The 56,215-nt window shown below is 63.2% G+C and carries 55 protein-coding genes (2 of these 55 only partly in view); 31 read left to right on the top strand and 24 right to left on the bottom strand.

The window, feature by feature from the left end:
- A protein-coding gene (locus RPF88_RS19505; RefSeq protein ID WP_013528066.1) for a L,D-transpeptidase crosses the window boundary here: on the bottom strand, positions 1-465 show its 5' portion. The gene continues 153 nt to the left of window position 1, outside the view; only the first 465 of its 618 coding nucleotides appear in the window; it begins with the start codon at positions 463-465; the stop codon falls past the left edge of the window.
- Positions 466-691: 226 nt separating this feature from the next.
- Between RPF88_RS19505 and cueR the strand changes: the two genes are divergently transcribed.
- The 4 genes from cueR to RPF88_RS19525 all read left to right on the top strand — a co-directional run bounded on the left by cueR (position 692) and on the right by RPF88_RS19525 (position 3,385).
- Positions 692-1,114, top strand: a complete 423-nt coding sequence (gene cueR, locus RPF88_RS19510; protein ID WP_337122981.1) for a Cu(I)-responsive transcriptional regulator — start codon at positions 692-694, stop codon at positions 1,112-1,114.
- Positions 1,115-1,272: 158 nt separating this feature from the next.
- Entirely contained in the window at positions 1,273-1,593 is a 321-nt protein-coding gene (locus tag RPF88_RS19515) for an OsmC family protein (RefSeq protein ID WP_442921281.1), read from the top strand.
- Positions 1,594-2,532: 939 nt separating this feature from the next.
- Complete coding sequence (locus RPF88_RS19520; RefSeq protein WP_127219059.1) at positions 2,533-2,793, top strand: hypothetical protein; 261 nt, start codon at positions 2,533-2,535, stop codon at positions 2,791-2,793.
- 91 nt (positions 2,794-2,884) lie between these two features.
- Entirely contained in the window at positions 2,885-3,385 is a 501-nt protein-coding gene (locus RPF88_RS19525) for an MmcB family DNA repair protein (RefSeq protein WP_050596417.1), read from the top strand.
- A gap of 14 nt (positions 3,386-3,399) precedes the next feature.
- On the opposite strand, the gene nhaA is transcribed toward RPF88_RS19525, so the two are convergent.
- The 5 genes from nhaA to RPF88_RS19550 form a co-directional block, all read right to left on the bottom strand.
- Entirely contained in the window at positions 3,400-4,608 is a 1,209-nt protein-coding gene (gene nhaA, locus RPF88_RS19530) for a Na+/H+ antiporter NhaA (RefSeq protein ID WP_337122985.1), read from the bottom strand.
- 62 nt (positions 4,609-4,670) lie between these two features.
- Positions 4,671-5,234 (bottom strand): ActR/PrrA/RegA family redox response regulator transcription factor, encoded by a 564-nt coding sequence (locus RPF88_RS19535; RefSeq protein ID WP_013528072.1) that lies wholly within the window; start codon positions 5,232-5,234, stop codon positions 4,671-4,673.
- An 85-nt stretch (positions 5,235-5,319) separates the two neighbouring features.
- On the bottom strand, positions 5,320-6,651 hold the full coding sequence (locus RPF88_RS19540) for an ActS/PrrB/RegB family redox-sensitive histidine kinase (RefSeq protein ID WP_013528073.1): 1,332 nt from the start codon (positions 6,649-6,651) through the stop codon (positions 5,320-5,322).
- 26 nt (positions 6,652-6,677) lie between these two features.
- Positions 6,678-9,140, bottom strand: a complete 2,463-nt coding sequence (hrpB, locus tag RPF88_RS19545; RefSeq protein ID WP_337122987.1) for an ATP-dependent helicase HrpB — start codon at positions 9,138-9,140, stop codon at positions 6,678-6,680.
- Between the two features lie 47 nt (positions 9,141-9,187).
- Positions 9,188-10,078 (bottom strand): DMT family transporter, encoded by an 891-nt coding sequence (locus RPF88_RS19550; protein ID WP_013528075.1) that lies wholly within the window; start codon positions 10,076-10,078, stop codon positions 9,188-9,190.
- A 28-nt stretch (positions 10,079-10,106) separates the two neighbouring features.
- Here RPF88_RS19550 and RPF88_RS19555 point away from each other — a divergent pair, with 28 nt between their 5' ends.
- The 15 genes from RPF88_RS19555 to RPF88_RS19625 all read left to right on the top strand — a co-directional run bounded on the left by RPF88_RS19555 (position 10,107) and on the right by RPF88_RS19625 (position 23,927).
- Positions 10,107-10,796 (top strand): PIG-L deacetylase family protein, encoded by a 690-nt coding sequence (locus tag RPF88_RS19555; RefSeq protein WP_337122988.1) that lies wholly within the window; start codon positions 10,107-10,109, stop codon positions 10,794-10,796.
- Between the two features lie 277 nt (positions 10,797-11,073).
- Positions 11,074-12,405 (top strand): ABC transporter substrate-binding protein, encoded by a 1,332-nt coding sequence (locus RPF88_RS19560; protein WP_337122989.1) that lies wholly within the window; start codon positions 11,074-11,076, stop codon positions 12,403-12,405.
- A gap of 109 nt (positions 12,406-12,514) precedes the next feature.
- Complete coding sequence (locus tag RPF88_RS19565) at positions 12,515-13,462, top strand: carbohydrate ABC transporter permease (protein ID WP_013528078.1); 948 nt, start codon at positions 12,515-12,517, stop codon at positions 13,460-13,462.
- A complete protein-coding gene (locus tag RPF88_RS19570) occupies positions 13,459-14,409 on the top strand; it encodes a carbohydrate ABC transporter permease (RefSeq protein WP_013528079.1) in 951 nt (316 codons plus the stop codon). Before RPF88_RS19565 ends, RPF88_RS19570 begins: the two co-directional genes overlap by 4 nt.
- Entirely contained in the window at positions 14,406-14,612 is a 207-nt protein-coding gene (locus tag RPF88_RS19575) for a hypothetical protein (RefSeq protein WP_013528080.1), read from the top strand. Before RPF88_RS19570 ends, RPF88_RS19575 begins: the two co-directional genes overlap by 4 nt.
- A 2-nt stretch (positions 14,613-14,614) precedes the next feature.
- Complete coding sequence (locus tag RPF88_RS19580; RefSeq protein WP_063171099.1) at positions 14,615-15,727, top strand: ABC transporter ATP-binding protein; 1,113 nt, start codon at positions 14,615-14,617, stop codon at positions 15,725-15,727.
- Positions 15,720-16,733, top strand: coding sequence for an ABC transporter ATP-binding protein (locus tag RPF88_RS19585; protein ID WP_013528082.1), 1,014 nt, complete (start codon positions 15,720-15,722; stop codon positions 16,731-16,733). Before RPF88_RS19580 ends, RPF88_RS19585 begins: the two co-directional genes overlap by 8 nt.
- Before the next feature lie 55 nt (positions 16,734-16,788).
- The gene (locus RPF88_RS19590; RefSeq protein WP_337122994.1) at positions 16,789-18,432 is read left to right on the top strand and encodes a dihydroxyacetone kinase subunit DhaK; all 1,644 of its coding nucleotides are present in this window, start codon (positions 16,789-16,791) and stop codon (positions 18,430-18,432) included.
- Positions 18,433-18,504: 72 nt separating this feature from the next.
- Positions 18,505-19,107 carry a dihydroxyacetone kinase subunit DhaL gene (gene dhaL / locus RPF88_RS19595; protein ID WP_063170451.1) on the top strand — a complete coding sequence of 201 codons (603 nt, stop codon included), beginning with the start codon at positions 18,505-18,507 and terminating at the stop codon, positions 19,105-19,107.
- Positions 19,104-19,493 carry a dihydroxyacetone kinase phosphoryl donor subunit DhaM gene (gene dhaM, locus RPF88_RS19600; protein WP_013528085.1) on the top strand — a complete coding sequence of 130 codons (390 nt, stop codon included), beginning with the start codon at positions 19,104-19,106 and terminating at the stop codon, positions 19,491-19,493. Before dhaL ends, dhaM begins: the two co-directional genes overlap by 4 nt.
- A gap of 22 nt (positions 19,494-19,515) precedes the next feature.
- Positions 19,516-19,818, top strand: a complete 303-nt coding sequence (locus tag RPF88_RS19605; protein WP_013528086.1) for an HPr family phosphocarrier protein — start codon at positions 19,516-19,518, stop codon at positions 19,816-19,818.
- On the top strand, positions 19,802-21,388 hold the full coding sequence (gene ptsP / locus RPF88_RS19610; RefSeq protein ID WP_127384624.1) for a phosphoenolpyruvate--protein phosphotransferase: 1,587 nt from the start codon (positions 19,802-19,804) through the stop codon (positions 21,386-21,388). Before RPF88_RS19605 ends, ptsP begins: the two co-directional genes overlap by 17 nt.
- A gap of 11 nt (positions 21,389-21,399) precedes the next feature.
- A complete protein-coding gene (locus RPF88_RS19615; protein ID WP_013528088.1) occupies positions 21,400-21,822 on the top strand; it encodes a hypothetical protein in 423 nt (140 codons plus the stop codon).
- 37 nt (positions 21,823-21,859) lie between these two features.
- Complete coding sequence (dhaK, locus tag RPF88_RS19620) at positions 21,860-22,846, top strand: dihydroxyacetone kinase subunit DhaK (protein ID WP_337122998.1); 987 nt, start codon at positions 21,860-21,862, stop codon at positions 22,844-22,846.
- A 64-nt stretch (positions 22,847-22,910) separates the two neighbouring features.
- On the top strand, positions 22,911-23,927 hold the full coding sequence (locus RPF88_RS19625; protein ID WP_337122999.1) for a nucleotidyltransferase family protein: 1,017 nt from the start codon (positions 22,911-22,913) through the stop codon (positions 23,925-23,927).
- 7 nt (positions 23,928-23,934) lie between these two features.
- On the opposite strand, the gene RPF88_RS19630 is transcribed toward RPF88_RS19625, so the two are convergent.
- The 4 genes from RPF88_RS19630 to RPF88_RS19645 form a co-directional block, all read right to left on the bottom strand.
- Positions 23,935-24,912 (bottom strand): serine kinase, encoded by a 978-nt coding sequence (locus RPF88_RS19630; protein ID WP_337123000.1) that lies wholly within the window; start codon positions 24,910-24,912, stop codon positions 23,935-23,937.
- Positions 24,909-25,343, bottom strand: coding sequence for a lasso peptide biosynthesis B2 protein (locus tag RPF88_RS19635; RefSeq protein ID WP_224673704.1), 435 nt, complete (start codon positions 25,341-25,343; stop codon positions 24,909-24,911). The genes RPF88_RS19630 and RPF88_RS19635 overlap by 4 nt, the downstream gene beginning before the upstream one ends.
- On the bottom strand, positions 25,343-25,627 hold the full coding sequence (locus RPF88_RS19640) for a PqqD family protein (RefSeq protein ID WP_013528093.1): 285 nt from the start codon (positions 25,625-25,627) through the stop codon (positions 25,343-25,345). Before RPF88_RS19640 ends, RPF88_RS19635 begins: the two co-directional genes overlap by 1 nt.
- A 445-nt stretch (positions 25,628-26,072) precedes the next feature.
- Positions 26,073-26,885 carry a DUF2259 domain-containing protein gene (locus RPF88_RS19645; protein WP_224673703.1) on the bottom strand — a complete coding sequence of 271 codons (813 nt, stop codon included), beginning with the start codon at positions 26,883-26,885 and terminating at the stop codon, positions 26,073-26,075.
- Between the two features lie 143 nt (positions 26,886-27,028).
- On the opposite strand from RPF88_RS19645, the gene RPF88_RS19650 reads away from it, so the two are divergent.
- The 3 genes from RPF88_RS19650 (at position 27,029) to RPF88_RS19660 (ending at position 31,135) form a co-directional block, all read left to right on the top strand.
- The gene (locus RPF88_RS19650) at positions 27,029-28,936 is read left to right on the top strand and encodes a propionyl-CoA synthetase (RefSeq protein WP_337123003.1); all 1,908 of its coding nucleotides are present in this window, start codon (positions 27,029-27,031) and stop codon (positions 28,934-28,936) included.
- A 111-nt stretch (positions 28,937-29,047) separates the two neighbouring features.
- A complete protein-coding gene (locus RPF88_RS19655; protein WP_224673701.1) occupies positions 29,048-30,130 on the top strand; it encodes an acyltransferase family protein in 1,083 nt (360 codons plus the stop codon).
- A gap of 246 nt (positions 30,131-30,376) precedes the next feature.
- Positions 30,377-31,135, top strand: a complete 759-nt coding sequence (locus RPF88_RS19660; RefSeq protein WP_013528097.1) for a metallophosphoesterase family protein — start codon at positions 30,377-30,379, stop codon at positions 31,133-31,135.
- Between the two features lie 76 nt (positions 31,136-31,211).
- Here RPF88_RS19660 and RPF88_RS19665 read toward each other — a convergent pair whose 3' ends face one another.
- The 6 genes from RPF88_RS19665 to RPF88_RS19690 form a co-directional block, all read right to left on the bottom strand.
- A complete protein-coding gene (locus RPF88_RS19665; RefSeq protein ID WP_024501825.1) occupies positions 31,212-33,599 on the bottom strand; it encodes a polysaccharide biosynthesis tyrosine autokinase in 2,388 nt (795 codons plus the stop codon).
- 235 nt (positions 33,600-33,834) lie between these two features.
- The gene (locus RPF88_RS19670; protein ID WP_337123005.1) at positions 33,835-34,731 is read right to left on the bottom strand and encodes a UTP--glucose-1-phosphate uridylyltransferase; all 897 of its coding nucleotides are present in this window, start codon (positions 34,729-34,731) and stop codon (positions 33,835-33,837) included.
- Between the two features lie 74 nt (positions 34,732-34,805).
- Complete coding sequence (locus RPF88_RS19675) at positions 34,806-35,774, bottom strand: glycosyltransferase family 2 protein (protein WP_337123007.1); 969 nt, start codon at positions 35,772-35,774, stop codon at positions 34,806-34,808.
- Positions 35,764-36,714, bottom strand: a complete 951-nt coding sequence (locus RPF88_RS19680; protein ID WP_275954152.1) for a glycosyltransferase — start codon at positions 36,712-36,714, stop codon at positions 35,764-35,766. Before RPF88_RS19680 ends, RPF88_RS19675 begins: the two co-directional genes overlap by 11 nt.
- Complete coding sequence (locus RPF88_RS19685; protein ID WP_337123008.1) at positions 36,714-37,709, bottom strand: glycosyltransferase family 2 protein; 996 nt, start codon at positions 37,707-37,709, stop codon at positions 36,714-36,716. Before RPF88_RS19685 ends, RPF88_RS19680 begins: the two co-directional genes overlap by 1 nt.
- Positions 37,710-37,749: 40 nt before the next feature.
- Entirely contained in the window at positions 37,750-38,922 is a 1,173-nt protein-coding gene (locus RPF88_RS19690; RefSeq protein ID WP_337123009.1) for a glycosyltransferase, read from the bottom strand.
- 185 nt (positions 38,923-39,107) lie between these two features.
- On the opposite strand from RPF88_RS19690, the gene RPF88_RS19695 reads away from it, so the two are divergent.
- Positions 39,108-40,604: a lipopolysaccharide biosynthesis protein gene (locus tag RPF88_RS19695; RefSeq protein ID WP_337123010.1), complete on the top strand. Its 1,497-nt coding sequence runs from the start codon at positions 39,108-39,110 to the stop codon at positions 40,602-40,604.
- A 52-nt stretch (positions 40,605-40,656) separates the two neighbouring features.
- Positions 40,657-41,679: a phosphoribosyltransferase family protein gene (locus RPF88_RS19700; RefSeq protein ID WP_013528105.1), complete on the top strand. Its 1,023-nt coding sequence runs from the start codon at positions 40,657-40,659 to the stop codon at positions 41,677-41,679.
- A gap of 17 nt (positions 41,680-41,696) precedes the next feature.
- Here RPF88_RS19700 and RPF88_RS19705 read toward each other — a convergent pair whose 3' ends face one another.
- The 8 genes from RPF88_RS19705 to RPF88_RS19740 form a co-directional block, all read right to left on the bottom strand.
- On the bottom strand, positions 41,697-42,776 hold the full coding sequence (locus RPF88_RS19705) for a glycosyltransferase (protein ID WP_064992952.1): 1,080 nt from the start codon (positions 42,774-42,776) through the stop codon (positions 41,697-41,699).
- A gap of 74 nt (positions 42,777-42,850) precedes the next feature.
- Positions 42,851-43,300, bottom strand: coding sequence for a hypothetical protein (locus RPF88_RS19710; RefSeq protein WP_013528107.1), 450 nt, complete (start codon positions 43,298-43,300; stop codon positions 42,851-42,853).
- A 13-nt stretch (positions 43,301-43,313) separates the two neighbouring features.
- Positions 43,314-44,756: a GMC oxidoreductase gene (locus RPF88_RS19715; protein ID WP_013528108.1), complete on the bottom strand. Its 1,443-nt coding sequence runs from the start codon at positions 44,754-44,756 to the stop codon at positions 43,314-43,316.
- A 92-nt stretch (positions 44,757-44,848) separates the two neighbouring features.
- Positions 44,849-46,180 (bottom strand): UDP-glucose dehydrogenase family protein, encoded by a 1,332-nt coding sequence (locus RPF88_RS19720; protein ID WP_013528109.1) that lies wholly within the window; start codon positions 46,178-46,180, stop codon positions 44,849-44,851.
- 67 nt (positions 46,181-46,247) lie between these two features.
- Positions 46,248-47,102 (bottom strand): family 16 glycosylhydrolase, encoded by an 855-nt coding sequence (locus tag RPF88_RS19725; protein WP_024501832.1) that lies wholly within the window; start codon positions 47,100-47,102, stop codon positions 46,248-46,250.
- Positions 47,103-47,256: 154 nt separating this feature from the next.
- Positions 47,257-47,652 carry a hypothetical protein gene (locus tag RPF88_RS19730; protein ID WP_337123014.1) on the bottom strand — a complete coding sequence of 132 codons (396 nt, stop codon included), beginning with the start codon at positions 47,650-47,652 and terminating at the stop codon, positions 47,257-47,259.
- A gap of 289 nt (positions 47,653-47,941) precedes the next feature.
- Positions 47,942-48,964: a glycosyltransferase family 2 protein gene (locus tag RPF88_RS19735; protein ID WP_013528112.1), complete on the bottom strand. Its 1,023-nt coding sequence runs from the start codon at positions 48,962-48,964 to the stop codon at positions 47,942-47,944.
- A 91-nt stretch (positions 48,965-49,055) separates the two neighbouring features.
- The gene (locus tag RPF88_RS19740; RefSeq protein ID WP_013528113.1) at positions 49,056-50,180 is read right to left on the bottom strand and encodes a nucleotidyltransferase family protein; all 1,125 of its coding nucleotides are present in this window, start codon (positions 50,178-50,180) and stop codon (positions 49,056-49,058) included.
- A 514-nt stretch (positions 50,181-50,694) separates the two neighbouring features.
- Between RPF88_RS19740 and RPF88_RS19745 the strand changes: the two genes are divergently transcribed.
- The 7 genes from RPF88_RS19745 to RPF88_RS19775 form a co-directional block, all read left to right on the top strand.
- Positions 50,695-50,847, top strand: coding sequence for a lasso peptide (locus tag RPF88_RS19745; RefSeq protein ID WP_010913078.1), 153 nt, complete (start codon positions 50,695-50,697; stop codon positions 50,845-50,847).
- Between the two features lie 137 nt (positions 50,848-50,984).
- Positions 50,985-51,299: a PqqD family protein gene (locus tag RPF88_RS19750; RefSeq protein ID WP_027164264.1), complete on the top strand. Its 315-nt coding sequence runs from the start codon at positions 50,985-50,987 to the stop codon at positions 51,297-51,299.
- Positions 51,300-51,468: 169 nt separating this feature from the next.
- Positions 51,469-51,846, top strand: coding sequence for a lasso peptide biosynthesis B2 protein (locus tag RPF88_RS19755; RefSeq protein WP_337123021.1), 378 nt, complete (start codon positions 51,469-51,471; stop codon positions 51,844-51,846).
- Positions 51,843-53,765 (top strand): lasso peptide isopeptide bond-forming cyclase, encoded by a 1,923-nt coding sequence (locus RPF88_RS19760; RefSeq protein ID WP_337123022.1) that lies wholly within the window; start codon positions 51,843-51,845, stop codon positions 53,763-53,765. The genes RPF88_RS19755 and RPF88_RS19760 overlap by 4 nt, the downstream gene beginning before the upstream one ends.
- Positions 53,762-54,037: a hypothetical protein gene (locus tag RPF88_RS19765; RefSeq protein WP_337123023.1), complete on the top strand. Its 276-nt coding sequence runs from the start codon at positions 53,762-53,764 to the stop codon at positions 54,035-54,037. The genes RPF88_RS19760 and RPF88_RS19765 overlap by 4 nt, the downstream gene beginning before the upstream one ends.
- The gene (locus tag RPF88_RS19770; protein WP_337123024.1) at positions 54,022-54,747 is read left to right on the top strand and encodes a serine kinase; all 726 of its coding nucleotides are present in this window, start codon (positions 54,022-54,024) and stop codon (positions 54,745-54,747) included. Before RPF88_RS19765 ends, RPF88_RS19770 begins: the two co-directional genes overlap by 16 nt.
- Before the next feature lie 8 nt (positions 54,748-54,755).
- Positions 54,756-56,215, top strand: partial view of an ABC transporter ATP-binding protein gene (locus RPF88_RS19775; RefSeq protein ID WP_337123026.1) — the 5' portion only. The gene runs 385 nt beyond the window's last position; only the first 1,460 of its 1,845 coding nucleotides appear in the window; the start codon lies at positions 54,756-54,758; the stop codon falls past the right edge of the window.

A 56,215-nucleotide genomic window follows, 5' to 3' on the forward strand; every position in this document is an offset into this window, starting at 1 on the left:
GTTGAACAGGTACATGGCGCGCGCGCCGAGCGGGTTCTTCAGGCCCGGCTCCATGCCGCCGGCAAACTTTTCCAATTCCGGCTGGCGCTGGATCATCTGCCTCGGCGGCGTCCAGGTCGGCCATTCGCGCTTGAGCGCAATGTGGGCGGTGCCATGCCACTCGAAGCCCTCGCGGCCGACGCCGATGCCGTAGCGAATGGCCCTTCCGTCGCCCTCGATGAAATAAAGGAACTTGTTCTGCGTATCGACGATGATCGTGCCCGGCTTTTCCGGGCTATCGTAGTTCACTTCCTGCCGATGGTACTTCATCGGCACTTTCTCGATCGGGATGCGCGGCAGCTGATAACCGGCGTCGGTGACCGCGCCGTAGTCGTTGGAGAATATCTGCGAGCCGATGGTGCTGCAACCGGCGATAGCAGTGGAGAGCGCCAGTGCGGCGATGATTGCAAACGACTTCATGCGCATCAGGTGATCCGGTGCCCCGCCCAAACTCGGCGGCACGAGTCGGCCGCTCTCTCATCATCATTCATGCTGGCATTTGCTTTGCTTGCCAAGCGCGCGATGCCTATATGCCTGCCTTGACGTACCGGTAAGCGTATCACTATGGCATTTTGGCAACAGGACTCACAGGATTGTGAAGCAAATTCAAGGGGCCTGCTCCATGGGTTCCTGGAAATCGAGGAGAACCGTCATGAATGTCGGTGACGCCGCCCACCGCTCCGGCCTGCCGGCCAAGACCATCCGTTACTATGAAGAGATCGGCCTGATCGCCCCGGCACGCGCCGCCAACGGCTACCGCGATTATTCCGGAGACGACATCCATCGGCTGGCCTTCCTGCGCCGCGCGCGCAATCTCGGCTTTTCCATCGACGATTGCCGCCAGCTGATGGCGCTTTACCAGGATCGCAGCCGCGCCAGCCAAAACGTGCGCGAAATCGCCGCCGCCCATGTCACGGCGATCGAGGAGAAAGTGCGCGAGTTGCAGTCAATGCGCTCGACGCTGCAGAAACTGATTCATGCCTGTCACGGCGACGAAAGGCCGGATTGTCCGATCCTTGATGACATGGCGGGCGCGGTATTGCCCAGCGACAAGGGCGCCTCTGCGCCTGCATAATGACCGTATGTCGACGACGCCCGAAGCCTGGTCGACTCCTGCCGGGAGGACATCCGCAATGGTCTCGATGACCGTCGAACTGCGCAATGTGGAGGACACGCGAGCCGCCATGGGCTGGGCCGGCGGCCACACGATCATCGTCGACCAAGGCCGGCGGCATGGGCCTGGGCTTCAATGGCGGCCAGTTGCTTGCCCTGGCGATCGGCGGCTGCTTCTGCAACGATCTTCGCTACGTCGCCGAGGAAATGGGCGTAACGCTCGACAAGATCGCCGTGACCGTGACGCTGAACCTCGAAGGCAAGCCTTTGCTCGCGACCTCGTCAACCATGGCGGTTTCATGCACGACGCTGGACGGCTCCGACCCGGCCGAGATCATTACAAGGGCCGCGGCGATTTCCACGGTCAGCAACTCCCTGCGCCAGGGCGTGTCGGTGAGCATTGAAACGGCCGCAACGACGGCCGGCTTGTCGGAGGAATGATCCCCGGAACAGGCGCATTGGCCGCGTGGATTGTCAGAGATCGCCCAAAAAGGCCCGCCGCCGGCACGGCAAAGCGATTGACCCAATTTTCTTCGGCATCTGGGCGCGTCAATCAGCCGCTCTATGTCTTCCCTTGTCGCAATGATCAACGATGGAGGTTGGCATGGATCGGCGATTGTTTCTGACTGGAATGCTTGGGCTGGCAGGGGCTGCGACCGTCGTCGCAATCGCGCGTCCTGCCACCGCCTTGGCCGGCATCCCGAATACGGGGCCCGGCATTCTCGACGAGCTCGACAAACCGTCCGACGATATTCTCGACCCGGATGGTCCCGGTGTCCAGGATGGCGTCGAGTTGGTGCGGCACCGCAGATGGCACCGCCGCCGTCGCCGACGCGGGTGGAGGCGGGTCTGCCGTCGCTATTGGCGCAATGGCTATTGGCGCCGCAGATGTTTCCGCAGATCCTTCTGGATCCACTTCTGACGAGACCAGCAACGCGAAGGTCCCGGCGCCCGCCGGGGCCTTCGCTATCGCTGCGGGCTTCAATCAATCGGCAAAAAAGGCCCGCCGCCCCTCGGCAGCGGGCAGGTCCTGGAGTGCCGGGGGATCAACCCGGCATGGGATCAACGAGCGGGTCACCGGTTGGTTGCAGGGATCGGCCCGGTAGCCTTCCTTTGGGTGGACCGCCACCGGGCCTGACCGGAGCGGGGTGTATTGGGGGAGCCCCGGCTGCTTCCAAAATATCACTTTTCTCTTATATTCGCTTTAGCTAATTTACATAAAGCCATGCATCACCCGCAGATGGGGTGCGCACTTCACGAAAGTGTCGAAGTGACGTCTCCCTGCTTATGCCATTCGGCATTCGCGGAACTAAAGCGGTTACATCTGACTTTAGTTGGTGACGCGCAAAGACTTTTTCGCTGCTATCTTAAAGTTACCAAATGGAAATTGACCGGCGCAGCATATCAAGTCGATTTGCGCTGACGATCTCTCTGTTTTTCCAGGAACTGCTTGGCGTGCTCCGCCCAATCAGCCGTGGTGACTTTATGCTCCTGAACGGACTTTCTGAAAGCCTTGCGCAGAGCATCAAGGTCAAAGGCCCACAGTTGTTCACCATCAGTGCTGTTCAATTTTGCGCCGCCCGTCCCCATGAGAACGATGGTGTGCACCACAAGCTCAATCTTTCAAGGATCAATGCCTGACTTCTTTTGGGTATATCCGGGTATATCGAATATACAATCGCCTGCATAAAACAGGTTCAAACCGTGAACAGAATCTGGCATGGTGCTTGGCATGCCGATCATCTCGCCCATCCCAATCAACCCTCTCATCGACGGTCGCCAGTCCGAACGCGCCATGCTGGTGCGGCGCGGTGTGCAGCGGCTGCTCATGGATATGGGCGCGCATGTGTTGCCCGAACTGTCGCTGGCCACCGGCCGCCGTGCCGACCTCGTCGCGCTGACCCGGCAGGGCGATATCTGGATCATCGAGATCAAATCCTCGATCGAGGATTTCAGGGTCGACCGCAAATGGCCCGACTACCGGCTGCATTCCGACCGCTTCTTCTTCGCCACCCATCCCGGCGTACCCTCGGAGATCTTCCCGCACGAATGCGGCTTCATCCTTTCCGACGGCTATGGCGCCGAGATCCTGCGCGATGCGCCCGAGCACCGCATGGCAGCGGCAACGCGCAAGGCGCTGATGCTGCGGATCGCGCGGGCCGGCGCTTCGCGGCTGCTGGCGGCGGAGCTTGCCGGCGTGTCGGTGCCGGCGCTGGAGGGTGAGAGCGAGTAGCGGCGTCCTTCACTCTATGACCGGCTCTCCTCTTCGCCGTCCTCCACGCCACCCCTACCGGACGCCATGAGCAGCACGGCAGCGCCCAGGATGGCGGCGATGAAGGAGCCGGCGAGGATGCCGACCTTGACCGCGTCCTGCAGCGCCACGTCGCCGGCGAAGGCGAGCAGGCCGATGAACAGGCTCATGGTGAAGCCGATGCCGCACAGCAGCGATATGCCGATCATGTGCGTCCAGCCGGCATTGGCGGGCAGGTCGGCAAGACCGAGCCTGATGGCAAGTGCCGAGGAGCCGAACACGCCGACCAGCTTGCCGACCACCAGGCCGGCGGCGACACCCAGCGTCAACGGCTCGATCAGCGCGCCAAAGCTCAGGCCGGCGAGCGAAACGCCGGCATTGGCAAAGCCGAAGATCGGGATGACGGCGAAAGCCACAATCTTGTGCAGGCCGTGCTCGAGCCGGTGCAGCGGCGAATGGTCCAGATCGTGACCGATCCCGGCGGAGCGCTCAAGCGGGATGGTCAGCGCCAGCGCCACGCCGGCAAGCGTTGCATGGACGCCAGATTTCAGCACCAGAACCCACAGGACGACGCCCAGAACGAGATAGGGCACAAGCGTCATCACCCGCATGCGGTTGAGCACGACAAGCGCGGCAATGATTGCGAAGGCGGCACCCAGATAAGCCAGCGACAGGCCGCTGGTGTAGAAGATGGCGATGATGATGACGGCACCGAGGTCGTCGATGATGGCCAATGCTGTGAGGAACACCTTCAGCGAAGCCGGCACGCGGCTGCCGAGCAGCGACAGCACGCCGAGCGCAAAAGCTATGTCGGTGGCGGTCGGGATCGCCCAGCCGGACAGGGCGGCCGCATTGTTGCGGTTGACGGCGACATAGACGAGTGCCGGGACCAGCATGCCGCCGGCGGCGGCGATGCCGGGCAGCACGCGCCGAGGCCAGGTGGAGAGCTGGCCGTCCAGCATCTCGCGCTTGATCTCCAGCCCGACGAGCAGGAAGAACACCGCCATCAGCCCGTCATTGACCCAGTGCGAGACGCTGAGCGGGCCGAGATAGGCGTGGAGCACGGAGAAATAGGTTTCGGCGAGCGGCGAGTTGGCGACGATCAACGCAAGTGCCGCCGCCGCCATCAGGATGATGCCGCCGGCCGCTTCGCTATCGAGAAATTCGCGGAAGACGGAAATCGGCCGCTGCTTCAGATCCTGCATGTCGCCTCCGTCATGCCGCCTGTTTCGGCGGGTTTCAATCGGCAAGATGGCAAACGGTGGCCTTAACGCGGCGCGCGCTTTGCCAGTATGCGCTGCAAGGTGCGACGGTGCATGTTGAGCCGGCGCGCTGTCTCGGAGACGTTGCGCTCGCACATCTCATAGACGCGCTGGATATGCTCCCATCGGACGCGGTCGGCCGACATCGGGTTTTCCGGCGGCGCCGCGCGCTCGCCGGCGGTGCGGGTGAGTGCGGCGAAGATATCATCGGCGTCGGCGGGCTTGGAGAGATAATCGACCGCACCGAGCTTCACCGCGGTCACCGCGGTGGCGATGTTGCCATAGCCGGTCAGGATGATGGTGCGGGAATCCTCGCGCTTTTCGCGGATGGCCGCGACCACGTCGAGGCCGTTGCCGTCGCCGAGCCGCATGTCGACCACGGCGTAGGCGGGTGGATTGGCGCGCGCCTTGGCAACCGCCTCCTCGACGCTCTCGGCCGTCTCGACCACGAAGCCCCTGGCTTCCATGGCGCGGGCCAGACGCGTGAGGAACGGCTTGTCGTCATCGACGACAAGCAGCGAGGTGTCCTCGCCTTCAACCATTGCGCCAATATTCTCGTCGCCTGTCATAGTCTCAAAATTCCTGCTGCCTTAATTTTACGCAAATATAGTTCCTGAGCCTCCTTGTCCAATTTTTAGAGGTCCTTCAAGGCTCTCAGGCAGTGTCGAACATGCTGGCCGAAGTGATTTCCGGATTGAGGAACACACCACGCGGCCACGATATCTGGACCATGGCGCCCTCGCCCAGGCCACTCGAATTGCGGAAATCGAGCACGGCACCAGAGCGTTCGAGCAGGGTCTTGGCGATGAACAGGCCGAGGCCCAGACCACCGCCGGTTTCATTGCCCTGACGCGTCGACATATAGGGCTCGCCGATGCGGTCGATGATCTCGGCCGGAAAACCTGGGCCGTCATCGACGATCGAGAAGGTGACGGTGGCCTCGTCCCAGCTCCAGCGCACGGTGACGCTTTTGCGGGCGAAATCGACCGCGTTCTCGACCAGGTTGCCGAGGCCGTAGATGACGCCCGGATTGCGCTGCCCGACCGGCTCGGGGCCGATGCGTTCGCCGGGCCGAAGCTTGATCGAGATGCCGAAGTCCCGGTGCGGCGCGGTGACCTCCTCGACCAGCGATGTCAATGGCAGCCGCGAAAGATGCGCCTCACCCTCCGAGGACAGGCTGGTCAGCCGCTTGAGAATCTCGCGGCAACGCTCGCTCTGCGAACGCAACAGCGTCACGTCTTCCCCATATTTCGGATCCTTGCCGAGCGCCTTTTCCATCTCCTTGGCGACAAGCGCGATGGTGGCGAGCGGCGTGCCGAGCTCGTGCGCGGCCGCGGCGGCCAGCCCGTCGAGCGCCGAAAGGTGTTGCTCGCGCTGCAGCACCAGCTCTGTTGCGGCGAGCGCATTGGCCAGAAGCCGGGCTTCGGCTGCCACCCGGAAAGCATATATGGCGGTGAAGGCGATCGAGGACAGCACCGCCATCCACATGCCGGCGACATAGAGAAAAGGCATCGCCAGCGGCGCATCCTCATGCCAGGGCAGCGGCAGATGGACAAAGACCAGAAAGGTCGCCGCCGACATGACCAGCCCGCCGAGGATGGCGGTCAGGCGCAGGGGCAGCGATGTCGCCGAAATGACGACAGGCACGGTCATCAGCAGCGAGAACGGATTGGTGAGGCCGCCGGTCATGTAGAGCAGGCCGGCAAGCTGCAGGCTGTCGAAGATGAGGATGCCGAAGGCCGCAAGCGGCGTGAGCCGGTGTGCCGCCGGAAAGCGAAAGGCGAGAAACAGGTTCATCCAGGCCGAACAGGCGATCAGGGCAAAGCAGAGGCTGACCGGCAGCGGAAACTTCAGCCCATAGGCGACGACGAGCACCGCCAGGCTCTGACCGACAATGGCAAGCCATCGCAACCGGATTAGCGTGTTGAGGCGCAGTCTCTGGCTCTGCTGGAAATCGGGCGAACGCAAAACGTTGATCATGGCCATGAATTACAGCCGCGAAGCTCCAAAGGCTAGGTCCCGCGCGGCTTGGCCCGGGCGGTGGCGGCGGCGAGCAGCGGGTTTTCCGGCCAGACATGCTTGGGATAGCGGCCGCGCATGTCGGCGCGCACGTCGGCCCAGGAGCCGCGCCAGAAGCCGGGCAGGTCGCGCGTCGTCTGGATCGGCCGGTGCGCCGGCGACAGGAGTTCGAGCGTCAGCGGCACAGTGCCATTGGCGATCGAAGGATGGCGGTCGAGGCCGAACAGCTCCTGTACGCGAATCGCCAGCACCGGCCATTCGCCGTCATAGCGGATAGGCACATGGCTGCCGGACGGAGCGTCGAAATGGGTCGGCGCCAGCGTATCGATCCTGCGCTGCAGATCATGCGGCACGAGGCTGGCCAGTCCGGCCGAGACAACACCTGCATCGATGGCGGCAAACGATGCCGCGCCGGCGAGGTAAGGCAGCAGCCAGTCGTCGAGGCGCTCGACGAGGGCGTCATCCGCCATATCGGGCCATGGCGCGCCCAGGCCGCGATGCAGCCAGCCAAGCCGCTGGCGCAGCGTTTGCGCCTCCTTGCTCCAGGTCAGCAGCGACAGCCCGTGCTGGCGCACGGCATCGAGGACGGCGCGGTCGGCGTCGGCCCCCGTTGGCGGCGGCAGCATGCGCTCGGCGAGCGTGATGGCGCCAAGGCGCACGGTTTCACGTACACGCACGGCGCGCTTGTCCCGATCGAAGCTCGTTTCACGGCGCGCCTCGATCCTGTCCGCCAACGCGACACGGACATCGTCCTCGCCGATCGCCGCTGCCGCCATGATGCGCGCATTCTGTGCCTTGCCCTGCAGGTCGGCGACGATTAGAAACGGCTCGCCCGCCAGCGGGTCGGCGGCGTCGAGCATGGCGCCGGAGCCGTTGGCCAGCACGAAACGGCCGCGCTCGCCGCGCGCCTTCGCCACCCGATCCGGCCAGGCGTGCACGAGCAGGAGACCGGCGGCCGCAGCTTCGCTGCCCTTCGCCCCGCCAGCCTGCCTTGCCAGCCTTTCGGCGAGCTGCTTGGCGACGATAGCGCGCGGAGATCTTTCCCCGCGAAAACGCATCAGCCGCCGCTCCAGATCGGCGCCGTCGCCGCCGAGGCTGCGTTCGGTAAGCAGCACGGCAAGCATCGCCGCCTCGAAGGCATGGCCGCTCCGGGATGCCTCGGCAACCATATGCGCCAACCGCACCGGCAGAGCGAGCTTGCGCATCGCTGCACCCGCCTCCGTCAGGCGCCCCGTTTGGTCGATGGCATCCAGCGCGCGCAGTAGCCCCCTTGCCTCATTGAGGGCCGGAACAGGCGGCGGATCGAGAAAAGCGAGCCCTGTCGGATCGGCAACGCCGAAGGCAGCACAATCGAGCAGCAGTCCGGACAGATCGGCCTCAAGGATTTCCGGCGGCGTGAAAGCGGGAAGTGCAGCCGTTTGCTCGGCCCGCCACAGCCGGATGGCGACGCCTGGCTGCGTGCGTCCGGCACGGCCGGCGCGCTGGTCGGCGGAAGCCTTGCTGACACGCACGGTCTCCAGTCGGGTCAAGCCACTGGCCGGCTCATAGCGCGGCAGCCGCGACAGGCCGGAATCGATGACGACGCGCACGCCGTCGATGGTGATCGAGGTTTCGGCTATCGAGGTGGCCAGCACCACCTTGCGGCGGCCCGATGTTGCCGGCTTGATCGCCGCGTCCTGCGCCTTGCCGTCCAGCATGCCGTAGAGCGGGACGATGTCGGTATCGGTGCCGACCTTGCCGGCCAGCCGTTCGGCGGTGCGCTCGATCTCGCGCTGGCCGGGCAGGAAGGCAAGGACGCTGCCGCTCTCGTCGGCAAGGGCGGCGCGGATCGCCTTGGCCATCGCGTCCTCGATGGCGATGCCGGCCGGCCGTTCGTCATAACGGATATCGACGGGAAAGGCGCGACCCTCGCTTTCGACGACCGGCGCGCCCGACATGAGTTTGGCGACGCGCGCGCCGTCGAGCGTCGCCGACATCACAGCCAAGCGCAGATCCGGCCTGAGCGCCCCCTGCACGTCGAGCGCCAGAGCGAGACCGAAATCGCCGTCGAGCGAACGCTCGTGGAATTCGTCGAAAATGACAGCCGAAACACCGGGCAGTTCGGGATCGTCGAGGATCATGCGCGCCAGCACGCCTTCGGTGACGACCACGATCCTGGTCTTTGCCGAAATGCGGTTTTCCATGCGCATGGCGTAGCCGACGGTGGCGCCGGGTTCCTCACCAAGCAACTCAGCCATCCGGCGAGCGGCGGCGCGAGCGGCGAGGCGGCGCGGTTCAAGCAGGATGATCTTGCCGGCGCCGAGCCAAGGCGCGTCAAGCAGCGCCAGCGGCACCAGCGTGGTCTTGCCAGCGCCGGGCGGCGCCACCAGCACGGCGCTGTTGCCATCGCCAAGCGCTTCCCTCAGCGCCGGCAGCACGACGGACACAGGAAGCTCCGGCAGGGGTTTTGTGGTCATGGCGCCCGCATATCAGCGGTTACGGCCACGGCGCAACCAGAGTCGGTTCAAAGCCGGGTACGCGAAAACGGGTTCCAGCGCACGGTCCCCAGCCGCGCTTCCTCACGCACCATGGTCAACAGGCCGGCGCCGCCAACGACCGCCAGGCCAACCAGCGACAGCCCGTCCGGATATTCCTGGAAAAACAACGCGCCGAGGATCACCGCCCAGGCGATCTGCGAATAATGCGTCGGCGCGACCCGGTTGGCAGGCGCGTATTTCATGGCCAGCAGTTGAAGGAATTGTCCACCTGCTGTGAAGGCACCGGCCGCCACCAACCACAGCAACTGCTTGCCGTCGGGAACGGTGAACGAGGTGGCGGCGGCACCGATGCCGTTGAACAGCAGGCCGTAGCCGACCAGCACGCCGAGCATGGTGGTGCGCTTTTCCTGCTGCGCCAGCGAGCGCATCAGGATGACGCTGGTGGCGGCGAGGAAGGCAACACCGAAGGCGGCAAGGTGGCCGAGATTGAGCTCGCGAAAGCCCGGCCGCACCACCAGCATGACACCGGCGAAACCGGCGACCACCGCCAGCCAGCGCCAGGGGCCGACCTTCTCCTTGAGGATCACCGTGGAGAGAATGGTGACGCAGAGCGGCGCCAGGAAGATCAACGCATAGGACTCGGCCAGCGGAATGGTGGTGAAGGCGTAGACACTGAGCACGCCGGAAGCGATGCCCGCCCAGGCACGCGCCTGCACCGCCCATGGCCTTCTGGTGCGCCAGAAATCGCGCCAGCGTTCGCCCGCGGGCCGCGTGAAGAACAGGAAGAAGCCCGCGAACAAGGTTATGAAAAAGCCGATCTCGAAGATCGTGAGCTGACCGCCCAGGCTTTTGACAACGGCATCGCTACCCGAATAGCTTGCGTAGGCGATCAGGGCGAGCAGGATTCCGTTCGTCACGTTGTTCCAATTCCGGGGAGAGAGTGGTTTGAAAATCCTGGCGCTCGGTGCGCATCCGGACGACATCGAGATCTTCATGTTCGGTACGATGGCCGCCTATGCCGCGCAAGGCGCAGAACTCACTTTTGCCATGGCCACGGATGGTGCCAGGGGCGGCACAAGTGATCCCGCTGTTCTCGCTCGTGTCCGTCGCGACGAAGCAACGGCCGCGGCCGCGCTGGTAGGCGCAGTGCCACGCTTCCTCGACTTCCCGGACGGCGAGCTGGTGGCCGATGCAGCGCTGATCGGAGCTCTGAAAGCACTGATCGGTCAAATCGGCCCGGATCTGGTGGTCACGCATGCGCCCAACGACTATCACGCCGACCATCGCGCACTGTCGGACGGCGTGCGCATCGCGGCGTCTTTCGCCGTCCCGGTGCTGCATGCCGACACGATGGGCGGCACCGGTTTCTCGCCGACGCACTATGTCGACATTTCCGCCCATGCCGACGTCAAGGCCGAGGCGATCCGTATGCATCAGTCGCAGGATCCCGACCGCTTCGTCGACATTGCGCGGACACAGAACGCCTTTCGCGCCGGCCAGTGCAACGGCGCGCAAGGCTCATCGGCCGAAGCCTTCCGTTTCGAACCGTCGTTCCCGTTCGCCGATATCCGCGCGCTGCTGCCGCCGGCGCCGGCGATCCGCAAGGTGATGGTGAGCACCAGAAGGGTAGATTGAAAGCCGAGGCTGCCCCACGTCCCGGTCAGAATCGGCCTGAACAGCTTCGGTAAGCCGGCCAGCGGTCCGCGCTTTTCCCAACGTTTTCAGACATCGCCATAAGCATGCTGCGGCGCAGCAACGAATTCGCTTGCCTTGTTTAGTAAAAATTGCATCACTAAACAAATTACTAAACATCTGCAGCGCAACCGCGCCGCCATGTTTGGGCCCCTGAGGAGAGGGGTTGAGGGCTTTTTGAAACCGTCATCCGGGCGCGTTTCGCAAATGGGAGGAAGTCATGAAATCGAGCTTGAAACTGGCGTTGGGACTGACCTCGGCGATCACAGCGTCGACAGCCGTCGCGAACGTCGCGCACGCTGAAGACCTGACCCTGTGCTGGGCCGCCTGGGACCCGGCCAACGCGCTTGTCGAACTGTCCAAGGATTTTACCAAGGAAACCGGTATCGGCATGAAATTCGAGTTCGTGCCGTGGACCAACTATGCCGACCGTTTCCTCAACGAGCTCAACTCGCACGGCAAATTGTGCGACCTGATCATCGGCGACAGCCAGTGGATCGGCGGCGCTGCCGAGAACGGCCATTACGTCAAGCTGAACGACTTCTTCGACAAGGAGAAGATCAGCATGGACGATTTTGTGCCGGCAACCGTCGTCGGCTATTCGGAATGGCCGAAGAACACGCCGAACTACTGGGCGCTGCCGGCCATGGGCGACGTCGTCGGCTGGACCTACCGCAAGGACTGGTTCTCCAAGCCGGAGCTGCAGAAGGAATTCAAGGAGAAGTACGGTTGGGATCTCGGCCCGCCAACCACTTTCGACCAGTTGAAGCAGGTCGCCGAGTTCTTCCAGAAGCGCGAGATCGACGGCAAGACCGTCTATGGCGCCTCGATCTACACCGAGCGCGGCTCCGAAGGCATCACCATGGGCGCCATGGACGTGCTCTACAGCTATGGCTTCCAATACGAAAACCCCAAGAAGCCCTATGAAATGGAAGGCTTCGTCAACTCCGACAAGTCGGTCAAGGGGCTGGAGTTCTACAAGGCGCTCTATGATTGCTGCACGCCGCCCGGTGCCTCGAACAGCTACATGGGCGAAGGCGTCGATGCCTTCAAATCCGGCCAGGTGGCGATGCACATGAACTTCGCCTTCACATGGCCGGGCCTGCAGAAGGACGAGAATGTAGGCGGCGACAAGATCGGTTACTTCGTCAACCCGAAGGGTCCCGACGGCGAGCAGTTCGCCCAGCTCGGCGGCCAGGGTATCTCCGTGGTGTCCTATTCCGACAAGCAGGAGGCGGCGCTGAAATACATCAAGTGGTTCGCCAACAAGGACGTGCAGGCCAAATGGTGGTCGCTCGGCGGCTATTCGTGCCTCAACGCGGTGGTCAAGAATCCGAAGTTCCCGGCCAGCCAGCCCTACGCGCAGACCTTCCTCGACTCGATGGCAATCGTGAAGGACTTCTGGGCCGAGCCGAGCTACGCCCCGCTGCTGCAGGCTTCGCAGAAACGCTTCCACGACTATGTCGTCGCCGGCCAGGGTTCGGCCAAGGATGCGCTCGACGGCCTGGTCAAGGACTGGACCCAGGTCTTCCAGGACGATGGCAAGATGTAACCAGCTCCTCCCGAGCTAAGCCAAGCATCCCGTGCCGCCCCTTGGCACGGGATGCAGTTCAGATAAATTCCATGACAGAGACGACCAAGTGACCGAAGCAGGACTCATCATGCTCAATCGGACCGCGGAGAACGTTGCCCGGGCGACCCCGGAACCGTTGGCCCGCAAGGTCCGGGGCATCAGCGACAAGGGCCTCGCCTGGCTGTTCATCTCGCCGACGATCCTGTTGCTGCTGGCCATCAACATCTTCCCGCTGTTCTGGGCGATCTATCTGTCGTTCACCAACTACCGGGCCAACCGCCCGAACGAGGTGGTGAAAAATCTCGGCCTTGCCAACTACCAGCGCATCCTCGGCGACAAGGATATCTGGATCGCCATGCAGACGACCGCGCATTTCGTGTTCTGGACGATCCTTTTGCAGACGCTGATCGGCTTCACGCTGGCCTGGCTGATCGACAGGAAGTTCCGCGGCCACGCTTTCTGGACGACGCTGATCCTGGTGCCGATGATGCTGTCGCCGGCGGTGGTCGGCAATTTCTGGCGCTTCCTCTACGAGCCGCAGATCGGCCTGTTCGCCTATGCGATCTCCTTTGTCACGAGGATCCCGCCGACCGATATCCAGATGCTCTCCAACGTGTCGCTGGCGCCCTGGTCGATCATCATCGTCGATACCTGGATGTGGACGCCCTACGTGATGCTGATCTGCCTCGCGGGCCTCCGCTCCATCCCCGAATACATCTACGAGGCGGCCGAGGTCGACCGCGCCTCCAACTGGCGGCAGTTCTGGTCGATCACGCTGCCGATGGCGCTGCCCTTCATCATGCTGGCGGTGCTGTTTCGCGGCATCGAGAACTTCAAGATGTTCGACATGGTCAATCTGTTGACCGGCGGCGGGCCGGGCTCGACGACCGAGGTCGCCTCGATAACGCTGAAGCGGCAGGCTTTCGAAAGCTGGCGCACCGGTTATTCCTCGGCCTTCGCCATCATCCTTTTCGTGGCGGTGTTCGGCCTGGCCAACATCTACGTCAAGGCGCTCAACAAGGTGAAGCAGAGATGAGCCTGACCACAGCCCATTCGGTCGTCGCACCGAGCAGCAACTCGAAACGGATCGCCGGCACGATCATCGTGCTTTACGCACTGATCTCGATCGTGCCGCTGCTGTGGATCTTCGCCACCAGCTTCAAGACGCCGCCGGATTCAATCGCGTATCCGCCCAAGATCCTGTTCCAGCCCAGCCTCGAGGGCTACTGCAATTTGTTCACGACGCGGACCCGGCAGACGCCGGAATACATCAACTCGCTGGGCCCGGCGACGGGCTTCTGCGACGAGACCACGCGCAAGCGCAACATGGTGATCGCCGGTCCGTCCAACTTCCTGCCGCGCTTCGTCAATTCGCTGATCATCGCCTTCGGTTCGACCTTCTGCGCCGTGTTCCTAGGCACGCTGTCGGCCTACGGCTTCTCACGCTTCAAGGTGCCGCTCGCCGACGACCTCCTGTTCTTCATCCTGTCGACGCGCTTCATGCCGCCGATCGCCGTCGCCATTCCGATCTATCTGATGTACCGCGAGCTTGGCCTGTCGGACACCGCGCTCGGCATGATCCTGCTCTACACGGCGGTCAATGTGTCGCTGGCTGTCTGGCTGCTGAAGGGCTTCATCGACGAGATCCCGCGCGAATATGAAGAAGCGGCAATGATCGACGGCTACACGCGGCTGCAGGCCTTCTGGCGCACCGTGCTGCCGCAGGCGACGACCGGCATAGCCGCGACCGCCATCTTCTGCCTGATCTTCGCCTGGAACGAGTATGCGTTCGCAGCTCTCCTGACCTCCGGCACGGCGCAGACCGCGCCGCCCTTCATCCCGACCATCATCGGCGAAGGCGGCCAGGACTGGCCGGCGGTCGCGGCCGGCACGACGATCTTCCTGGTGCCGATCCTGGTTTTCACCATCCTGCTTCGCAAGCAATTGCTGCGCGGCATCACCTTCGGCGCGGTGCGCAAATGAGCTTGACCAAGCCTGGGAACCGCAAATCGCGCTGGCCGGCCTGGGCACGGCGCGGGCTGATGGAAAACATCGCGACAGCGCTGATCGCCATCGGCTTCCTGATGCTGTTCCAGCCCTTCGCGCTGTCGCTCTACACCTACTCCTTCATCACCATGCTCGCTGGCACCGTGATGTTCATCATCGTCTCCAAGTTCCCGGAATAATCATGGCCGAAATCCGTGTCCAGCACCTGAGAAAGGCTTTCGGCGATTTCGTCGCCGTGCAGGATTCCAACTTCGTCGTCGAGGATGGCGAGTTCTTCGTCATGCTCGGCCCGTCCGGCTGCGGCAAGACGACGACCTTGCGCATGATCGCGGGGCTTGAGCTGCCGACCGGCGGCCAAATCCTGCTCGGCGGCGACGACGTTACCATGCTGCGGGCCCGCGAGCGCGACATCGCCTTCGTCTTCCAGCTGTTCGCGCTCTACCCGCACATGAATGTGCGCAAGAACATCGGCTTCCCGCTGCTGGCGCAAGGCATGCCTTCGGCCGAAATCCGCACGCGGGTCGAGGAAACGGCGAAGCTGCTGCGCATCGACCATCTGCTCAACAAATCCGTCTCCGGACTTGCCGGCGGCGACCGCCAGCGCGTCGCGCTCGGCCGCGCCATCGTGCGGCGGCCAAAATGCTTCCTAATGGATGAGCCGCTGGGAACCCTTGACACCGAATTCCGCGATTTGATGGTCCACGAGCTGCGCGAACTGCACAACCGCATCCACGCCACGACGGTCTATGTCACGCACGACCAGATGGAAGCGATGTCGATGGCCGACAAGATCGCGGTGATGAACCATGGCGTCATCGAGCAGTTCGGAAGCCCGCGCGAAATCTATGACCGCCCGGCGACCATGTTCGTCGCCGACTTCATCGGCTCGCCACCGATGAACTTTTTGGGATTTGGCGGCGGGCTCGCCAAGGGCGCCAGGGAGATCATCGTGCAAGGCGCGAAGGTCGCGGTGCCGGAGGTGCGCGAGGACATCGCACCTGGCGACATGGCGCTCGGCATCCGCCCTGAACACATCCGCTTCGACGACGCCTCAAAATTGCGCGGCGCCATCTACGGCACCGAATATCTCGGCACCACGCAGATCGTCGCGGTGGAGACGGCGGATGGCATCATCAAGGCACGCGTACCGGCCGAAATCCGGCTCGCCACCGGCGACCATGTCGGCCTGACGCTGAGCAGCGCGCGCCTGTCGCTGTTCGAGAAGGGATCGGGCCGCGCGGTGAGAACCGCGATCCACGATGTCGCCTCGGAACGGAGGCCCCAGCATGGCTGAGGTGCACATCAAGAACGTGACCAAGAGTTTCGGCGACCATGTCGCCGTCGACGGCCTCGACCTGCACATAGCAGATGGTGAATTCGTCGTGCTGCTCGGGCCAACCGGGGCCGGCAAGACGACGACGCTGCGGCTCATCGCCGGGTTGGAACGGCCGGACAGCGGCACGATCGAGATCGGCGGACACAATGCCACGACGCTGTCGCCGGCCGAGCGCGACACCGCCTTCGTCTTCCAGCAATATTCGCTCTATCCGCATCTGTCGGTGTTCGACAATCTCGCCTTTCCGCTGCGCTCGCCGGCGCGGAAAATGCCGGAAGACCAGATCCGCCGCCGGGTCGAGGAGGTGGCGAAGATGGTGCGCATCCATCACAAGCTCGCCAACCGCTCGACCAAGCTTTCGGGCGGCGAAATGCAGCGCGTCGCCATCGGCCGCGCGCTGGTGCGCAAACCGTCCATCTATCTGATGGACGAGCCGCTGTCATCGCTCGACGCCAAGCTGCGGGCGGATCTGCGGCTCGAGCTGAAGCGCATCCAGACCGAGCTCGGCGCCACCATGCTCTACGTCACCCACGACCAGATCGAGGCGATGACGATGGCAGACCGCATCGGCATCCTCACCGAGGGCGTGCTGGTGCAGATCGGCTCGCCGCGCACCATCTATTCAGAGCCGGCAAACCTGCATGTCGCGGCGAGGCTCGGCCAGCCGGCGATCAATCTTCTGCCGACCGGGCTGCTGCCTGACGGCGGCGCACCGGCCGGCACCAAGACGATCGGCGCGCGCACCGAGCATCTGACGATCGCGAAGGCCGCGAATGGCCATGCTGACGGCGTTGTCGACTGGGTCGAGCATCTCGGTGACCAAAACCATTTGCATGTGACGGTAGGCACCAAGAAACTGGTGACGCTGACCGATCCCGACACGGATCTGGCGCAGGGCGACAAAGTGGTGATCCGCTACCGGGCGCCGCTGTATTTCGGCGCCGATGGACAGCGATTGATGTGAGCGGTTTTCGGTGATTCAGCACCGGTTTTGATTTTTCGAGTACGGGACGAATTCGATGAAGCACTTTTTCAACCGCAGGGAAACGATCGTCACCGAGGCGCTCGACGGCCTGTTAAGGACCACCGGATCAATCGATCTCGCGCGCCTCGACGGCTATCCCGAGATCAAGGTCGTCCTGCGCGCCGACTGGCACAAGACGAAAGTCAGTGTCGTCTCCGGCGGCGGGGCCGGGCACGAGCCTTCACATGCCGGCTTCGTCGGCAGGGGCATGCTGACGGCGGCGGTTTCGGGCGAGATCTTTGCCTCGCCAAGCGTCGAAGCGGTGCTGGCGGCCATTCGCGCGGTCACCGGCCCGGCCGGCTGCCTGCTGATCGTCAAGAACTACACCGGCGACCGTCTCAATTTCGGCCTGGCGGCAGAGAAGGCGCGCGCCGAAGGGTTTCGTGTCGAGATGGTCATTGTCGCCGACGATATCGCTTTGCCTGACATCACCCAGCCGCGCGGCGTTGCCGGCACCTTGTTCGTGCACAAGATATCAGGCCACCTGTCGGAAGCCGGCCACGATCTGGCTGAAATCGCGGCAGCGGCGCGGGCGGCGGCCAAGGACATCGTTTCGCTCGGCATGTCGCTGTCGTCCTGCTCGATCCCGGGCCAGCCGCACGAAGACAGATTTGGCGAGAATGATGGCGAACTCGGCCTTGGCATTCACGGCGAGCCGGGCGTCGAGCGGATTGCGGTGCAGAGCGCCGACAGGCTGGTGGCGATCATGGCGGAGCGCCTTGCGAAGCGGCTTGATCCCAAGGCCACCTACGCCTTGCTGATCAACAATCTCGGTTCCGTGCCGCCGCTCGAAATGTCCGTTATCGCCAATGCGGTGCTTGCCTCGCCGTTGGCTAAAACCATCAAACTGGCGATCGGCCCGGGCCCGCTGATGACGGCGCTCAACATGAACGGCTTCTCGCTGTCGCTGATCCGGCTGGATGCGGCGCGCGAAACCGCCTTGCAGGCGCCGGTCGGCCCGCATGCCTGGATACCGGCAAAGCCGGTTGTTTCACCTGCCGTCGTGCCGATGGCGAAAGCGGCCGGACAAAGCGTGGCACGCAAGCCCAGCCAGGATGCGCGGACCCGGTCTCTTCTCGTTACCACCTGCGAAAGGCTGATCGCGCTCGAAGCGACTTTGAACGGACTGGACGCCAAAACAGGCGACGGCGACACCGGTTCGACGGTGGCGACCGGCGCGCGCAGTGTTCTCGAGCGGCTCGACACGCTGCCGCTTGCCGAGCCTGCAGCCACCCTTGGCGCGATAGGCGACATTCTGAGCGCGTCGATGGGCGGCTCCAGCGGCGTGCTGCTGTCGATCTTCTTCACGGCGGCGGCGCAGGCTCTGGGCGGCGGCGCGAGCCTGCCCAGAGCGCTGCTTGCCGGCCTTGAACGGATGACCTTTTATGGCGGCGCCAGAATTGGCGATAGAACCATGGTCGATGCGCTGGAGCCGGCGCTCAAAGCACTCGACGCGAACGGCCTGGAGGAGGCGGCAACAGCAGCCCGCCATGGTGCCGAGGCCACGGCCGCCATGGACAAGGCAAAAGCCGGGCGGTCGGCCTATGTCGGCAGCAAGCTGCAAGGTGTGGTCGACCCCGGCGCTCACGCGGTGGCCGAAGTCTTCGCGGCGGCCGCGGCATTGCATGAAGCGGCCTGACGTATGCTCCAGTTGTCGAATGACCGTTCTTTCGATACTGCCGGCAAGATGGAAACCGGGAATGCGGGTGACATGGCGGCGTTGAACCTTGCCCGGCTGATCGCGGCCGCCGCGGATACGATCGCCGCGAACGCCGAGGAATTGACGGCGCTCGACCAGGCGATCGGCGACGGCGACCACGGGCTGAACATGAAGCGCGGCTTCGAGGCCGTGCGCGCCGAAGCCGAAGCATTTTCGGCCAAACCGCTGCCCGATGCCCTGAAGGCGATCGGCACCAAGCTGGTGATGACGGTCGGCGGCGCCTCCGGCCCGCTGTTCGGCACCCTGTTCCTGGCACTCGGCAAGGAGATTTCGGCGAAACCCGATCGCGCCAATCTGACGGCGGCGTTCGGCAAGGCGATCGAAGCTGTGGCAGCACGCGGCAAATCGCAGATCGGACAAAAAACCATGCTCGACGTGCTGCAGCCGGTGCATGACGCGCTGCTGCAGGGAAAGACAGCTCTTGAAATCGCCGATATCGCCGACGCCGCGGCCGACGCGACCGTGCCTATGAAAGCCTTGCGTGGCCGCGCCTCGTTCCTGGGCGACCGATCGATCGGTCATATGGACGCCGGCGCGCGCTCAACCGCGCTGCTGGTGCGCACAGTGGCGCACAGCCTCGGGGAAAGCGCATGAGCAATGTCGGCATCGTCATCGTCTCGCATTCGCCGCTGGTTGCCGAGGGCACGGCCGACATGGTGCGGCAGATGGTGGGCGACGAAGTGCCGCTTGCATGGTGCGGCGGAAACGGCCATGGCGGGCTCGGTACCAATGTCGAGGCGATCATGGGCGCCATCGACAAGGCCTGGTCGGAAGCCGGTGTCGCCATTCTGGTCGATCTCGGCGGCGCCGAGACCAACTCGGAAATGGCGGTGGAGATGATCGGCGAGCCACGCTCGCACAAGATCATAGTCTGCAACGCGCCGATCGTCGAAGGCGCGGTGATGGCAGCGACCGAGGCCTCCGGCGGCGCCTCGCTGCGGGAAGTGGTGGCGACGGCACATGAATTGTCGCCGTCGTGAACGAACGGGAATTTTGAAAGACATGTCCGCATCCGCCGAAGCGACCGTTGTGATCACCCACGAGGTGGGTCTGCACGCGCGTCCTTCGGTGAAGTTCACCAAGCTGGCCAAGAGTTTTGCCGCCGAGGTGGAGATCGCGCTCGCCGCCAATGGGCCATGGTTCGACGCCAAGAGCATCGTCAAGGTGATGGCGGCCAAGGCGCCGAAGGGCACCGTGCTGCACATCAGGGCCAGCGGTGACGGCGCCAATGATGCCGTCGACGCGTTGGTCGAACTGGTGCGGCGCGATTTCGACGAAGGCGCGGACCATGTCCGAACCGCTTAGACTGCAAGGCATTTCGGCGTCGGCCGGCTATGCCGAGGGGCCACTGTTCGACCTCGACCAGACTGTCGTATCCTATGTCGGCAAACAAACAGCCGACGACGAGAAGGCCGCGCTCGAAGCCGCAATCGCCGTCGCGACAAGCCGTCTCACCGCATTGAGCGAGATGGCCGAGGGCGATGCCGCCGACATTCTCGAGTTTCAGATCGCCATGCTGCAAGACGATGCGCTGAGCAGCCCGGCCTTTGCCGCGATCCGCACCGGCCTGCCAGCCGACAAAGCCTGGCGGCAAGCGCTTGATACCGAGATTGCCGGCTACGACGCTTCAGACCAGGATTATTTCCGCGCACGGGCCGCCGACATACGCGATATCAGGGACCAGGTGCTGCGGGCGCTGTCCGAGGATGGCGACGTCCAGGCGCCAACCGGCGCCATCCTCTACGGCTGGGATATCGCGCCGACGCGTTTTCTCGAAACCGACTGGAGCCGCGGCGGCGGCATCGCACTGAAGGCGGGCAGCACCGCCAGCCACGTCGCCATGCTGGCGCGTTCGCGCGGCGTGCCGATGGTTGTCGGGTTGGGCACTTCGCTGGCTCGTCTAACCGGCACAGCGCTGCTCGACGCCGAACATGGCGGCATCGTGCTGTCACCCTCCAAGACTGAAATCGCTGCTTTTCGCCAATCGTCCTCATCATTCCGGGCGCGCAGCGACCGGGCCGGGACGTTCCTGGCACGACCGGCGGTGACTAAGGCCGGCACGGCGGTGCGCGTGCAGGTCAACATCGCCGACCCGTCCGATGTCGACCTCATCGACATTACGACCTGCGACGGAGTCGGGTTGATGCGCACCGAATTCCTGTTCGGCAAGACGCTGCCGGATGAGGAGACGCAGTATCGCGCCTATCGCAAGGTGCTGGAGTGGGCCGGTGAAAAACCGGTGACGATCCGCACCGTTGACGCCGGCGGCGACAAGCCGGTGCCCGGCTTTACGGTCGAGGAGAGCAATCCGTTTCTCGGCCTGCGCGGGATCAGGCTGTCGCTGGCAAGACCCGAGGTGTTTCGTGTACAGATCCGGGCGCTGCTGCGCGCCGCTGTCCATGGCAGCCTGAAAGTGATGTTCCCTATGATCGCCATTGTGGAGGAATACCGACAGGCAGCGGCGATGTTCGCCGAAGAGCAGACTGCACTTGCCGCACGCGGCGTCGCACACAACATGCCGCCGCTCGGCATCATGGTCGAAGTGCCTTCGGTGGCGATCGTACCGGAAGCCTTTACCGATGCCGCCTTCTTCTCGATCGGCTCCAATGATCTCACCCAGTATGTCATGGCGGCCGCCCGCGACAACGCTGCCGTGGCGCATCTCAATTCGGTCCGTCATCCGGCCGTGCTGCGGCTGATCGCTGCCGTGACCGCGTTTGGCCAGCGGGAAGAGATCCCGGTCAGCCTGTGCGGCGATGCAGCCGGCGATCCAGCCTCGATCCCGTCACTGATCGAGGCCGGCCTGCGCGATCTTTCCGTCGCGCCGGCGCAACTCGCCATGGCCAAGGCGGCCGTCGCGGACGTTTCTGTCTAGGCGCGGCCGGCATGGTCGACAGGACACCCGAACCCGGTTCCGAAGAGGCGATCCGCGCCTACAAGACGATCCTGTCGCAGGTTATCGACCAGCGCCCGTCCGGTATGCGCCAGCGCCTGGCCGATGCGCTCGGCAAGCACCGCAGCTTCGTCACGCAGATTTCCAGTCCTGCCTATTCGATCCCGATTCCGTCAAAACATTTGCCGGCTATATTTTCCGTCTGCCATTTCAGCCCGGCCGAGCGCGACCAGTTTCTCGCCGCCTATCACCAGGCGCATCCAGGCAAGATGTCGATCGCATCAGGCATGCGCAAGACGCGGCATGTCTCGCTGATCGTGCCGGATTTCGGCGACGACAAGCAGAACGCCGCGCTCGATAAGGCGGTGAACGATTTTATCCAAAAGATCACCAGCATCACCGGCAAGAGTGGCTGATCACTTGCTATCTGGCCTATTTCGGGAGGAGACGGCCGTGAAGAAGTTTATCAATTCGGTGGACACGGTGCTGACCGAAAGCCTCGACGGCTTCGTCGCCGCCCATGCCGACATCCTCATGCTCGGCGACGCGCACAAATTCATCCGCCGAAAGACCTTGCGGCCGGGCAAGGTGGCGCTGATCTCCGGCGGCGGTTCCGGTCACGAGCCGCTGCATGGCGGCTTTGTCGGTCACGGCATGCTGGACGCCGCCTGCCCCGGCCAGGTGTTCACCTCGCCGACACCGGACCAGATGCTGGCGGCGGCAGAGGCCGTCGACACCGGCGCCGGCTGCCTGTTCATCGTCAAGAACTATGAGGGCGACGTCATGAATTTCGAGATGGCGGCCGAAATGTCGGAAGGCGTCCAGCAGATCGTGACCAATGACGATGTCGCGGTCGAGAATTCTTCCTATACGACGGGCCGGCGTGGCGTCGCCGGCACGCTGGTGGTGGAAAAGATCGTCGGCGCGGCGGCCGAACACGGCCTGGCTCTGGCGTCGCTGAAGGCGCTTGGCGACCGCGTCAACGCTGCTACCCGCTCGATGGGCGTGGCGCTGACCAGTTGCACCGTGCCGGCGGCGGGCAAGCCGACTTTCGATATCGGCGACGGCGAGATGGAGTTCGGCGTCGGCATCCATGGCGAGCCCGGCCGCCGGCGCGATGCGCTGAAAAGCGCCGATGCGATCGCGCAGGAGATCTGCGCCGCGATCCTCGGCGATCTCGGCGACAAAGCGAAAGGCCCGGCGCTGCTGTTCGTCAACGGCTTCGGCGGCACGCCGCTGATGGAACTCTATCTGATGTACAACAGCGCACGGCTAATCTTCGAGAAGCATGGCGTGACGGTGACCCGTTCGCTGGTCGGCTCCTACGTCACCTCGCTCGATATGGCCGGCTGCTCGATCACGCTGACCATGCTCGACGACGAGACGACCGCATTCTGGGACGCGCCGGTACACACTGCGGCGCTGCGCTGGGGCATGTAAAAGCTGGCTTACATTAGGCTTTTCTGCAACCATTCCTGACTTGCTCGCAATGCTAGCTGGGTTGATGCTGCCACCGCTTACTTCCGCCGAAGAAAGACTCTTGCTGCGCTTCGCTGACCCCGAGGCGGCGGCAGGCGGCGAAGATTTGTCGGCAAAGACGCTGACGGCGCTGCTCGACAATGCCGAGTTCCACGGCGTGCTGCCGATCATGTTGCGCAAGCTCAGCGGGGACGCGCGGCTGCCAGCGGATGCCGACCTGCACGGCAAGCTGGAGGATCTGCGCCAGAAGGCAACGATCGCCACCGGCCAGTCGATGCTGTTGAAGTATCATGGCGACCGCATCATGAAGAGACTGGCGGCGGACAATATTCCGGCGCGGATCGTCAAGGGACCCGTCTTCGCGCGAAAGCTCTACCGCAACGTCGCCGACAGGCCCTTCACCGATATCGACATCCTGGTCGAACCCGCCAACCTGGCGCGGGCAAACCAGGTGATCGCGGCATGCGGCTTCGAGCTTGGCAGCAACGAGGCCGAATCCTACGAATTGCAGGAATTCAAATGGCTGGAAAAAGAGAATTCCAGCCTGCTGGTCGAACTGCATGGCGACCTCGTGCATGACACCGGCATGCGGCGGCGCCTGTCGCTGGGTTTCCCTGAATTGCGCGCCATCGACGGCGAAGCCACGGACACGCCGGCGGCTCTTCTAACGATCGCCATCGTGCACGCCGCCGGCGGCCACAAATTCCACCGCCTGCAGCTTTGCGTGGACGTGCTGCAAGCCGTGCGGGCGCTGCAATCACCCGAAGCGGAAGCACGCCTGTTCGACGCTGCCCGCATGACCGGCATCGAACTGGAGTTGGCAATCGTGCTCAATGTGACCGGCCAGCTGTTCGACGAGAGCCGCGCGCTCGAACTCGCCGGCCGCATCAAGCCCGACCTCTCCATACGGCTGGCCAGGCGGCTGATCACAACGAATACGCTGCTTGGCGTCAATTCCAGGGACAGACTGGGCTCGCGCCTGCGCCGCGACGCCTTCCGGTGGATTCAGAGATTGGCCAAGGCCAGGCCGCAAGTAGCCTGACTTGACGTCAATCCAGGGTAGCGCGGATCAGCGCCGCCGCGTCAGCGGGGCGCCCGCCTACTTCGAGCTGGAAGGTCGGCACCGCATTGACCAGCCCGGCGATGGTCGCCAGCCTGCGCTTCTGCATCGGCAGCAGCCCGGTCATGCCGGTGCGGACATTGTCGACTGCCAGCGCCACCATCGCGTCGGTCCTGGCCATGGCGACGAGCCGGGTCTGGCCGTCGGCGGAACGCGCCAGATGCAGAAGCGCCGCCACCGGCCGGGCGGATGCGTTTTCCACCCGGATGATACCCCCCAACCGTTCTAACGAGACCGGCTGTTCGCCGTTGCGATCCCACGTCTGGCCAAGGCATGGCGCCACCTGCGGGATCATTTCGGCAGTCTTCCGGTGGATTTTGACGGCGCGCGGCAAGCCCCAGGCCACGACCTTGCCCGAAGCGACATTCAGGATCATGGCGTCGTCGGAGCAGAGGCCAAAGCCCTGTGTTGCCAGCGCCAGCGACGTCGTGGTCTTGCCGGTGCCGCTCGGGGCGTGGACCAGCACCACCGCATCGCGGTCAGGCAAGGTCAGCCCGGCCGTATGCAGCATATGCTGGCCACCGGCGTCGAGCGCGGCATCCAGGACCAACATCGACGGCGTCCAGGCGGCTTTCGTACCGGTGCTAATCCGGAGTTCGGCCCAACCTTCCCCACCATTGATCGCAACGGTTTGGCGCCCGGGAAAGACCAGATGGACAATGCCGCCATCCTCGATCATCCGGCAGGGACCATCCTCCGGCACCTCGCCATCGAAGACCAGGGATCCATTGGGTGTCTCGTCCAGCGTGTCTGTTTCGGTGATCTCAAGACGAAAGTCCGGCGCGACGGGTTCCTCTATGCGCAGGCTGCCCAGCATCCGGTCGAAATCCTGCCACAGCTCGGAGCGCTCGGTCGATATGCCAAGGATCAGGCCGTTGAGGCCATAGCAGGCTGAAGGTCTGGTCAAGCGGGACGCGCCTTTACGGCATCGGCATGATGACGATAGATCTCGACCATGCCGGGAAGCTTGTCGCTGACCACCGGCTTGCCGTCGAGGCAGACCCAGCAATGCGCCGATAGACGCTGCGCTTGCATCGACTGCGGTTCGACGCCGAAGCGCAGGTCCGGATCGAAGCCGGCTAGTCGCAGGAAACGATGACCGAGCAGACCTTCCCTCAAGCACCTGCGGTCACGCATCAGCCAGGGATGGCGGACCGTGCGGTTGACGCTCTCGACGATGTAGGCGGACGGCAGACCGCGATAGGGCGTCGACGAGGCGAGCGGCGCCCATTTGAGCACCTCCTCGAAGCTCCGGTTGGTGACAAGGACCGGCATCAGCCGCGCGCTCGCCCAGAGATGGCAGAGAAAAAGAGCGCGCAGGAGCGGGCCGTCAGCCATCAAGCACCTGGCGCGGCGAGGATACCTTCCGAGATCAGATCCGTGGCCAGTGCCGCCATGTCCTGATCGAGCGTCCCCTTGTCGACCTCGAACTCCTCGCAAAGCAGGTCGACGATCTGGTCGAGGTTGCGCGCGCCGTCCACCTTGTCGAGAAAGGCTTCGGTCGTGCCGTTGCATGTATAGAGCTGGCCGCTGCGCGCCAAAAGCACGACTGCGCCATCGCCCACATGCTGCACCGAGGCATCCTCGGCCAGCCGCAGAACGGTTCCAGAGACTATTTCCACCACGCCCCCTCCAAGCCATGCTCATCCCGGAAATCAGATAGCGCGGAGGTGGAGCGCTGTCTATCGGCCGATCACGGGAGCCCAGTTCAGGGGACCAACGGCTTTGCTGACAGATTCTCCGCGCCAGTCGCGTTAGAACCTGCTCGGTTGCGTCTTCCCGGCCGCATTCGGCCCAGAAATAGTCATCGATGAAACGTGACAAACAGCGGGCTGCCGGCAGCGGACGTTGCATTTCTTCCCCTAAGTAAGGTAAAACCTGCCTGGGTATTGGGGAGATAGCGTATGCGTTACAATTGGGAGCGAGCTCCGACGAGCTTCGAACGTCATAGAAAAACGCTGGCGACAGCCATTTTGATCGCTGGCGGCATTGGCCTCATGCTTGTGGCCCTGCCGATCTAGAAACAACCTTCAGACAGATCGGCTGCCAGCGCTTGGGCGTGACCTCTCAGCGTGGCTCCCCGGTCACCGCGAGGAAGCGGCGATCGCGCCCCTCGAAACCCTGGCTGAAACGCTGCACCAGAACAACGATCACCGCCGGCTTGCCGGCCGGGGTAAGTTCGTAGGATTCCGACAGGCTGTAGGAGGTCGGGCAGTTTCTTGAGCCCGGCACGGTCTTGTCCTCGTGCAGGATCTTGAACGGCTTGCCGTCCTGGCCTTGCAGCGTCAGCCGGAAGCCGAGTGCCTTGCCAGATGTGTCGCGCTGCTCCGTCGTTGCGAAACTCGCCGAACAATCGCTCGTGCTGGCTGCCAGGATCTCGTCGAGCTGGATGGTCGAAACGCCCGTTTCGCCATGGAGCGGCGACAGCCATTTCTGCGACACCTGTTCGAGGCGGGAGATGTCGTTGTAGGCAACCATTTCACCCGGAAAGGTGAATTTGTCGGACGCTGTCTGCTCGGCTGGGGATGTGATTGCATAATGGGCGAGAATGGGCGCCGCCTGAGCGGCGGCCTGCGCCCTCGCCTGCTCCAGCGTCAGTGTTGCCTCCTCCGTCTCATCGACGACGAGGATCGGCTTACCGCCAACGAACCGATCCGTACGGGTATCGATGATGTCGATCTCAGACCAGCCGGAGTCCGAGGCGCCGGCGTCGAGCGTTCCATATTGCTCGAAGGCGAAATAAGCGCCATCCGGCGAAAAGCCGATGATGTGCCGTGCCGCGGCATCGCCGGCTTCAGCGGTTCCGGTGGACATAGCAAGTACGGCGCCCATGACCGACGATAACGAAAAGCGCCCGATGATCCGAACAGCAGCAGACATCACCACCCCAGTCCCGTCTCGCAGTTCATAGCTGCTTGCCCCCAAGCGCCAGGTCGATGCCGTCGTCACAATGGCGTGGATTTGCGGCCAAGGGTAGAGCGCGCTATCTGGAAGGAAGAAAAACATTTCCCGGGGAGGTATGGATGGCTTCACGCTATCACGAGGTCTATGAAGGCTGGAAACGCGATCCGGAACAATTCTGGGCGGATGCGGCCGGCGCCATCGACTGGTATTCGCCTTGGGACAAGGTGTTCGACGCCAATGCCGGTGTCTATGGCCGCTGGTTCACCGGCGCCACCTGCAACACCTGCTACAATGCCATCGACCGCCACGTCGCCGGCGGCCGCGCCGACCAGATCGCGCTGATCCATGACAGTGCGATTGCCGGAACCGTGAAAAAGTTCACTTATGCCGAGCTGAAGCGCGAGGTCGTCGCGCTGACTTCGGTGCTGAAGAACCGCAGCATCGGCAAGAGTGACCGCGTCATCATCTACATGCCGATGGTGGCCGAGGCGGCCATCGCCATGCTCGCCTGCGCCCGCATCGGCGCGGTGCATTCGGTGGTCTTCGGCGGCTTCGCCTCGCATGAGCTTGCCACCCGCATCGACGATGCCAGGCCGAAGCTGATCATTTCGGCATCCTGTGGCCTGGAGCCAGGCCGCGTCGTTGCCTACAAGCCGTTGCTCGACAAGGCGATCGAGATCTCCCGCCACAAGCCGGACGCCTGCCTGATCCTGCAGCGCGACCAGTTGCGCTGCGAGTTGAAGGAGCATTTCGACATCGACTACGCCGATGCCGTCGCCCGCGAACGGGCAGCGGGCGCCAATGTCGATTGCGTTCCGGTGCTTGCCACCGATCCGCTCTACATCATCTACACATCGGGCACGACCGGTCAGCCCAAGGGCATCGTGCGCGACAATGGCGGCCATATGGTCGCGCTGAAATGGACGATGGAAAACGAGTTCGGCGTCAAGCCGGGCGAGGTGTTCTGGGCGGCATCCGATGTCGGCTGGGTGGTCGGCCATTCCTACATCGTCTACGGACCGCTGCTGCATGGCTGCACCAGCATCCTGTTCGAGGGCAAGCCTGTCGGCACGCCCGATGCCGGCACCTACTGGCGGGTGATAGCGGAGCATGGCGTGGTCGCGCTGTTCACCGCGCCGACCGCATTCCGCGCCATCAAGGGGCAGGACCCGAAGGGCGAGTTCATTGCCAAACACGACCTCTCGAAGTTCCGCACGCTGTTTCTTGCCGGCGAGCGCGCCGACCCGGAAACCATCAAATGGGCGGAGCAGAAGCTGAATGTGCCTGTGGTCGACCATTGGTGGCAGACAGAGACCGGCTCGCCGATGACGATCAATCCCGCCGGCCTTGGCCTGCTGCCGGTGAAATACGGCTCGCCCGGCGTGCCGATGCCCGGCTACGACATCCGCGTTCTCGACGATGCCGGCCATGAGGTGCAGCGCGGCACGCTGGGCAATGTGGTGATCAAACTGCCGCTGCCGGCCGGCTGCCTGCCAACGCTGTGGAATGCCGATCAACGGTTCCGCCAGGCCTATCTCGACGAGTTCCCCGGCTTCTACAAGACGGCGGATGCCGGCATGGTCGACGAGGACGGCTATCTCTACGTCATGGCCCGCACCGATGACATCATCAACGTCGCCGGCCACCGGCTGTCGACCGGCGCCATGGAAGAGGTGCTTTCGGCCCATCCCGATGTCGCCGAATGCGCGGTCATCGGCATTGCCGACGCCATGAAGGGCCAGGTTCCGCTGGGCTTCGTGGTGCTGAATGCGGGTGTGACCCGCGATATCGGCTCCATCGAGAACGAGGTGGTCGGCCTGGTGCGCGAACGCATCGGCCCGGTCGCCGCCTTCAAGACGGTGGTGACGATCAAGCGCCTGCCCAAGACGCGATCTGGCAAGATCCTGCGCGGCACCATGCAGAAGATCGCCGACAAGGAGGAATGGGCCATGCCGGCAACCATCGACGATCCGGTCATCCTCGACGAGATCACTGCGGCGCTGAAGGAACGTGGGATCGGCCTTTGAGCCACTGAAGGTGGGCCGCGGACGACCTTTTCGATCGGCAAGCAATACTTTATTGTGCGACGCAGCAATGCACCCTAAAGTCGTTCGCGGGGGGCCATCGACAAAGGTCGCATGGCTCAGCAGAAGATTACATTTGGCGGCGTCGACATCCTGCGCTTTCTCGCCGCCGTCATGGTCATGGTCTACCACTATGGCTTCTGGGTGTGGGCGTATCCTGACGGTGTTTCGGCGCGCGCCACGGGCGGCGTTCCCCCGCAGCCGGCAATAGGCGCCTGGGTCGAATCTGGCTGGGTCGGCGTCCAGATCTTCTTCGTCATCAGCGGCTTCGTCATCGCCTTCAGCGCCGAAAGGTCGACACCCCTGCGGTTTTTCGAAGCCAGGGTGAAACGGCTGGCGCCGGCCGTGTGGATCTGTGCGCCGGTCACTGCGGCGGTGCTTTTGATCGTCGGCCTCAGCTGGCCGACCGATGCCGTCGTCAGGCTCGTCCGCACCGGCCTGTTCGCCCCTTACGCGCCATGGGTGGACAGCGTCTACTGGACGCTCGGCATCGAGATCGCCTTCTATGCCGTCGTCTGGACCTTGCTGCGGCTCGGCCGCTTCCATCTAATGGAAATTGTGGCCCTCGCCATCGGCCTGGTCAGCGCGCTGTTCTGGTGCCTCTACTACCCGCTCGACTGGGCCGACCTTGCCGAAACACGCACGCTCGACCTGCTTCTGGTGCATCACGGCGTGTTCTTCGCCACCGGCGTCATGCTGTGGCTGATGCGCTTCAAGGCGGTGACAGCCGCCCGCCTAGCCTTCTGCGCCCTGTTCCTGGCCGGTGGCGTGCTGCAGATCGCCAGTTCGGTCGACGTTCATGTCCTGAAGGTCGGGCGGGATATGCCCTTCGCCCCGCCGATCCTCATCTTCCTCATAGGCATTGCGCTGATGGCGTGGTCGCTGCGGCTCGACCTCTCCTGGAGCGGCTGGCGCCGGATCGGGCTGATGACCTATCCGCTCTACCTGCTGCACGATGTCGTCGGCGCGGCCCTGCTCGGCATCCTGGTCCGCGCCGGTCTGCCGCATCTGTTCTCGATGGCGGTCGTCGGCGCGACGATGATCGCGGCAAGCTGGCTAGTGGCGACCGAGGCCGAACCACGCATCCGGCTGCTGCTCGACCATACCGTTTTCCGTTATCGGCTTAAGGCAGCCTGACGACGGTCCGGCAGACCGGCCCAGCCGCCGACCTAAAGCATGTCGCGCCTGAGCGGATTCAGGCCCACTCCAGGCCTTTGTTCCACGGATCGCTCTCCCAAAACGGAGCTCACTTCCGAGCGACATGCATTGGCGGTGCCGACCCGGCGCAGCTACATTTTCCACGATTGCGGAATTCTTCGTTTCGGGCATGATAACAGGCACTTATGCCTTCGGCATGAGAGCTTGCCTCGAGACGCCCGGCACGTGACCCTGTTCCAGCGAAAACCCCGCATCGCGGCGCGTCCGCGCCTCGATATCGATATGCAGGACGCTGTCGTCTATGCGATCGGCGACGTGCATGGCTGCTACAAGGAACTCCGCGCGCTAGAGCAGAAGATCCTGCTCGATTCGCTGCGCTTCCAGAGCCGCAAGATCATCGTCATGCTTGGCGACTACATCGACCGGGGGTTTCAGTCGGCGCGGGTGCTCGATCACCTCCTGGCGCCGCCGCCGAAAGGATTTCAGCGCATTTGTCTTGCGGGCAACCACGAAGTGGCAATGCTGAACTATCTCGACGGAAATCTGTCCCGCGAACCCTGGCTGGCGACGGGCGGCCTGCAAACCCTGTTTTCCTATGGCATCGATCCGGCGCGCCTCACCAGCCTCTACGGGAGCAGCGCGCAGATCGACCGGCGCATAAGGGAGATCATTCCGGACGATCACGTCAGCTTCCTGCGCGGGCTGCCGATCATGGTCCGTTCGCGGAAGTTCGTGTTTGTCCACGCCGGCATCAGGCCCGGCGTCGACCTTGCGGCGCAAACCGACCATGACCTGATCAACATCCGTTCGGACTTCTTCGAGGCAACGCACCTGCTCGACCGCTGGGTGGTGCACGGGCATACGCCGGTGGATGTCCCGAAGCTCGAAGGGCGCCGGCTCGGCATCGACACGGCCGCCTTCCAGAGCGGACGCCTGACCGCCGTCAGGATCGCCGACAAGCAAGGCAGGCTGATCTTCTCCTGACGCGCAACGATATTCAGGTGTGCTGGCCTGAAGATCGATACACTTCAGAGTGGACCCACTCGCGCAACGGTCGACGTCAGACCGGCGCCTTGCCGCGCACTTCCGACTTTTCCAGATAGTAGCTCGAATATTTATCGAAGAATTTTTCCGAACCGCCGAACGAGCCGTATTTGGCCAGTTTCTTCAAATCGACCTTGTTCAGCACCGCGCCGACGATCTTGTTGGCGACATAGGGTTCGGATTCCAGCATCGACCTGACCATCGCGCGCGGGGTGCGCCCCCACTCGGTGACCAGTACAAAACCGTCGACCAATGGCGCGAAGGCCTTGGCGTCGACCACCGGTCCGAGCGGCGGCAGATCGACGACGATGTATTCGAACGTCTCCTTGGCGTTCTCGATGAAGCGCCGCATGCCGGCCGAGGAGAGAAGTTCGCTGGTATGCGAGAAGTGACCGCGCAGCACCGCCGGGATGATCGCCAGCTTCGTCTGCCTGTCGATCTTGCCGACGGACTGCCAGGTCTGGCCGCCGACCACCGCTTCCATCAAGCCCTGCTCGGTTTCCATGCCAAGGCCTCGGCTGAGGCCGGGATTGCGCAAGTCGCCGTCGATCAGCAGCGTCTTGGAGCCATTGGCGGCAAGCAAGCCGGCGAGATTTGCCGCGACCGTCGACTTGCCCTCGCCGGGAAGCACCGAGATGATGCCGATGACGCGGCTGCCTTGCCCTTCCATCACGACATCGAAGGCGATCTTGGCGCTGCGCAGCGTTTCGGAGAACATCGAGGCTGGAGAATCGATGCTGACCCGCATGCGCGCCCGCTTTTCGGCTGAAGACAGCGATTGGGTGGTCTTGGCGTCCACCTGGGTCTCGCCCGGCTTTTCTTCCTTGCCGAGCTTGCCGCCGATCGTCGGCAGGTAGCCGAGGAATTTGAGGTTGACGCGGTCGCGCACGTCCTCGCCGGTCCTGAAGAAGCGTTCGTTGAACTCGTTCAGGCCACCAAAGCCGGCGCCCATCAGCAGGCCAAGCACCAGCGAAAGTCCGAGCACGACGATGGTGCGCGGGCTTGAGGCCGTCATCGGCATCGACGCGTCCGAGATGATGCGGATCTTGCCGACCGGGAAGGACTGCTGCTGCGCGGCTTCCTCGTAACGACCCAGGAATGTCTGATAGAGCGTGGTGAGCGCCGTCGCCTGCTGATCGAGTTCACGCAGCTTGACTTGCGTCTGGTTGTCGACGGAACTCTTGCCTTGCGCGGCCGCGACGTTGGCCCTGAGCGCGGTCTCGCGTGCCTGCGCCACCTCATATTCGTTGCGATAGCTTTCGGTCAGCTGCTTCAGCTCGCCGAAAATCTGCGTCGATATGTCGGCCTTCTCCTTGGAGAGAGCCACCGCCTGCGGGTGCTCGGGGCCGAAATTCGCCTCGACGTCCTGCAGCCGCTTGGCCACCGTGAGGTAGCGGGTCTTGAGCGCCGATATGACCGAGCTGCTTGGCTGGTCGCTCGATATGGCGGCATCCTTGAAAGCGTTTTCGGAGCCGCTGTCGACGATGGCCTTGTACTGCTGGTAGCGGGCGCTGGCGCGTGCGGTGTCGGCCTGCGCCACGATAAGCTGGGCGTTGAGGTCGGAAAGCTGCTTGTCGCTCATCAGCTGGCCATCGCTGTTGGCGGCCAGCCCATGTTCGGCCCTGAATTTCTCAACCGCGAGCGAAGCTGCCTGCGAGCTCTGGCGCAGCTCCGTCAACCGGCCCTGCAGCCAGACCGCAGCCCGCTCGGTGGCATCGAAGCTGGCATCGAGCTGATCGGCGAGATAGGCATCGGCATAGGCCTTGGTGATGGCGTTTGCCAAGGCCGGATCCGTCGCCTGATAGCCGAGCGCGATGACGTAGCTTCGGCCGACGCGTTCCGCCCGGATCTCGTTCTGCAGCTTGAGGATCGCGTAGTCGCGGCGCGACGTGGCGATCAGCGCATCGCGGGCGGCCGGGTCGAGCTTGCTGAAGTCAGCGCCACCCGGCATGGAAGAGCTGGGGCGGACATACTGGATCAGGCCGCGGATGAGGCCTATGCCTTGGGCAAGCGCCGACTGGGGCGGATTCATGAACGTGTCGTTCTGGTCGAGCTTCAGCTTGTCGACGACCACGGCGGCAAGCCGCGTCGAGGTCAGGATCTCGATCTGGCTCAGGATGGCGGAATCGGTCTGCATGGTTGTCGACGTCGCCGAAATGTCGTCGACGATCTTGTTCAAGCCCTCGTCGATCAGCACGCTGGCGATCGACTGATATTTGGGCGGCGTTGTCTGCAAATAGAGCAGGCCCAGGAAGAGACCGATGACGGCACACACGGCAACCACCTTGGCCTGCCGTGCGGCCATGCCAAGCAGCCGCTCGATATCGATGAAGTCTTCGCCGTCTCCTGCGTCCGAATTCGGCAATGGCATCCTCTTGTCGAGAGGAAAGTTGGCATAATTCATCTTCGGTCCAATTCTAGAGCCGGTCCTATTCCGATTGATCGCAATTGGCTCTATCTTACTGTTTCAACATGATCTTTTCCGGAAACCGGGACCCACTTTCAGGGATCATGCCTTGGCTTGCAGGCGCCTCGAAGATCGGGAGCATCGCCAGAGCAATGCAAGCGTCGTGCCAGACGGAGAGAACCTGCCGGCCCCTCTTCGCCGGCCATCTGACGATACTCCCGAAAGATGGGCATTATGCGGCTTCTTCCTGGCGTTCATGCGACCGGACGAACTCCTGAAGCATCTCGAAAACCGGACCCTTCATGTCGTCGCGCGCCAGCGCGAAGGCGATGTTGGCCTGGATGAACCCTTCCTTGGAACCACAGTCGAACATGCGGCCGAGAAAAGGCTGGGCGAAGAACGGCTGATCCTTCGACAGACGAACCATGGCATCCGTCAGTTGAATCTCGTTGCCGGCGCCGCGCTGCTGATTGCCCAGGAGCGCGAAAATCTCCGGCTGCAGGATGTAGCGGCCGTTGATGTAGAAGTTCGAAGGCGCATTGGCCGGCGCCGGCTTCTCGACCATGGCCGTCACCTCGAAACCGCCGCCGATCTCGGCGCCACGGCCAACGATGCCATATTTGTTGGTCTCGCTGGGTTCGCAACGCTCGACGGCGATCACGTTGCCGCCCGTGCGCTCATAAAGCTCGACGGTTTCGGCGAGGCATCCGCGACCGCCGAAGGACACCATGTCCGGCAGCAGCAAGGCGAAGGGCTCGTTGCCGACAACCTCGCGCGCGCACCAGACGGCATGGCCGAGGCCTTGCGGGGATTGCTGGCGGATGAAGCTGGTGGCGCCGGCCACAGGCAGCATGCTTTCGAGCGCCTCCAGCTGGGTCTTCTTGCCGGTCTGCTCCAGGGTGCCGATCAATTCCGGATGCAGGTCGAAATAGTCCTCGATCACCGCCTTGTTGCGACCGGTCACGAAGACGATGTGCTCGATGCCCGCCTCGAAGGCCTCGTCCACCGCATATTGGACGACGGGCCTGTCGACGACGGGAAGCATTTCCTTCGGCATCGACTTGGTCGCCGGCAGGAACCGCGTTCCAAGCCCCGCCACCGGTATCACGGCCTTCCTGATTTTCTTCATCGCAAATTCCTTCTGAGGAGATCGACTTCAATCCGTTCACAGGCCACGAAAATTCCCTCCATGTGCCTGCATCTTCACCTCCCCGCCCCGACGGCAAATTGTGCCGCCATTCTTCGCAACCGCACGGCGATCGGCATGCCCATATGCCTGACCGCCGCCGGGTCGCTGAGCGCAGTCCGGATCGCCTTGAGCGGGGACCGCGCCTTGATGTGCTGTACCAGTGACAGAAACGATGCCGCCTTGCGCAGGCTGCGGCCACGCCGCGCGAACGCGGCCTGCGCGGCCTCATCCATCCGATGGGTTTGAGCGAACACGGCATCCGCCCTGCGCATGGCTTCGACGTGGTGAAGCTCGAGCACGCGCGAAATGGAGGCGCTGCGAATATGGTAGGCATAGCCGATATCGGGCTCGACGACGCATTTTCCGCCCTTGGCCAGGGCGGCGGCAAAGAGGATGTAGTCTTCGCCGATCCTCAGCTTCTCGTCATAGCGAAGCCGGTTTTTGTTCAGGAACTCGCGCTGGAAGATCGGCTTGAGGTAGCCGAGGTTGAACTTGGATTCGAAGACGACGTTGCCGGCGATGTAGGTGGCCAGCGAAATCTCGCGCAAGCCTTCCAGATATTGCCGCGGAAACATCGCGTCCTCGATAACGCCGTCCTCGCGAACGACCTGCAGATTGTCGACGGCGATCTGGGCATCCGCGCTTTCGGCACGCGCGATCATCTTGGCGAGCCGGCCGGGAAAGACCGCGTCGTCGGAATCGAGAACCGCGATCCATCTGCCGCGGGCGGCATCGAGGCCGGCATTCCTGGCGCCGCCCGGGCCGCGATTGCTTGGCAGGGCGATGACACGGACGATATCCCCGGGATAGGCCCGCGCAACATCGAGCGTCGCATCGCGCGACTTGTCGTCGACGACGATGATTTCGACGCTGACACCCTTCTGGGCGATGGCGCTGGCGATCGCCCGATCAAGGGTCGTCTCGGCATTGTAGGCGGCAATAACGAAGGAAACATCGGGGATAGAGCTGACGTCAGGCTGCACGCTTGCCTCCCTCCTGTGGCGACGGCTGGCCATAGAGGCGGATTTCGCGGATGCCGACGAGGCCGCTGACGACACCAACATGCATAATGCCGCGCAGCACGCTGCGGTTCCTGCGTACCGGACTGACGACGACCGGAAGTGCCGAGGCGAAGCAATAGATGGCCTTTGCCGAGGCCAGGCCGACCTGCTTGGCCAGGCCGATTCCGCTGGCGCTGCTGCCCAGGAGATGGCCATGCGTCTGGCCGACGCGGAAGCGGCGGCGGCCGAGCCAATCGAATGCCGCCCTGGAGCGCGGCACCACCTCGTCGACCCACGCCTCGGGCGAGAAGGCGATGCGGCCGCCTGCCTTGTGCATCTGGTCGAAGAATTCGGTGTCCTCGCCGCCGGTCTGGCCACGCGCCAGGCTGAAGCGGCGGCCGCGCAGGCTGTCCGAGCCCATCCGCAGCAGAACGTTGCAGGTGTAGCCGGTCTGGATCTCGCCGCGCACCCAGACGGGCAAGGTCGAATGGAAATCGCCGCGCCGCATCCAGTCCGGCGCGTCCGGGCGATAGCGCGCCCTGACCGGGCCGAGCACGGCGGCGGCACCGCTTTGCTGCGCCATCGCGACCAGTTCGGCAAGCCATGGCGTCGTGGCCGTCTCGTCGTCATCGATGAAGGCGACGAAATCCGCGGTGCTCGCATCGAGGCAGGCGTTGCGGGCGATCGAGATGTTGCGCGCCGGGGCGTGCTGATAGTGGATCGGCACCGTCAATTCCCGCGACAGCGCCGCCACCAGGTCACGGGCCGTTGGGGTGTCGTCATTGTCGGCGACGACGATGCGGACATCGAATCCCACCGGCATCTCCATGGCGTCGAGCGAGCGCAGCGTGTCGGCCAGTTCCGGCCGGCGGAACGTGCAGACGCCGATGTCGATGCTGCGGTTCTTTGCCGACACCGCCATCAGGCCACTCCTCGTCGCGAGCCGAGGCCGAGAAGCTGCAGCCAGAAGCCGACCGACCAGCCAAGATGCATGACCATGGCCGAGACACCGGCCAGCGCAACGTCGGCCTTGCGCTGGCGGATAGCCGCCACCAGCCCGTAGCCCAGGCAAACCGACGCCCACAGCAGCAGCGGCACCGCCGCCAGCCAGTGCACGAAGGAGAAGGCCGCCAGCAGCACCACCGGGAACACCAGCAGCGGCACCATCTGCCTCACCTTCGGGATGACGCGATGCTTCAGTACATTCTTGGCACGCCCGCGACCGTAGCCGAGATACTGGAAATAGAGGCCTGAGAGCGAGGCACGCGGGTAGTAGACCATCTGCGTCTTGCCGCTCATCCAGATCTTGTAGCCGGCCTTGCGCAGGCGATAATCGAGCTCGGCGTCCTCGTTGTGGCTGAACGTTTCGTCATAGCCGCCGACGGCGCCGAACGCCGATATCCGCATCAGTGCATGATGGCCGTGATCGATCCACTGTCCCTGCGAAAGATGCCTATGCTTCGAGCCGCCGGTGCCGAGCTTGGAGTTCTGCGCCGCGGCCGCCGCCTTCTGCACGGCACCGCTGCCGCTGGTCAGCATCGAAACGACAACCGAATCCGCCGATGTAGCCAAGGCTTCCTCGACCAGCCGGTCGCAATAATCGTCGGGATAACCGCCATGCGCATCGATGCGGATGAGATAGTCGGCACCATCGCCGAAAGTACCGACGGCGAGATTGATCGCCGCGCTCTGGATACGCCGCTTGTTGTGGAGCAGGATAACGCGCGGGTCCCTGGCAATGACGTCCTCTAGGATGGAAAGCGTGCCGTCGGTGCTGCCGCCGTCGGCGACGATGATCCGGGCGCCAAGCCGGGCGGCCGCGGGCCGCAATTGATCGAGCAGCGCACCGATATGGGCGGCTTCGTTCAGGCATGGGATAACGATCAGGCTGGATGAGGGTTTTTCCGTCTGCGTCATCAACCTCTGTCCATCTTGCCTCTGTCCATCCCCTGCCATCCTATGCCAATGCCTCGGCGGCAAACGAACCGGGCACGGCCGTCAGGCTGCGCAGCCGCTCGACAAGCGCACGGCAATCGCTGCGATCGTAGCTCCAGGTTCTCGGGTTGCGCGCCAGAACACGCCCCTTCAGCCTGGCGAAGCGATGCTCCTCCATCTTGCCTAGCGCGGCTTCGAGCGCTTCGGGCGACGCTTGCGGCAACAGCACGCCGATATCCTGCTGCTTGAGGAATCGCCCGGTCTCGGTGTTGCCCATCGAGATCGGCACCGCGCCGAAACGGCAACCCTCATAGAGCCGGTTGGGCAGAAGCCATTCGGAGTTCTGCCCCGCTTCGAAGAAATCGATCGCCCAGGAAAAATGGACATCGTTGTAGATCGCCGCCATGTCTTCCGGATTGCGGTAGGGCCCGAGAAACGACAGCCATGGCTCGGCTTCGACAAAGCCGTGAAAGTCAGGGAATTCCGACAAAGCCGGACGGCCGCGCAGCACGATCTCGAAGCGGCCCTCCATGCGGCGGGAGAAATCAGCCAGCAGCTCGAGCGAGCGGCGGCAGCGCAGCGCGCCGAACCAGCCGATCCGCCATGGCGGGCCGACCGGGCTCTCTTCAGCCTCCGGAGCGCCGGGCACAATCGTCGCGGCCTCGAAATATTTGTTTTCGACCAGCTCGATGGGTGCCGCGACCTGGCCGAACGGCTTGAAATAATTGGCGATGAAGGCAGGCGAACTGGTCACCAGCAGCTTCACATCCCTGGCCAGAAATCGTTCGGTGGCACGCAGCGCCTTGCCCAGGACATCGTTGCGCAGCACAAGCCGATGAATGTCGAGGCACTCGTATACGATCGGAACCGATGCACCGAAGGCTGACCTGGCGCGGCGGGCAAGCGCCAGCATTTCCAGGTTGCGCGCGACGATGACATCCGGCTTTGGCATGCCGCCCAGCTTCGAGCCTATCGAAACGGCTGCTTTGGCTACGGCCGCGAGGCGTTGGCCGAATCGCCCGTCACGCGTCCCGCCGAGGTCGATCGGGCGCAGTCCCTCGATATCCGCAATCGGATTCGCGGTGCGACGGAAGCCGGCCAAGGTGACCTGGGCCCCACCTGCCCTGAGCATCGTGATCCGCCGGCGCACCGCCGGGTCGGAAACGTCGTGCACTAGGTACAAGACATGCAGCATAAAAACTCGACCGCTGTTGGCCCACCCGAGGGAATGCTAGTACAGGCCTTGCTGCATCGCAACATTTTTGCTGCACCAATCGACGTTTTCTGTTGCACTGCAAAATTATTGCCGTAGTTTGTGGTCGGCGGCGGTCGTGGATTTTCGGGCTCGAAAACCCACGTAAAAAATCAGGAATCCTGAATTTGGAAGCCAATGCATTCGATCCGCCAGAAGGCTCCTTGCGCAAATCGGTTGGGCGCGGCGCGGTTGTCACGGCCATGGCGCAATCGGTGCGGGTCGCGACACAGATTCTGTCGGTTATCGTGCTGTCGCGGTTGTTGTCGCCACAGGATTTCGGTGTCGTGGCGATGTGCGCGCCGGTGCTTGCCTTTATCGCACTGTTCCAGGATTTCGGCCTGACCCAGGCAACGATCCAGAAATCAGGCATCCGGCATGAGGAGGTGAACTACCTCTTCTGGATCAATGTCGCCGTCAGCGCGATCCTGGCTTGCGTGCTTGCGGGTGCGGCGCCGCTGGTTGCTGCCTTCTACGGCGAGCCGCGCGTGACAGGTCTGGTGGCTGCGTTCGGGCTGCAGATCATGGCCTATGGGCTTGGCGCCCAGCATCTGGCGCTCTTGACGCGCCGTATGCAGTTCGGCCGGCTGGCCGTCATCGACGTCGCCAGCGCAATCGCCGGGCTTGCCGTGTCGATCGCCTGGACCTTCATCGATCGCTCCTATTGGGCCCTGTTTGCCGGCACGCTGACCGGTGCCGTGCTGCCGACGCTCTGCTACTGGGCGAGTTCGCGCTGGCGTCCGGGCCTGCCGCGCAAGGTCGCCGGCATCGGCGAGCTGATCAATTTCGGCGCCGGCATCACCGGCTTCAACTTCGCCAATTTCTTTGCCCGCAACCTCGACAACGTGCTGATCGGCAAATATTGGGGCGAGGCGCAGCTCGGCCTCTATGACCGCGCCTACAAGCTGCTTCTGTTTCCGCTGAGCCAGATCACCAACCCCTTGTCGAAGGTGATGGTTCCAGCACTTTCCAGGCTGAAGGACGAACCGGATCGCTACCGCAGCGCCTATCTGCGCGTCATGCCGCTGATCCTGCTGGTGGCGCTTCCCGGTGTCGCCTTCGCCACCGCGATGTCGGATGTGCTGATCCCCTTCGTGCTCGGCGAGCAATGGCGCGCAAGCGCCTCGATTTTCCTGGCGCTCGGCTTTGCCGGGCTGCTGCAGCCGCTCAACAATCCGGCGGGGTGGCTTTTCGTCAGCCAGGGCCGCTCCGGCGATTTCATGCGCTGGGGCATCATAACGGCCGTGACGTCGGTGCTGGCTTTCATGCTCGGCCTGCCCTATGGCGCGCTGGGCGTGGCGATCGCCTATGCGATCAGCGAATATCTGCGGACGCCGTTCCTATGGCTCTATGTCGGCAAGAGCGGACCGCTGCAGGCGCATCATGTGCTGCGCGCGGCAACGCCGTTCGTGCTTGGCGCCCATCTGGCGCTGGCCGCGATCTGGTTCGTCAAGCCAGCGCTGCCGCAGCAGCATGTCGTCGCCCTGGCCAGCAGCGCCGTGCTCGCCTACCTCATCACGATCATCATCGCACTGGCATTCGCCTCCGGCCGCGAAGCCTTGCGCGAGGCGCTCAAGATGCTGCCGGCAAGGCTGCCTGCGGCAGCGCCGCGCGAAGCGCAATAATTTGGGCGTCTTCGACTGCTACGGACATCTCCTCCAGGACCAGGTCTGAACCATGCACTACCGATCGATCTCCGATATGAACGACGCCATCGTCAGGGGCCTGCACCGGCTGCCGCGCGACATCGACCTGGTCGTCGGTGTGCCGAGAAGCGGCGTTTTGGCAGCGACGCTGGTCAGCCTTGCCGCGAACATCCCGATGACCGATCTCGACAGCTTCCTGGCTGGGCGAATCTACACATCAGGCGTCACCAAGCGCCGGGCCGCTCTCGACCGCAAGGTTTCCGAGATGCGCAAGGTGCTGGTGATCGACGACAGCGTCGCCGGCGGCAACGCCATGCGCGACGCACGCGCCCGCATCCAGGCTGCGGGCATCGAGGCGGACTTCACCTTTGCCGCCGTGTTCGGCCTTGAGCCCCTGCACCAGGAAACCGACCTCGTCTTCGAGGTCGTGCCGCATCCGCGCATGTTCCAGTGGAACTTCATGCATCACAAATTCCTGGCGCAATGCTGCGTCGACATTGACGGCGTGCTGTGCCTCGACCCGACAGAGGCGGAAAACGACGACGGCCCGGCCTATGAGAAATTCCTCAGCGAAGCGCGGCCGCTCCATGTCGCGACCCACAGGATCGGCTGGCTGGTCACCAGCCGGCTGGAGAAATACCGCGCGCTCACCGAGGCATGGCTCGCCAAGCATGAGATCAAATACGACCAGCTGATCATGCTCGATCTGCCGAGCAAGGCGGAACGGCAACGACTCGGCGCGCATGGCAGTTTCAAGGCCGATTTCTACCGCAAGTCCGATGCCATCCTGTTCATCGAGAGCGAGCACGAACAGGCGCTGAAGATCACCGAACTGTCAGGCAAGCCGGTGCTGTGCGTCGAAACGCATATGGTCAGCTTCCCCGACGCGCTGTCGCTGCCGGCACTTGGCCAGGCGGCCCGCAACCTGCCGGCAAGGCTGCGGCAGATCAAGTCGCAAGAGGGCCGCAAGAGCGCCGCCAAGACCATTGCCCGCGCACTGCTTGGCGCCCGCGGCTACGAGACGCTGAAAAGCCGGGTCAAGCGTCCGGCCTGACCTGCTCAGGCGCGTCGTCAGGCCGCCTGTCGCGCACGCTGCTGCATGGCCCTGTCCAGTATCGAGAAGAAGGTGATGAACTGGCGATCGGGATCGAGTTCCGGGCGCCCGGCGAAGCTGCGAGCGAGACTGGAAAGCCGGTCATATTCCTGGTTGTCGCTCCACAGCCGCCTGACGGCCGCGACCCAATCGGCCAGCGGAGCATCGTAATCCAGCACCACGCCACCGGAGCCGACAGCCTCGGGCAGACCGCCGCGCCGCGAACCGATAACGGGGATTCCGCTGCAATGGGCCTCCGAAGCGACGCGGCCCCACGCCTCTTCCCACTTGCTGGGAGCAAGCAGGATCTTCGTGCGACCATAGACCGTCTTCATGTCGCTGGTGCGGCTCTCCAGGACGACATTGCCCAAGGGAGCGATCGTCTGTTCGATCCGCGCCCGGTGATCGTCGTCGAGCTTCCAGCTTTCGACGAACAGGAATGGAATTTCGCGGCAGGCGCCGGCAATCCGCACCGCGAGCTCAAATCCCTTTTCCTCATAGGGGTTGATCAGCGTGACGAACTGGCCCGTCGTCGGCGTCGAGTAATGCGCCGGGTTGATGGTTGGCGGGATCACCGCTGCCTCGATGCCGAATTCTTTTTTGTAGGTTCGCGCGGTGAAATCCGAATTGGCAATGTAAAGCGCCGAATGCAATTCGCGCAGATCGCCGCCCAGTTCATGGAACTCGACATTGCGGAGATAAACGACCAGAGGCACGCCCTCCGCCTGCAGCGCCTTGCCGATCGGAACCGATTTGTGACACTGGACCACGGCGACATCGGGCTTCAGCCTGTCGACGGCATAACCCGCCGCTTCCCAGGGAAACCAGGCCCGCACCACCGGATAGCCGGGATAGCTGTCGACAACCGCCGGCTGCCGCAACAGCTTCATCTTGGCGCGTGCCTTGAAGCCGAAGACACCGTCACCGAACAGGGCGGCGAGCACAGCCGCTTCATGACCGTGCTCGATCAACTGTTCGGCCAGATGATGCGTGCTCGACTGAACGCCGCCACTGAACTCGGGCGGGTAGCCGTTGCCGCCTGCAAAGAGAACTTTCATGATCGGGCTCCTTGTCGCATCTCGTATTCCTTGCTCGGAGACAACAGGCAAAGGCCGCCGCCTCGCTTTCGACGTCAGGCAAGTTTCGGCGGCTCCAGATTGGCGAAGGGATTGGTACAGGATTGCCAGCCGGTAAACCGGATCGGGTCGTTGGGCGAACTGCGCCAGGCGTAGTCCGTCAGCATATGGAATTCGGCGACGACCCAGCGGTCGAAATGCAGCAGATCTTCCCGCTTCCGCCGGGGCAGCAAGCGACGCGCGGCGCCCAGTTTGAGCTCCTCCACCAGGGTGACGGCATCACTCAGTTTTTCGCTTGGGAAATTCCATGGATTCCTGTCGCGGAACGCCAGCACGAACTGCTGCAGATGCTCGATGCGGATGTTCAACTTGCCAAGATATTTTTCCAGCGTGACGCGCACCAGATCCTCGTCCGAGAAGGAGGAAACGGTGGCGTAGGCGACCCCCGTCGAAACCACTCCGCCAGCCAAGACGGCCAGGGCCGAGCGTCTGGAAATCTCGATCATGCGATACCTCCTTTCACGCGATCCGGCTCGCCGCCCGCAAGGACAGCGCTGCCGCGGTCAGGCTCGGGTTGGCGCAGGAGCAGCTCGGATAGGTGCTGGTGCCGACGACGACCAGGTTTCTGAGCTGATGGTGGATCATGCCGCTGTCGACCACAGAATCGGCCGGGCCGGTGCCCATCCTCAGCGTGCCCTGGACGTGCGATTCGGTCGGCCGAATGCCGCGGTCGAAGAGCTTTTCGACCGGCAGCGGCGCCAGAAGGTCAGGCAATTTCTCCAGAGCGCGCGCCATGCCCTTCACCGCGTAGTCCGATGGCGCCTTGAAGCTGACGAAGGCATTGTCATCCGCGTCAAGCGTGACGTAGTTCTCGGGGTCGAGCAGGTTCTCGGTGACCACGACCAACGGCAGCGCCTGGCGTAGCCGCCCCTTTTCGGCACGCATTCCGTGCTGCCAGCGGTTCTCGAAATAGACCAGTGCCGCCGCATGCTCCGATCGGTGAGGACCATCATAGAGGCCGAAATTCAGGCCGGTTGTGATGGTGCTGCCGTCGAAATTGTCGACGCCGTCGAGATAGACCTCGAAATTCCAGCCGTAGGATTCATGCAGGCCGCTGCCGACAAATTCGCCGCCCAGGCCGGATCGCAGCATGATCGCCGCACTCTGGATGGCATTGGCGCCGAGAATGAAGAGATCGCCGCTGACCTGGTATTCCTTGCCGTCATGGCTGAACGTGACCGAACGGACAGCACCGCCGACGTGATCGAGCCGGCGCACTTCCGCACCGAGGCAGACCGAGATGTCGGGATGCTCGAAGACGTGCATCAACCCGTTGTTGACGGTGAATTTGGCGTCGACCGGGCACAGCCAGCAACGCAGATTGGCACAGCACGAGCTGCGCTGCGCGGTCGGCACGCGAGCCCGCGCGGTTGGCATGACGAAGTGCTGGTCGGGCTGCGCCGCCTTCATCATCCTGTCCGGTGTCGACATGCGATGCGGCGGTTGCGGAAACGGCTTCGAGCGGGGCAGCATCGCCGCCATGTCGGGGTCGCCGGAGATCGACATGATGTCTTCCGCGTCGCAGTAGAACGGCTCGACGTCGTCATAACTGATCGGCCAGTCATTGCCGATGCCGTAGGTGCTTTTCAGCCGGAAATCATTGGGATGAAATCTTGGCGTCTGCGCGAACCAGCAGTTCGTCCCGCCACCCAGTCCGATCGTGTAGTTCCACGGCTTGTCGGAATTGGTCTTGTAGGTCGTCTCGTCTTCGATGTCGGTGTTGACGTTCTGTTCAAGCTGCCATTCATGGGTGTTGTGGCGTCCCCACTCCAGCACCAGAATGCGCGCCTTTCGGCGCCTGGCGAACTCATGCAGGAAGAAGGCCGAACCGAAGCCGGAACCGATCGCGACGAGATCGAAATGATTCTTGGTGATTTGCTCCGGCTTTACGTCCAGCACCATCAGCTACAACTCCACACAGAAATACGCGCTCAACCCCAGCGCCCGCAGGCCGTGTGCGGACCGGTCTTGCATCCGGCTGCCAGGGCCCGGTCTCATGCCGCCATTCTGCCGATCGAGTGATATTCGATGCCGTGGCGGGCGATGACCTTGGGGTCATAGAGGTTGCGGCCGTCGAAGATGACCGGCGTGGTCAGCGCGTCCTTCACCGCGTCGAAGGACGGCGCGCGAAAGCTCTTCCATTCTGTGGCGATCAGCAGCGCATCGGCGCCGCGAAGCGCTGCCTCCTTGGTGCCGCACAGAAGCAGGTCGTCGCGCAGCCCGTAGATGGCCTGGCATTCCTGCATCGCCTCGGGATCATAGGCCTGCACATTGGCGCCGGCCTTCCAGAGCGCCTCCATCAGGACGCGCGCCGGCGCCTCACGCATGTCGTCGGTGTTGGGCTTGAAGGCCAGACCCCAGAGCGCAAAGGTCCTGCCTTTGAGGTTGCCCTTGAAATAGCGGTCCACCTTGTCGAAGAGAACCGATTTCTGTGCGTTGTTGCGCTCCTCAACGGCGCGCAGCAGCTTGGCGTCGAACTTGACGCCTTCGGCGGTCTTGATCAGCGCCCGCACATCCTTCGGGAAGCACGAGCCGCCATAGCCGAGGCCCGGATAGATGAAATGGTAGCCGATGCGCGGATCGCTGCCGATGCCCTTGCGGACCTCCTCGATGTCGGCGCCGAGTTGTTCGGCCAGATTGGCCATCTCGTTCATGAAGCTGATCTTGGTCGCCAGCATGCAGTTGGCGGCATATTTGGTGAATTCTGCGCTGCGCACGTCCATCACGATCATCTTCTCATGGTTGCGATTGAACGGCGCGTAGAGTTCGCGCATCACAGCCTCGGTGTCCTCGCTGTCGGTGCCGACGATGATGCGGTCCGGCTTCATGCAGTCGGCAACCGCGGACCCTTCCTTGAGGAATTCCGGATTTGAAGCGACATCGAAAGCCAGGTCCTCGCGGCCTCTTTTCTTCAGCGTGTCGGCGATCCTGGCCTTCACCTTTTCGCAGGTGCCGACCGGCACAGTCGACTTGCCGACGACGATCTTGGGTTTGTCCATTTCGCGGCCGATGGTCTCGGCGACTGCCAGCACATATTTGAGGTCGGCCGAGCCGTCCTCACCCGGCGGCGTGCCGACCGCGATCATCTGGATCTCGCCATGCCTGACAGCGGCGGCGGCATCCGTTGTGAACTTGATGCGGCCGGCGGCATGGTTCTCCTTAACGAGGTTTTCCAAACCGGGTTCGAAAATGGGAACCAGGCCCTGGTTGAGCCGCTCGACCTTGGCGGCGTCGATGTCGACGCACACCACCTGGTGCCCGACTTCGGCAAGCACCGCCGCCTGCACGAGGCCGACATAGCCAATTCCAAACACCGTCAAATTCATTCGGTTTCATTCCCATGCAAGGCAGCGGACCGTTTTCGGTCCCGCCGGTTCAAATCGACTTTCCCAACTACTTTACACTGCATGCCAGCGATTCCGGAAATTGACAGGGTTCGCCGAGCGCCGTGAAGGCGACCCGCTCGACCTGCAGGGAAAGCTTGCGGCCCGGATCCGCGAACGCTCCCATCCAGCCCTTCATCGTATCGCTGCCCCAAAAGCTGAAGAATATCTTCTGTGCATGGCTGGGCAGCTTCGCCGGGTCGGTAATCGTGTTCACCAGTTGGCCGTTGACGTACCATCGCAAGCTGTCCTTCTGCCAGACGAAGGCGTAGTCGTTGAAGGCCTTCTCCGTGCCGCCCGGCACGTCGACCAGTTTCTCGTTCTTGCCCTTGCCCGCGATATAGGCGTTGACCTGCACCTTGGAGGTGTCCTTGGTCAGGACCTCGAAGTCGATCTCGTCCCAGGGCTGCTTGTCGCTTGGACCGATATAGGTGAAGAACGCGGCGTTGAGGCCGGAGCCGGTATCGGTCTTCAGCCGTGCCTCATAGGTGCCATAGCCGAAGCGCTGCTTGGTCTGGATCTCGCCGCAGACGTAGTCGCGATCCTTCAGCGTCTGCTTTTCGAAGCCGAGCGACAGCACACCATTCGACAGTTCGACCATATTTTTCGACCAGGTGCAATTCTGATGGCTGCCGTTGTTCCAGCCGTCGGAAACATACCAGCGCGTGCGGTCGAAGCTTTTGAAATCATCGACAAAGGACGGCGATGTCGGAATGTCCTGGGCATGGGAAGGGGTTGCCAGGAAACCGCCAAGAGCAGCCAGCAGCAACGCACCGAGCGACCCCAGCCGCCGGGCGGCTTGTCCGGTCCGATATGCGAGAGGCGGTGCGTCAATTGCCGTCGTAGGTTTCGGATTCCAATTCATACCAAACTCACCTTTGCGCTGTGTGTCCCCAACCCAAAGTCGACGTTCGAACCGCTCCTGCACGGGCCAACCTTGACCTTCCTTGTGACCCTCTCGATTGCTTCTGCTTCCCGCCTTGCATCAAATCTGTTGCAACAGTTCCGAGCCTTCACGTTCAACCTCTGCCGGCGCCTGCCGGCCAGGCGAATTCCGCCGCGGCGGCCGAGGAGGCATCCTCGTCAAAGACCATATTCAGCGAATGACGGAGATCTTTCATCATGCCGTCCTGGCGCGACAGCGCCGCGATGCGGCGCTCGCAATTCAGGATCGACTGTGTCAGGGCGCTGACTTCCGAAGACCGCTTGTCGGAAGCAGAGCCGTTTTCCATCGCTTCGACCAGAAAGGCGGCGTTGGTCGACGTCGTCCGGTAGCGATTCTCAAGCCCGGTTCTCTCGGCCTCGATCTCGGCCGCAATCTGCTCGAACAGCTTTGCCAGACGATCAAGACGTGAAACATCGGCCTGACGGTCGCGGGCCGGATCCCTTGATCTGAAACCGAATATCGAGGCCATGAACTCAGGTTCCCGTCATCGCCGGCTTGTGGGCCGGGCTTCTGGCCGATCCCCGCAGCCGGGGCTCAAAAACTCGTGTTGCGTTGTCGTGCTCCTTTTGAGGGAGAGACATCAGACCAATCGATCGGGGGCCAAGTTCGGCTGGTCGTCCACTATGCTGCACCGCAACATAGACTGCCATCGTCGGAGCCGCGAGGCAACCACCCAATTCGTAAACTCATAAATCCGGCCGAAATGGTTTGCGTGATGACATGCCGCGAGTGGACAAATCGCTGCATCGGGACCGCTCTCAGCGTTCCTTGCCCGTGCTGGTTCCGGCCATCAGAAAGCGCAGCGGCGGCACAGGCTTTTGGCTGGACACAAGGCCGACACGACGAAACAGCGCCTCGAGCTTGTCGGAAGCCACGCCCTGGACGATGGGGACGAGGTTGGACAGGCTGGCGAAGGCGTAAGCCGCAGCCGAGCCCAGCCCCCGCTCGGCCTTGACGTCAAGGAAATTACGCAGCCGATATTTGTCGCGCACGTGCCGTTCATGCCGCCGCAGCACCGCCTTCGAGCCTTCCGGCAGGCTGTCGATCGCCAGCAGCGCCAGATCCGCATCGGCCAAACGCTTCAAGTCCTGGGTCTTGTGGCGGCCGCTCAGGGAATCGGCGCGGACGATGGCGCCGTAGCCGCAGGAGCGAATGACCTTGAACCGCGCCCCGCATGCGACCGCGCGGGCGTAGAGTTCATAGTCCTCGCCCAGCCGCAGGCTCTCGTCGTAGCTCAACCCATGGCGGTCGAGGAAGGCACGGCTGATCACCGGCTTCAAAAAGCCCAGTTCGCCCCTCTGCACGCGGCGCCTGGAGATGTTGCCTTCGACGAAACGCTCGAAATCGAGGAATTCCGGATCGGCGGCAAATTGCGGCGCGACGATTTTCGTCGCGTCGCCCGTCGCATCATCCCTGATCAGCATGATGTTGTCGGCGGCGAAATCCCAATCGGCGCCGGCAAACAGGTTGCGAAACCGGCCTTCGAGGAAGAAATCGTCGGCATCGAGAATGCTGATGAACGGCGATTTCGAGCCGGCGATGGCTGCGTTGCGGGCAAAGGAGGGGCCGCGATTGACATCGAGGCGCATCACGGAGAGCCGCCCACTGCCATCATCGGCGGATCGTGCGACACCGGCGGTGTCGTCGGTGGAGGCATCGTCGACGACCACGACCTCCGCCACTTCCGGTTCGCGCAATGCGGATGCGATGGCGACGGCGATTGTCGCTGCGGCGTTTTTTGCCGCGATGATCACGCAGACCTCGGATTTCGTCATCGACATGGATTTGCCTCTCGTACAGGTAATATCGATTTGCCCTCGCCCCGTACTCGTTCAATGCACTACAGAATTGCCATCAGCATCCAATTTACCTTCAGCGACTCGCCGGCCGCTCGAAGATGCGGCGGCTGATATCGGCGGACGCCGCCCAGCCTGCTTCGGCCAGATAGCGGACCGGCGCGCGGCCGCACAGTTCCCAAAGCACCGTTCGCCGCTGCGGCCACCGCAGCGACGGCAGCCACGGCGCGATGACCATGCTGAGCAGATCCTCATTGCCGATGCGCGGCAGGATCCTGGTCGCGCGCTGTGACAGCAGCGTGCCGGCACCGCCGAGTAGCACGTCGGCGGCGCGCAGGCCAAGCAGCAGCGTGTCGTCCAGACCTTGCGCGGTAGCGGCATCGAGCAAACGCTGCTGATCCGCCTCGTCGAGGCGGCCGGCGCTGGCGCCGATATCACAGACGTATCCGGCGCAGGGTTCCCGGTTGAAAAGTGCCTTGGCGACGCTGATGCAGGACAAAAGCAATGTATCGGCCACCGAGGTGAACGGCACCGTCGCACCGGCGATTTCGACCTGTCGCTTGCGCCGCAGGAACCCGTCCGCGTCGCGCGGGCTTGGCGAGCCGGGCTGCTGGAGGCGGTAGTGGAGATCGACGGTGGACGACCTCGGCCCGTCGTCCCGGGTCATGTGCTGTTCGCCGAGGAAGCGGACCCACCAGACGGAGCTCGACTTGCCTGATACCTCATAGCCGATCTTGCGAAGCGCATCACGCGCCCTGAAAAATCCGAGCGGCGAAACCAGGATGTCGACATCGCCCGAGGGCTTCATAAAATGGTCGTCGTAGAGAAGTTGCTGCTGGAACGGACCCTTCAGAAAAACGAAATCGATCTCGCTGGCGCGCAGCACGTCCTGGATCGCCATCGAATCCATGATGCAGGACGCGTTCATCGAAACCGTTTTCCTGCGGTAGGTGTCGAGCCATTGGAAAAGCTTAGTTGGCCTCTGAAGCGCGGGTGCGCGCGAAAGCGCCTTGAGGACAAAGACGGCGACCTTGTTCAGCCTGGCAATCTCGGCAATTTTTTCACCGTCAAGATGGCGCATCGAAACGTCGCCCGCGCCCGGGCCGGCGAAAAACAATCGCAGGCAAGCCTGCACATAGGCCACCTCGCCGGCACAGCCGGCGGCGCGCAATCGTTCGTATGAGCCATCCGGCAAGGCCATTTAGCGCACAGTCTCCCAAGAAAGCGTTTCGCGCCGACACTTATGCTGCAAGTGCGAAGCAAGCATCACCAAAAACCTCGATGCCGTAAAGCCTTTCCTTCTGCGGTGCGAATTTTTGCCACCAAAGCGTCTATCGAGGTGGCATCGGAAAGCAGTGAAAACCGCGGTTGAAATGTCCCTTGCCACGTCGGCTTAGGCAATCTCCGGACGATTTCTCGAATGGAAATTCTTTTCATTAGAGAGGCCTAAATATAGGCACAACGCAAACGGCTTATGCAAGCAAAATCAAATGCTTAAAGAATCAGCACAGGCGCGATCGTCGTGCACAAGGAATCGGCTAAAAAATGACAAGTTTTAGGCATGCCGCTCATGTGACGACGCCAGCAACCGTAATTGATTAACAGAAAGTAAAACAGTCTTGACTCATAAATGCTGCCGTGCAGCTATTGCATTGCAGCATAAAAGTGCTGACGGCACTCGACAGGCCGTTTCCAGTCCTAAATCGGAGAGTAAAATGGAACAGAATGTTGAAAAGCATGAATATGAAACGCCAAGCCTGACGGTCCATGGTTCGATTGAGACCATCACCCAGGGCGGCGGCGGCAGCACGGCGATCGACGCATCGTTCCCCGCGCATACGCCGATTGGCGACCTGACGTTCTCCTGAGACTTACAGCCGATTCCAGAGTGACATGTTGGGACTCTGGATTCAAAAGCAGACGTAAGAGGGGTCGGGGGGCCAGCCTCCCGATTTCTCCTGCGCCACCTGGAGATGTCGCAGCGTTTTGTCAGCGAGGTTTGGGGATGAACGGGGAGCTATCCGACCGTGATCTGGGCGACCACGATAGCGTGTGCGCGACCAAGGATGCCGTGGCTTGCGAGTTCGGCGATGGCTTGGCGCTGCTCAATCTCAAATCCAATGTCTACTACAGCCTGAATGGCGTCGGCGCCTTCATCTGGGATTTGATCCAGGAACCCCGGTCGATCGGCGACATCCGCAGCGCCGTGCTTGCGCGCTACAATGTCGACCCGGTGCGCTGCCAGGCCGATGTCGACGCATTGCTGAAGGGCCTGGCCGATAATGGGCTTGCGAGACGGCATCATGAGGCACTTGTCTAAGCCGGTCCAGCACAAGTCCCTGGTTTCACGGGCCCTGGTTTCGCGGGCCTTGGCTTCGCGGGCCACGGCTTTACGGCAGGAACCGGCGAGAGAAACAAACGTCAAGCAGACGAAGCGCGGAGGAAGCCGGCGCGGGCTGGTCAGGATTTTCTCCCTGAGTGGCTCGGAAATGATCTTCCTTGGCCATTGCCTGCTGGTGGTGGCGACAGTTCGGCTGGGGCTGACGCTGTTGTCCTACAATCGTGTACGCAGCCTGGTGACGCGCCTCGACGCGCGGCAGTGCGCCTCAATGGGCGAACTGCGGCGTGTCGCCTGGGGCGTTGCCGCCGCGGCCCGTTTCGTCCCTTACGCCACGTGCCTGACCCAGGCGCTCTCCGGCCAGTATATTCTCGCCGGCCAAGGCAATGAATCGACGATACGCATCGGCATCGAACGTGGCACAGGCGAGCAGTTGAAAGCACATGCCTGGCTGGTCAGCGACAACCATATCGTGCTTGGCGGATCGATCGACGGCTTCGCCCATCTCGTCGACCACGGCAGCCGATGAGCGGCGTCGCCGGAATCCTGTTGCGCGGAGCAAACGCACCGGCGGTCGCGGCGGCCGACATTCAGCAAATGCTGGCGCGCATGCGCCATCGTGGTCCTGACGGCAGTTCTTGGTGGCTGGACACCAGCATCGCCCTTGGCCACGCCTGGCTCAACACATCGGATGAAGTCGGTCCGGGCCCTTTGACGATGGCTGGGGGCCGGCTCGCCATCACCGCCGATTGCCGGCTGGACAACCGTGACGAGTTGCTGGCCAGGCTCGGTATCCGCGACCAGTCGGTAGCCGACGCGATCGTGCTGATGCGGGCCTATCTGCGCTGGGGCGAAGCCTGCCCGGAGCATCTGCAAGGCGATTTCGCCTTCGCCATCTGGGATGACGAGCGGCAATCGCTGTTTTGCGCGCGCGATCATTTTGGCGTCAAGCCGTTCTACTACCACGCGGCGGACCGGCGTTTTGCCTTTGCGTCGGAGATCGGTCCGATCCTGGGCGTCGAGGGTATCCGCGCACGTGTCAGCGAGCGCCAGATCTCCGGCTTCCTGGCCGGGCTTCCCGACGACCCGCAGTCGACCCCCTACAGCGATATATTCAGCCTGCCGGCCCGCCACAGCCTAACCGTCACCGCGCAACAAGTGATGCTGCGCCGATACTGGCAGATCGAGCCGTCGGCGCGGCCCTTGCGGTCGGATGCATCGGAGGAATTCGCCCATCTGTTCTCGCAATCGGTGCGCAACCGCATGCGAGGGACCTCGGCGGTCGGGGCAATGCTGAGCGGCGGCCTCGATTCCTCGTCTATCGCCTGTGTCGCCGGCCTGCAGAATGCCGCCGCGCGCAAGCCGAGGCTGCCAACCTTCTCGCTGATTTTCGAGAAGGGCTCGCCGATGGACGAGCGGCCCTTCATCGATGCCGTTCTCGACCAGCAGAAGGTCGACGCGACGCTGATCCCGGTTGGCAACTATGCCCCATTTGCCGAATTCGAGCGCGTGCTGGAAGAACAGGAAGGAACGTTCCTGGCGCCGGGCCTGACGCTCACCCGCGGCATCTACCGGACTGCCGGCGCCAAGGGCATCAAGGTGCTGCTGGACGGCCATGGTGGCGACGAGGTCGTTTCACAAGGCCACGGCCACCTGCACGAGCTTGCGAATGGCGGCCGATGGATGGATCTGTGGCGCGAGGTCCGCAGCGCATCCAACACCTATGGCGACAGCACGCTTGGCCTTTATCTCCAGTTCCTGACCCTCTACGGGCCGGCCTGGCGCATCGCCAGGCTGAGGCATATGGCCAACCGTGCCCTGAACAAGATCCGCAAGCCCGCGCAAGTGTCGCGCGCACGAAGCTGGCGCGACCTGATCAATCCGGACCTGGCCAAGCGCACCGAGCTTGTCGACCGGTTTCACCGGGCCGGCTACATGCCGCCCGGCGTCCAGGCCAGCGATGCCTTGAGCCATCGCTGGATCCTGTCGAACGGCTATGTCCCGCATGCTTTCGAGGTTCTCGACAAAGCCGCCGCCAATTTCGGGGTCGAGCCGCGCTACCCCTTCTGGGACAAGCCGCTGGTCGAGTTCTGCCTGGCGCTGCCGGGCGAGGAGAAGCTGAGCCACCGTTTTGGCCGCTATGTGCTGCGCCGCGCCATGCAAGGCGTATTGCCGGAGGCGGTGCAGTGGCGGCGCGACAAGATCGACTTCACTGCCAATCTCGTCAATGGCATGCTGCGCAACCATCGCGACCTCCTGGAACAGCTGCTGGTCTCGGATGCGAACCGCATCGCGCCTTACGTCAATCTGCCTCAAGTGAGTGCTGCCTATGCGCGGCTGCTGCGCCAGCCCGATCAGGCAGCCCCCCTGGATGTCCAGTATGTCTGGCGCTCGGCCTCGCTGTCGCTCTGGCTGCGGCAGCTCCAGCATGGCGGGAGCCCCGCATGATGCCGCGCAACGAGCCGCTCGCTCTATGCAATGATGATGCCTTTTCGCATGGCCGGGCCAAGCGAGAACGCCGCTTCTACCGGGCCTACGGCCTGACCATCGCGTCGGAGGTGACGTTGCCCGAACTGCAGCCGGCGGCGCCGGGGGCGGCGGATGTCGTGATTGCGGTCGGCGCGATCGACCTGCCAAAGCCCTCGCCCGAAGCCGCGACCGACTTTCGCTTCGAGCCGGACCGGCAATATCTGCGTGGCATGCCGTGGGCGCGTTCCTGATCACCGATTCCAGCCGTATCGACATCGAACCGGCGCCCGGCGTCGACGACGCGCTGCTCGCGTTTCCGCTGCTTGGTCCGGTCATGGCGCTGCTCTTGCACCGGCGCGGCCTGCTTGTCCTGCATGCCAGTGCCATCGCCGCCGCCGGCACGAGCGCCATCTTCATGGGTGACAAGGGAGCCGGCAAGTCGACGACCGCAAGTGCGATGATCCGGGCCGGGCATCGACTGCTTACCGATGACGTGGTGGCGCTGGACCTCGCCAATCCGAGTGAGCCAATGACCGTTCCGGGCTTTCCGCAGATCAAGCTGGCGGCCGACGCCGCGGCGGCGATCTCGCTTGGGGAAGCGGAAGTGCGGCCGCAAGTGCATCCGGCGATCGACAAGATGCAGCATCGCCTGAACGGTGGCTTTTCGGGCGACGAGGTGCCGGCGACCAGGATCTATATCCTCGAGCGCGGCGAAAGGGCTGACATCACGCCCTTGCCCGCCATTGCCGCCCTGCCGGCCATCATCAAATTCTCCTATGTGACGCGCTTCGGCCGCGCGGCCCTGCCCGGCGACTTCGCGACGGCGCATCTTCGGCAATGTTCATGGATTGCCAACCATATCGGCGTGTACCGGCTGGAAGTCCCGACGGGCCTGGACAGGATCGGCGAAGCCGTGGAACTGATCGAAAAGGATCTGTCGGCTGGCAGCCGGCGGTTGTGAGCGCAACCATGTCGAAGCCCCCAATCCTTCGCCTGTCGCTGTTTCGAGAAATTGCCGCCTTCGGCGCCACCATTGCCCGGATCGGCGGCCGGCGAACGTGGACGACGCTGTTCTTCCTCATCCTCGGTAGCCTGACCGAGGGCATTTCGATCCTGCTGCTCGTCCCGCTGCTGCATCTGGTCGGACGTGCCGACCAGGATTTCGCTGTTCGGCTGCCCAACGATGATTTCGTGCGCTGGCTGGTGCCTGATGGCACGCTGCAACTGACGACCGTGCTTTGCGCGCTGATCGGGCTTGTTGCGGCGCAGGCGGCGTTCAATCGCTTCAAGTCGGTCTACATGGCCAAATTGCTGTTCGATTTCATCAATCGCGTTCGCATGAACCTGTTCGAAAGCATCGGCAAGGCGCGCTGGGGCGTTTTTACACGCATGCGCAGTTCCGATCTCGATCATGCCCTGACCGGCGACATCGACCGCGTCCAGGGCGCGGCTTTCGCACTGCTGATGCTGGTGCAGATCGCCGTTCTTCTGGCCGGCTATCTCCTGGTTTCCGTGTTTATCTCGCCGGTCATGACGCTGTTTGCCGTGGTCATCGGCATCCTGATGTTCGTGGCGCTGCGGCCCTTCCGGGCACGGGCCACTGCCTTCGGCCGTGTGCTAACCGCCAATCGCCAGGACCAGTACCGGACGGTCTCGGAATTTCTCGGCGGCATCAAGGTGGCCAAGAGCCTGAACGTCGAGGACAGCTATTTCGCGCAGCTGCGGTCGACGCTTGAGAGGATGAAGGCCGACAACATCGACTATGTGCGCAACAGCACCATCGGCACTGCTGTATTCCAGGTGGCGAGCGTCGTGGGCCTGAGCCTGTTCATCTATGTGGCTTTGGTCCGCTTCAACCTGTCGCTGGCCGAGATCGTCGTCCTGCTCCTGGTCTTCATGCGTATCGCGCCGCGCTTCATGGACATGCAGACGCAGGCCCAGCAAGTGCTGATCAACCTGCCCGCCTTTACGGCAATGCGCAGCCTGCAGGCACGTTTCGACGCCGAACGCGAACCCGGCCATACCGAGTTCGCCGACGCCGGGACGCTCTCCCTCAATACGGGATTGAATATTCGCGGCGTGTCCTTCGCCTACGGAGATGCTGTCGACAAGGCGGTGGTGAGCGGCATCACCTTCGGCCTGCCGGCCGGCAAGGTCACCGCCCTGATCGGGCCGTCCGGATCGGGCAAGAGCACGATCGCCGACATGCTGCTTGGCCTGCTGGAGCCCACCACCGGCAAGATGCTTGTCGATGGCGTCGAGATCGACGCCAGCAATCGCCGTCGCTGGCGCGACCAGGTGGCCTATGTGCCGCAGGACGTGTTCCTCCTGCACGACACGATCGCGGCGAACCTGCGCCTCGCCGCGCCCCGGGCCAGCGATGGCGATCTGTGGGCAGCGCTGCGTCAGGCGCACGCCGGCGAGTTTGT

The organism is Mesorhizobium sp. ISC11 (assembly GCF_037162595.1).
Classification (GTDB): domain Bacteria; phylum Pseudomonadota; class Alphaproteobacteria; order Rhizobiales; family Rhizobiaceae; genus Mesorhizobium; species Mesorhizobium ciceri.

Excerpts from the sequence above, each read along its gene's own strand:
- cueR (WP_337122981.1), top strand. The coding sequence starts at position 692 with ATGAATGTCGGTGACGCCGCCCACCGCTCCGGCCTGCCGGCCAAGACC.
- RPF88_RS19515 (WP_442921281.1), top strand. The coding sequence starts at position 1,273 with ATGGGCCTGGGCTTCAATGGCGGCCAGTTGCTTGCCCTGGCGATCGGC.
- RPF88_RS19520 (WP_127219059.1), top strand. The coding sequence starts at position 2,533 with ATGGAAATTGACCGGCGCAGCATATCAAGTCGATTTGCGCTGACGATC.
- RPF88_RS19525 (WP_050596417.1), top strand. The coding sequence starts at position 2,885 with ATGCCGATCATCTCGCCCATCCCAATCAACCCTCTCATCGACGGTCGC.
- nhaA (WP_337122985.1), bottom strand. The coding sequence starts at position 4,608 with ATGCAGGATCTGAAGCAGCGGCCGATTTCCGTCTTCCGCGAATTTCTC.
- RPF88_RS19535 (WP_013528072.1), bottom strand. The coding sequence starts at position 5,234 with ATGACAGGCGACGAGAATATTGGCGCAATGGTTGAAGGCGAGGACACC.
- RPF88_RS19540 (WP_013528073.1), bottom strand. The coding sequence starts at position 6,651 with ATGGCCATGATCAACGTTTTGCGTTCGCCCGATTTCCAGCAGAGCCAG.
- hrpB (WP_337122987.1), bottom strand. The coding sequence starts at position 9,140 with ATGACCACAAAACCCCTGCCGGAGCTTCCTGTGTCCGTCGTGCTGCCG.
- RPF88_RS19560 (WP_337122989.1), top strand. The coding sequence starts at position 11,074 with ATGAAATCGAGCTTGAAACTGGCGTTGGGACTGACCTCGGCGATCACA.
- RPF88_RS19565 (WP_013528078.1), top strand. The coding sequence starts at position 12,515 with ATGCTCAATCGGACCGCGGAGAACGTTGCCCGGGCGACCCCGGAACCG.
- RPF88_RS19570 (WP_013528079.1), top strand. The coding sequence starts at position 13,459 with ATGAGCCTGACCACAGCCCATTCGGTCGTCGCACCGAGCAGCAACTCG.
- RPF88_RS19575 (WP_013528080.1), top strand. The coding sequence starts at position 14,406 with ATGAGCTTGACCAAGCCTGGGAACCGCAAATCGCGCTGGCCGGCCTGG.
- RPF88_RS19580 (WP_063171099.1), top strand. The coding sequence starts at position 14,615 with ATGGCCGAAATCCGTGTCCAGCACCTGAGAAAGGCTTTCGGCGATTTC.
- RPF88_RS19585 (WP_013528082.1), top strand. The coding sequence starts at position 15,720 with ATGGCTGAGGTGCACATCAAGAACGTGACCAAGAGTTTCGGCGACCAT.
- RPF88_RS19590 (WP_337122994.1), top strand. The coding sequence starts at position 16,789 with ATGAAGCACTTTTTCAACCGCAGGGAAACGATCGTCACCGAGGCGCTC.
- dhaL (WP_063170451.1), top strand. The coding sequence starts at position 18,505 with ATGGCGGCGTTGAACCTTGCCCGGCTGATCGCGGCCGCCGCGGATACG.
- dhaM (WP_013528085.1), top strand. The coding sequence starts at position 19,104 with ATGAGCAATGTCGGCATCGTCATCGTCTCGCATTCGCCGCTGGTTGCC.
- RPF88_RS19605 (WP_013528086.1), top strand. The coding sequence starts at position 19,516 with ATGTCCGCATCCGCCGAAGCGACCGTTGTGATCACCCACGAGGTGGGT.
- ptsP (WP_127384624.1), top strand. The coding sequence starts at position 19,802 with ATGTCCGAACCGCTTAGACTGCAAGGCATTTCGGCGTCGGCCGGCTAT.
- RPF88_RS19615 (WP_013528088.1), top strand. The coding sequence starts at position 21,400 with ATGGTCGACAGGACACCCGAACCCGGTTCCGAAGAGGCGATCCGCGCC.
- RPF88_RS19625 (WP_337122999.1), top strand. The coding sequence starts at position 22,911 with ATGCTGCCACCGCTTACTTCCGCCGAAGAAAGACTCTTGCTGCGCTTC.
- RPF88_RS19635 (WP_224673704.1), bottom strand. The coding sequence starts at position 25,343 with ATGGCTGACGGCCCGCTCCTGCGCGCTCTTTTTCTCTGCCATCTCTGG.
- RPF88_RS19645 (WP_224673703.1), bottom strand. The coding sequence starts at position 26,885 with ATGTCTGCTGCTGTTCGGATCATCGGGCGCTTTTCGTTATCGTCGGTC.
- RPF88_RS19650 (WP_337123003.1), top strand. The coding sequence starts at position 27,029 with ATGGCTTCACGCTATCACGAGGTCTATGAAGGCTGGAAACGCGATCCG.
- RPF88_RS19655 (WP_224673701.1), top strand. The coding sequence starts at position 29,048 with ATGGCTCAGCAGAAGATTACATTTGGCGGCGTCGACATCCTGCGCTTT.
- RPF88_RS19665 (WP_024501825.1), bottom strand. The coding sequence starts at position 33,599 with ATGAATTATGCCAACTTTCCTCTCGACAAGAGGATGCCATTGCCGAAT.
- RPF88_RS19670 (WP_337123005.1), bottom strand. The coding sequence starts at position 34,731 with ATGAAGAAAATCAGGAAGGCCGTGATACCGGTGGCGGGGCTTGGAACG.
- RPF88_RS19680 (WP_275954152.1), bottom strand. The coding sequence starts at position 36,714 with ATGGCGGTGTCGGCAAAGAACCGCAGCATCGACATCGGCGTCTGCACG.
- RPF88_RS19685 (WP_337123008.1), bottom strand. The coding sequence starts at position 37,709 with ATGACGCAGACGGAAAAACCCTCATCCAGCCTGATCGTTATCCCATGC.
- RPF88_RS19690 (WP_337123009.1), bottom strand. The coding sequence starts at position 38,922 with ATGCTGCATGTCTTGTACCTAGTGCACGACGTTTCCGACCCGGCGGTG.
- RPF88_RS19700 (WP_013528105.1), top strand. The coding sequence starts at position 40,657 with ATGCACTACCGATCGATCTCCGATATGAACGACGCCATCGTCAGGGGC.
- RPF88_RS19705 (WP_064992952.1), bottom strand. The coding sequence starts at position 42,776 with ATGAAAGTTCTCTTTGCAGGCGGCAACGGCTACCCGCCCGAGTTCAGT.
- RPF88_RS19710 (WP_013528107.1), bottom strand. The coding sequence starts at position 43,300 with ATGATCGAGATTTCCAGACGCTCGGCCCTGGCCGTCTTGGCTGGCGGA.
- RPF88_RS19715 (WP_013528108.1), bottom strand. The coding sequence starts at position 44,756 with ATGGTGCTGGACGTAAAGCCGGAGCAAATCACCAAGAATCATTTCGAT.
- RPF88_RS19720 (WP_013528109.1), bottom strand. The coding sequence starts at position 46,180 with ATGAATTTGACGGTGTTTGGAATTGGCTATGTCGGCCTCGTGCAGGCG.
- RPF88_RS19725 (WP_024501832.1), bottom strand. The coding sequence starts at position 47,102 with ATGAATTGGAATCCGAAACCTACGACGGCAATTGACGCACCGCCTCTC.
- RPF88_RS19730 (WP_337123014.1), bottom strand. The coding sequence starts at position 47,652 with ATGGCCTCGATATTCGGTTTCAGATCAAGGGATCCGGCCCGCGACCGT.
- RPF88_RS19735 (WP_013528112.1), bottom strand. The coding sequence starts at position 48,964 with ATGTCGATGACGAAATCCGAGGTCTGCGTGATCATCGCGGCAAAAAAC.
- RPF88_RS19740 (WP_013528113.1), bottom strand. The coding sequence starts at position 50,180 with ATGGCCTTGCCGGATGGCTCATACGAACGATTGCGCGCCGCCGGCTGT.
- RPF88_RS19745 (WP_010913078.1), top strand. The coding sequence starts at position 50,695 with ATGGAACAGAATGTTGAAAAGCATGAATATGAAACGCCAAGCCTGACG.
- RPF88_RS19750 (WP_027164264.1), top strand. The coding sequence starts at position 50,985 with ATGAACGGGGAGCTATCCGACCGTGATCTGGGCGACCACGATAGCGTG.
- RPF88_RS19755 (WP_337123021.1), top strand. The coding sequence starts at position 51,469 with ATGATCTTCCTTGGCCATTGCCTGCTGGTGGTGGCGACAGTTCGGCTG.
- RPF88_RS19760 (WP_337123022.1), top strand. The coding sequence starts at position 51,843 with ATGAGCGGCGTCGCCGGAATCCTGTTGCGCGGAGCAAACGCACCGGCG.
- RPF88_RS19765 (WP_337123023.1), top strand. The coding sequence starts at position 53,762 with ATGATGCCGCGCAACGAGCCGCTCGCTCTATGCAATGATGATGCCTTT.